Origin of the sequence: Alistipes timonensis JC136, from assembly GCF_900107675.1 — a bacterium.
In the GTDB taxonomy this organism is placed as follows: domain Bacteria; phylum Bacteroidota; class Bacteroidia; order Bacteroidales; family Rikenellaceae; genus Alistipes; species Alistipes timonensis.
The window spans coordinates 1-57,671 of record NZ_FNRI01000004.1; the positions used below are offsets into that span (position 1 = coordinate 1).

Sequence of the window (57,671 nt, forward strand, 5' to 3'; positions counted from 1 at the left end):
AGGATGGGCTTCTTCATGACGTTGAGACTCGTGCGGCAGACGTAATAGAGGCTGTATCCGAGCGTTGCGGCGACGAAGGCCTGCAGGCGCAGACGGCGGTAGTACTTCGAGCGGGCGTCGTCGTCCATCTCGCGCCCGGGGGCGGGAGGGCTGATGCGGTAGAAATCGGTGATGCGGCTCATGGGGTCAGTCGTGCAGTCCGCGCGAGCGGAGGTAGGAGATCAGCAGTTCGGGGCGGTCGGTCTGGATCAGGGTGGCGCCCATGTCGACGAGTTTGCCGTAGACGGCCGCCGGGTCGCCTTCGAAGGCCGCATCGTCGCAGAGACCTCCGCAGAGCGAAGGCCACAGGGAGTTCACCCACAGTTTCGAGCCGCCGGCCAGCACTTTTTTCATGCAGGATTCGACTGCGGGGGTGTATTCCGACCAGCAAACCTCGTAGGCAAGGGGTACGGTGTCCGTGCCGAGGTATTCGGCGAAGAGCGCCTGCCCTTTGGGTTTGAGGATGTCGATGATGGGCATGTACATCATGTTGTGCTCGTAGCGGGAGAACTTCGCGGCGACGTCCGCGACGGGGCTTTTGCCTTTGATGAGGAGCTGCCCGGTGACCCCGAGTTCCTCGGAGAGGCGCTGCACGAGGTCATAGTACTGGTAGCCCTTGTCGATATTGACGACGATGCGGTCCTTGCAGAGTTCCAGCGCTTCACGAAGCGTCGGCATGCGGTGCGACGTGGCCACGCCATGGCCCGATTTGAGGAAACACCGTTGGATGGAGTCGTAGGGGATTTCGGCGATGAGGCCCTTGCCGGTGGTGGTGCGGTTCAGCGTCCGGTCGTGGCAGACCACCAGCACGCTGTCCGAGGTCAGCGCAAGGTCGATCTCTACGATGTCGGCGCCCATGCCGATCACCGATTCGATGGCCGCCAAAGAGTTCTCGGGCCAGTTGCGCCAGTCGCCCCGGTGGCATGCGACAAGCACCTTGTTCGAGGACGGATCGTGAATCTCCGAAACAACCCGTTCGGCACGGGTGCCGGGAATGGATTCGGTGTGTGAACAGGAGGTTTGTAAAAGCAGCAGTCCTGAAAGAAGAATAAGCAGTTTTTTCATGGATTGTTTGGGTTGGTGTCAATGAAATGCAAATATATGAAGAAAATCGTGTATTCGCGTGGACATACACGATTTTCTGCCGGAATCCGCTCCGCGTTACCAGTTCATCACGCGGACCTTGTACATGTCCAGATCGGGAACTTTGATCGTTCGCGTCTCCGTCGAAGCATTCTTGTCCGTGGAGTAGCGGATAGTCTGTGTCGACCAGCTCTGCGAGCCCTCGGGTTTGGTGGAATCCGTGTACCACAGTTCGCCCGTCTCGTCGTTGTAGTTGATCGATTTGATAGCCGTCGATGCGCTGAAGAGCGTCATTTCGGTAAACTGGTTGGCGCCGATGTCGTAGAGATAGGCCCGGCGTCCGCCGATGCAGAGCGTGTTCGAATTGACGTAGCTCATGTCGTGCAGGCCGCCCTGGGGCGTCTGTACGGTCTTTTCCAGTTCGAGCGACGGGGTTGCCGTCTCCCAGTCTTTGAGTTTGTAGATCTGGAGGCTCTGGCCGCCGATCGCATAGAGGCGCTGGGTCGTTTCGTTCCACACGACGCCGTGCGCCGAGCCGAGCGCCGACTGGTAGAGAATCCGGTTGGGCTGCGAGATGTCGTAGAGCTGCACCGAGTTATTGCCCGCGCCGCTGCCCTCCGAGCAGGCCACGACGATGCGGTTGCCGGGAAGCAGTTCCGCCGAGTGGGCGTTGGGAGTCGCCGTGGTGTGGAACAGCACCTCCTTCGTGGCGATGTCGAGCAGCACGCACCAGTTGTAGGAGCTGGTGCACAGGAGTTTCTTGCCGTTGTCCACCGGCTTGCAGTCGTCGAGGTGGTTGCAGCGGCTCTTGTCGAGCCCGAGCACGGCGGCGGCTTCGGTCGCGTCCCAGCTCCATGTGACCGCATCCTTGTAGGTGGTTTCGTCGGCCAGTCCGGCGTCGATCATGTAGACCATGTTGTCGCCGCAGAAAATCAGTTCGGTCACGAAATTCGAACGGGCGTCGTCGGTTTCGTGCTTGCCTCCGGCCTCCAGGGTCACGGACTCCGTCTTTTCGACCGAGAACGAATTGCCGTCGGTGTCGGTGAGGGTCACGGTGTAGCCTTGCGACAGGGTTACGGGAGCGACCATGACGGGTATCAGCTGCGTCTCTTTCGAACAGTCGAGGGGTGCGGGCAGCGTCACGGTGATCGTCTGCGCCGATGCCGATGCCGACCAGTCGTCGATGCCGACCGTGAGGTCTCCGGCGATCCCTTCGCCGCCGTTGGCCTTCACGACCGCCTTGCTGACCGAGTAGTTGCCCTTTTTAACGCTGACGTACATCGTGCAGAAGAGATTTGTGAGCTCCATGCTGCAACCCTCGTAGGCGTTGAGCCGCGCCGTGGCCTTGCCGGCGAGGAGCGGGGCGACAGCGCCCGTCTGCGCCGTGGGGACGACGGTTTTCAGCGTGCCGTTCTCACAGCGGAGATCGGCGTCCGAGGGCCAGAAAGCGACGACCGTCGAAGCGGCGTGCTGCGGCGCGCTGAGCGTGAAGAGAAAGAGCGATTTCTGCGATCCCGGCTGGATCGGCGCCGCATAGACGGCCTCCGGGGCGCTTTGGTCCGCGGTGAACAGTCCGGCCTTGTCGTTTCTGCCCCAGGTGGGCAGCGTCGTCGCTCCCTTGTCGTTGTAGTATTTCGACAGCGTCAGGGTGGTTTTCGAAGCGAGTTCCCGGGGCGAATCGTCGTCGTCGTTCGAGCAGCCCATGGCGAGGAATCCCGTTCCGACGCAGAGCAGCAGGACCCGGAACAGATGGAATTTTATGTTGTTCATGGCTTTGTACATTTAGGGTGGGTTATTTTTTCGTTTTGCCGAGAATGACCTCTTTGTAGGCTTTTACGACATTCCCGGGCGTGGCGTTCTCTCCGGCGCGGACTTCGTGCATGAAGACCCCCTTGTAGCCCGACGCACGCAGGCGGCGGAGGAAGTCGGGCCAGTCGATGACGCCTTCGCCCGGCAGCCAGTGGCGTTCGTCACGACGGTCGTAGTCCGAAGCGTGGATCGTGCCGATGCGGCCGCCCACGTTCTCGAAGAAGCGGGCGTGCTCCTCCTGGAGCAAGTGGTTCGAGTCGAAGCACACCATCACCTCGGGGAAGTCGCCGATCAGCCGCATGAGCTCGTCCGAGTTGCGTCCCAGGCAGGTGCGGGGCAGGTTCTCGATGCAGAGCACCGCGCCGATCCCTTTGGCGGCCAATGCGAGGCGGCCGATGGAGTTGGCGGAGTTTTGCAGGCGGGTTTCGCGTTCCTCGTCGGCGATCGGCTCCGAACTGGGATGCAGCACCAGCCGTTGCGGGTGGAAAATCTCCGCCAGGCGGATCATCCGTTCCATCAGCAGGACGTTCTCTTCGCGCCGCTGCGGATCGAGTACCGAGATGTCGAGCGTACGGCTGAAAGGCAGGTGACACGACCAGACTTCGAGCCCGGCCTCGTCGAGCATCGCCCGGACGCGGTAGGCGCGGGTGTAGCACTCGTTCTCGGGGGCGTTGCGCCAGAAATAGTTGAAGACGACCTCCACGTGGTCGATGCCCGCGGCTTTGATCTGCGCGAGTTTTTCGGGCTCGGGCACTTTCACCATGCCGAGCGATACGCCCACGGGGTATTCGGCCCGGGCAGCCCCGGCGGCCAGCAGAAAGGCTATCGTTATGAACAGTAGTTTTTTCATCGTTTTGTCCTATTTTACGCAGCACGATCCGCAGATGTCGCCGCCGTGGGTGCTCCAGCTCGAAGCACGCTCGCCGCCGACGTATTTGCCGACGAACATGCCGTTCTGGTCGCCGCTGCCGATGAACGCCGAGTAGAACACGCCGTCGAGGTAGTTGTTTCCGCCCATCTGGCGCTGCGCCGCGGCGGTGGCTCCCGTATAGCTCCACGAGTCGAGGACGTTGCCGTTGGCATCGAAGATATAGGACGTGTTGGTGGGCTGTCCCGCCGTGATGTAGAACCGGTTTTCAGTGTCTACGCACGGGTGGGAGTAGTTGTAGGTGTTGCCGACGGCCTTTCCGGTGTGGACATGCACCCAGTTGACGGCCGAAAGGTCGCCCTTCACGTTGTAGACCGAACCGTTCTTCGAACCTGCGAAGACCGAGCCGTTGGGGGCCACGACGGGCTCGTAGATGGTGTTGGGATTCGTGGTTTCCGCCAGCAGCGGGGTTTTCGCCGTGTGCGTCGTCAGGTCGACCGCGCCGATGTAACCGCTTGCGGCCCCGAAATAGGCCAGCGTCTTGTCGTTGCTGACGGCGAATCCGGTGATGTCGCTCATCTTGCAGCCCAGCGCCACCTTGGCGATCTGCTCGCCGGTTTCGATGTTGACGAAGAAGGCGTTGTTTTCGGCTCCGATCAGCAGTTCGCTGCCGTTGACCAGCAGGCCGCCTCCGGCGACGCCTGCGGAAAAGTTCCAGATCTTCTGACCCGAAGAGGCGTCGATGGCGAACGTGCTGCCGCTCTTGTCACAGATATAAACCACCGTTCCGGCGGCGTTGACGGCCGGGGCGGCGCTCTGCATCGAACCCGCTTCGGCGAAGGTCCACTTCAGCTTGCCTTCCTGCGTGACGGCGTAGAAATGCCCGTTGCTTGTCGTACCGTAATAGATATCGCCCGTCACGGGGTTCACGGTGAGCATGTTGTAGCTGCCGGTGTTGGCCGACGGCACGTAACGCCACTTCTCATTGCCCGTTGCGACGTCGAAGGCGTAGAGGGCGGAGACTTTGTTGAAGGTGACGATGTAGACGGTCTTTCCGTCGGGCGAGAACACCGGACAGGTGCCTTTGAATCCGTTGTAGGTTGCGCCGTCCTGCGCCCAGTCGGTGCTGTAAATAACGTATTCGCGGATTTCGACCTCCAGGGTCCACGAACGGGCGTTGCCGTCGATCATGGCGTTCAGCTTCACGGTCTGCGTGCCGATTGTGCCCAGTCCGTACTTCACGACGGTTCCCTCCTTCACGACGTTGCCCGGGAAGGTCCACTTTACGTCGGTGGCCGTCGGGTAGTCCTGGGTGTTGAACGAGAAGGTGATCGGCTGGTTCTGGGCCGCCTGGTCGCGGTCGAGGATGTAGGGGATAGCCAGCGTCGGCATCGCCTTGGCGGTGGCCGGTTCCGAGGCGCCCTTTTCGTAGTTGGCCGTCAGCGAGAAGTAGTAGTTCTTGTCGTTGGTCAGCTTGTCGAGCGTCACGCTCGTCGCGTCCTTGTCGAGCGTCTGCTGCTCGACGTTGTCGGGTGCGTCCTCGTTGTAGTAGGAGAGCGTGTAGGAGAGCACCGTCGTCGCGGGCTTGGTCCACGCGAGGCTCACGAACGAGTCGCCCGCATCGACCGTGAGGTCGGTGACCGGGAACCGCGTCGTGGCGGGTCTGCCGACGGCGGCGACGTAGTTCGAGACGAGTTTTCCGTAGACAGCCTGCACGTAGAAGGTGTACTGCGTGTCGTTGACGAGTCCGCCGACCGTGCAGTTCATCTCGCCGCCCGTGCGCAGGGTGACCGTTTCCGAATCAGCGTCGGTGTAGTAGACGATGAAGTCCGTCGGGTTCCAGCCTTCGGGCAGGCTCCAGGCGAGCAGTACCTCCTCGTCGCCCGGCGTGGCGGTGAGATCGGTGACCTGGTGGCGGGCCGCTCCGGCTTCGGGGATATCCTCACTCCAGCATGCGGTGAGGCCCGCGGCGATGAACGATATCAGCAAAAGGTTGATTATCTTTTTCATGCTTGTTATGACTTAAGTGGTTGGTTAATTGAAACCGGGATTCTGCCAGAGAATCGACGGGTTGTTCACGATTTCGATCTGGTTCTGCGGGATCGGGAAGATCAGGTTGTGCGAATCGAGCGAGTAGCCCATTTCGCGGAAATAGTCGACGGCCAGCCCCAGCCGCACGAGGTCGAACCAGCGGTGGCCTTCGAGGGCGAACTCACGGCCCCGTTCGGCGGCCAGCTCGCGGCGGAACTCCGCCAGGCTTTTGACCTCGTCGGTCGTCAGTTCGTCGAGCCCGGCCCGCGTGCGGGTCTTGTTGAGCCACTCCAGCGCATCGCCCAGGCTGCCGCCCGATTCGGCCAGCGCCTCGGCGTACATCAGCACCACGTCGGCATAGCGCAGGTGCGGGAAATCGTTGCCCACCTGCGTCGTGTAGGTTGCGTCGTAGGTGTCGTACCATTTGGTCATGGCGTAGAGGTTGCTCGAAATCTTGGTGTAGGTGCCGATCAGCGGCAGGCGGTTGTCCTTCTCGCCGTCGTAGATCGCTTTGAATTCGGGTGTCGGGTTCCGGATGTCGGCCAATACCTCCGTGTTGGCGCTGTACCAGTAACCGTGGCCGTTGTCGTTGGTCTTGTTGTAGTAGAGCGCGAAGATGATCTCCCGGTTCATCTTGTTACCCACGTCGAAAACCTTTTTCGTCGTCGATTCCAGTCCGTAGGAGGTGTTCTTCATCGCCTCTTCGAGGGCCGTCTTGGCCTCGGCGGGCTTGCCGAACGTGAGGTAGACCTTCGCCAGCAGCGTGTAGGCCGCGATGTTCGCCACGCGGGCCTTTTCCGGACCCGGTGTCGACGGCAGCAGCCGGGCCGCTTCGGCGAGGTCTTCGGTCAGCAGCGTGTACATCTCCTCCTCCGTGCAGCGGGGAATGAGTTTGGCGGCCGCCGGGGCTGTCACGGTGCGGGTGACGGGCACCACGCCGAAGACCCGGTAGAGGTTGAAATACCACCACGACCGCAGGAACAGGCATTCGCCGCGGTATTTGTCGTAGTTGGGGATCTTGGCTCCGGCCATGTGGTCGAGCACGTCGTTGCAGCGGTAGATGCCGTTGTACCACGCATCCCAGATGTCGCTCAGGATGCCGTTGCTGGGCGTCTCGGCGAAGTGGTCGATGTCGTAGCGGTCCTGTGTCGACACGGCCATCGATTCGAGGACGTTCTCGTCGCTGCGGTAGCCGATCTCCGTCAGGTGGAAGCTCATCTGCGTTTTGAGCTTGGCATAGCACGCCACGACTCCCTGGTTGAAGTCGTCGTCGGTCTTGTAGAAGTTGCCTTCGGTGATGTTGTTGCTCGGGTACTGTTCGAAGAAACTTTCGCCGCACGAGCCCAGGCCCAGTGCGAGGAGTCCCAGCGCAAGGAAATATTTCGGTTTCATGGTCATCGTCATTTTTGATTACAGGTTAAAGTTCACACCGACGCTGAACGTGCGCGACAGCGGGTAGGAGCAGTAGTCCTCGCCCGGACGCAGGGCGTCCGTCGAGCGTTTGTTGACCTCGGGGTTGTAGCCCGAATAGTCGGTCCACGTGAAGAGGTTCGTGCCCTGCACGTAGATGCGCAGCTTCGAGATGCCGGCCTTGCGGGTCCAGCGGTCGGGGAAGGTGTATCCCAGCGAAAGGTTTTGCAGGCGCAGGTAGGAGCCGTCTTCGAGGTGGAACGTCGAGGTGCAGGCGCCGTTGTTGCCGCTCGATTTGCGGGTCGCGCGGTTCAGTTCGCCGTAGGGATAGCGTTGCAGCGACTCCTTCATCATGTTCGACGAAGCCTCCATGTTGAGCAGGTAGCGGCGTTCGAGGTTCAGGATTTCGTTGCCGTAGACGCCCTGGAAGTTGGCCGCCAGGTCAAAGCCCTTGTACGAGAGGTTGACCGAGAAGCCGTAGTAGAAATCGGGCATGTAGTTGCCTACGATCACGCGGTCGGCGTCCTTTTCGAGAATGCCGTTGCCGTTGGCGTCGACGAAGCGGAAGTCGCCGATCGTCGTGGTGTCGAAATGGGGATAGGAGTCCAGCTCCTCCTGGTTGTGGAAGATGCCGTCCTGCACGAGCAGGTAGTAACAGCCGACGGGCTGGCCTACGCGCGTGAGGTAGTAACCGCCGGCGTAGGAGGATTCTTTGATGATGTCGGCGTTCTCGTCGCCGAGGCTCAGCACCTTGTTGCGGTTGAGCGACCAGTTGGCGGCAAAGGCGTAGGAGAAGTCGCCGAAACTGCGCCGCGAGGTGAGCGCCAGCTCGATACCCCGGTTCTGCATCGACCCGATGTTGACGTTCGACGAGGTGAAGCCCGACACGGACGAAACCGGAACGTCGAACAGCATGTCGGTGGTCTTCGAATAGTAGTAGTCGGCGGTGAATCCGAGGGTGCCGCGCCACAGGCTGACATCCAGACCGACGTTGTACTGCGTGTTCTTCTCCCAGCCCAGGTCGTTGTTGGCGATCTGCGTGGGATAGACCTGCGAGGTGAGCCCGTTGCCGAGATCGACGTTCGTCATGCTGTAGAGCGCCAGGTATTCCGAGTTGCCGATCTGGGCGTTGCCGGTCTGGCCGACGCTGGCGCGGAGTTTCAGGTCGTCGAGCCATTTCACGTTGCGCAGGAAGCTCTCGTCGCTCATGCGCCAGCCCACGGAGGCCGCCGGGAAATAACCCCACCGGGTGTTGGGGGCGAAGCGCGACGAACCGTCGCCGCGGATCGAGGCCGAAACCATGTAACGGCCCTTGTAGGAGTACTGCGCACGCACGAGCCACGAAGCGAAGGTGTAGGCGTACTTGTTGTTGTAGGTCTCCGCCAGGTCGATGGTCTTGCCCTTCGTGGTGCGGATCTTGTCGTCACCGGCCGTGCCGGTGCCCACGATCTGCGAGGTCTGGATGCTCTGCTTCTCGGCTTCGTAGACCGCCACGGCGTTGACCGAGTGGTCGCCGAAGGTGCGGTTGAAGGAGAGCTGGTTGGAGATGGTCCAGTGGAAGTAGGACTGCATGTTGTTCTGCGCCTTGGGGTCCGACGGGGCGTCGAGGTATTTGAGGCCGCGCAGGGGGATGTACGACGGACGGTAGTAGTTGCGGATGTAGGAGTAGTAGTCGCCGCCGGCCGTGAATTTGTATTCCAGCCCTTTGATGAACTCATAGGAGACATAGGCGTTGCCCAGGATGTTGATCTTCTCGCGCACGTCGTCGATTTCGAGCGCCAGCGCCACGGGGTTGAGCACCTCGTTGGTCTGGGTGTCCCAGCTGTTGACGCGCAGGAATCCGTTCATGTCCCAGTTGTAGGAGCCGTCGGCGTTGTAGACCGGGAAGACCGGGGGCGCCATCAGCGCCGAGGCGATCACGCCGTCGCTGCCGTACTGCGTGTCGGAGGAGATGTAGTTGGTCTTCGAGTAGGAGGGCGAGAAGCTGACGCCGTATTTCAGCCGGTTGCGCTTGCCGTCGATGTTGGCCCGCAGGCTGTAACGTTCGAAATCCGACCCGATGATCGTTCCCTCGCGGTAGAGGTAGTTGGCGCCGATGTAGTAACCCAGCGTCTTGGTGCGGCCCGAGACCGATACGGAGTGCTTGGTCGAATAGGCCGTGCGGAAGATGGCGTCCTGCCAGTCGGTGTCGGTCATCGTGCCGGTCTTGTCCTGCAGGTAGGCCGTGATGAGCGGGTCGACGCGGTGGTAGGTCTGGGGACGGTCCTCGTAGGGGTCGTCGATCGAACCCGTCGGGACGTTGAACAGGTAGGCGCCGTCGCGGGCCTCTTTGAAGATTTTGGCGAATTCATAGGCATTGAGCATGTCGATCGTCTTCGAGACGTTCGAGACGCTGAACTGGCCGTCATAGCTCACGACGGGGCGTTCGCCCTCGCCGCGTTTGGTCGTGATGAGGATGACGCCGCACGAACCGCGCGAACCGTAGATCGCCGCCGCCGAGGCGTCTTTGAGCACCTCGAGGCTCTCGATGTCGCTGCTTTCGAGGTTCGAGAAGGCCCGGGCGTCGCACGGAACGCCGTCGATGACGTAGAGTGGGTCGTTGCCCGACGTGGCCGACTGGATGCCGCGGATGCGGATCGAAACGTTGCCGTCGGGCTGTCCGCCCAGGGTGAGCACCTGCACGCCCGGCATCTTGGCGGCCATGGCGTCGCGGAAATCGGCCGTCGGCATGGCGGCGAAGTCTTCGGCTTTGATGGACGAGATGGCCGTCGTCACGTCGCGCTTGTTCTGCACGCCGTAGCCCACGACCACCACGTTGTCCATGGCGATCGCCTCGCTTTTCAGCGTAACGTCGGCCTGCGTCTGGCCCTCGGAGAGCGCCACCTCGACCTTGTTGTAGCCGATGAGCGAGTAGACCAGCACGGCGTCGGCCTGCCGGATGTCGATGGCGTATTCGCCCGTGGCGTTGGTCGCCGTGCCGACCGTGGTGCCTTTCAGGATGACGGTGGCGCCGATCACCGGCGCGCCGCTTTCGTCGGTCACACGGCCCTTCACGGTGCGGCCGGCGTCAGCGGCCGGGCGGGTCTGCGATTCCCCCCCCCGTTTGGCCGTGAGGACGATTTTCAGCCCCTTAACTTCCATATTCACATTGGGAAGCACCTCGGCGATGATCGAGGCGATGCTGCGGTTGACGGCCTTCACCGACACCCGTTTGTCGGGGTTGATGTCGGCGTCGATGTAGGCGAACGTGTACTGGCTGTTGGCTTCGATGCGCTGCAACAGCTCTTTGATGGTAACGTTCTTCGCATCGACGGTGACGGTCGGGACCTGGGCCGAAGCCGTGGCGGCCGACACCGCGCAGAGGAGGACCGCCAGGAACAGATGCCGGCAGATCCGTTTCAAAACGTTGAGTTCATTCATGATAGTTTCGGTTTGTGTTTGATTCGGTTTTTCAAATGAAAGGGTATGCCGGAGCCTCTTGTTGCGGGAGGTTTCGGGACAGACCGTCTATGTTACAGGGTTTATCTCTGGGTGATCAGGACGCGGTTGCCGTCTATGCGGTAGCGGATCGACATCAGCGAGGACATTACCTCCATGAGGTCTTCCAGCGGTTCGTGGCAGACGACCAGCGACAGTCGTTTTTCAGGCGAGATGTTCGAAGAGAGGGAGATTTCGATATTGTACCTCCGTTCGAGGTTGATGATGATGTCTTTCAGCGGCGTGTTGTCGAAGATCAGACGCGGCGAGAACCACTGGCTGTAATTCCGCGCGTCGACCTTTTCGACGCAGGCGCGTTTCGAAAGCCGGTTGAGCGAGAACCGCTCGTCGGGACGCAGCGTCACGGGGCTTCGGAGATGCTCCCCGGAGATCTTCACCGAGCCGGTTTTGAGCACCACCTCCTCGCTCGATCCGAACGCGTAGTTCATGGCGTCGAACGAGGTGCCCAGCACCTCGACCTGCAGGTCGTTCATGCTGACGCGGAACGGCCGCAGCGTGTCTTTCCGGACTTCGAAGAACGCTTCGCCCGTCAGGGCCACGTCGCGGGTCCTGCCCGAGAATTCCGCGTTGTACTTCAATCGGCTTTCGCCGTTGAGCCACACCTTTGTCCCGTCGGGCAGGGTGAACTCCCCGACATGTCCCTTGGCAGTCAGCAGCGTGACCTCCTTTTCGGGTGCGAGCGTCTGCGTGGCGGCGAAATAGCCTCCGAGGAATACCAGCACGACGGCGGCGGCCATGCCTGCATAGCGCAGGACGCGGCGCGGAAGCGTGCGGACCCGGCTTGCGCGGAGCGATGCCCGGAGCCGTTCGAGTCCCCTGCGGTCCTCCTCCTCCGAGGCGGGCGCCGCATGGTGTTCCCAGATATCCCACAGGATTTCGTCGATCCCGGAGTCGTGCTCCCGGGCCAGCATCCAGCGTTCGAATTGCTGCCGGATGTCTTCCGGGGTGTCCGGATGGCGGAATATGTAGTCGATGATTCGCTTGCGTTCCGTTTTGCTCATCGTGTGCCGGTTTTAGAGGGGCTGCGGTTTATTGCGCTTTCTGCGTCAGGGTGTAGGTTTCCGAATAGGTCCCGGCCTCGAAGACGACCCGGCCGGTGCGCAGTGCGCCCGTGTCGTTGGCCCCGAAGCTGAGGTGAACGGCGAAAATGCCCTTTTCGCCTCCCGAAAGGGGGTCGATCGTGATCCAGTCGTCGCCGGTGGCCTTCCAGCCGCAGGTGGTGTAGATCGTCACGGACTGTGTGCCGGCAGCGGCCTCCACGGTTCCCGACGTGCTGTGCATGTAAAGGCTGTCGGGGGCCGCCGGATCGTCGTCCTTGCAGCTGCCCGCCAGACATGCGCACAGCAGGACCGCAATGAATAGTAGCTGTTTTTTCATGTTGAGTTTTTCAGGTTAAATAGTTGTTTTCGGAGCCGGTTCCATAAATAAGACAACTTGCCGGCGGCGATGGCCAGTCAGTTCGTACAATTTTTTTTATATTTCCGCCGTTCCGTTAAAAAATCGTGAAAAAAGGAGAAAAGATTTTTAATTTATTCGCTTAAAATCTATATTTGCACCGACCGACTATGGATTGCGACGAACATATCATCCTGAAAAAACTCCGTGACGGGGATTCCGAAGCGTTGGATATCCTTTACCTGCGCTATGCCTCCAAGGTCCGTGATTTCGCCTTCCGGCTGCTCAAAGACCGGACCGACGCCGAAGATGTTACGCATGATATTTTCCTGAAAATCTGGGAACAGCGCCGGGGACTCGGGGCCGTCCTTTCGTTTCGGGGCTATCTGTTCCGCATGACGCGCAATGCCATCTTCAATGCCTACAAGCACCGGCAGGTGGAGTCCAAATATCAGGCGGAAACCGGAGCTGCGGAGAGTCCCGCCGTGCCCCAGGCCGACGAAAGCGTGTCGACGGACGACCTGTTGGAGATGATCGACCTGGCCGTCCGCAACATGCCCGAGCAGCGGCGGCGGGTTTTCTGCATGAGCCGTTACGAGAACATGTCCTACAACGATATCGCCGAGGCGCTCAACATCAGCCCCAAGACCGTGCAGTACCACATCTCGGGAGCGCTGGCCGAATTGCGCAAACTGCTCTCGGCGATGGCGTTTTTCATATAGCCTGCAAAAACGAAAAGGGCGGACCCGCAACGGGTCCGCCCTTTTCGTTTCAGGTGCGAATTACCGGTTCAGGACCGGTTTGATGTCTTTGATACGGAGCTGGGTGGTCACCATGCCCCGGTAATGGTTCTCGACGATCTGGTAGCAGACGTCGACCGGACGCCCCGAGCGCACCCATTCGTAATGCGTGGGCTGCTGGAAGGCGATGGCCTGAATCTTCGTATTGGGTTTCTGGCGCTGCATCAGGTCCATGCGCAGGTGTTCGCACTCCACGCCGACGAGTTTGGCGTCGCCGTGGTTGCTCACGCCGCACGTGGCGAATACCGGCGCCGTGTTGCCCGGTCCGAAAGGTTGGAAGCGGTTCAGGTCCTTGCGGAACGTCGGCGTGATGTCCGAGAAGAGCAGTTCGCTGTCGATGTCCACCTGCGGCACGAGCATCTGCGGGTCGATGTTCTCCTCGACATAGGCGTTGAACCGCCGGGTGAACTCCCCGACGTTCTCCGGACGCATCGTGAGGCCCGCGGCGTACATGTGGCCGCCGAAATTTTCCAGCAGGTCCGAGCACGATTCGACGGCCTGATAGAGGTCGAATCCCGGCACCGAACGCGCCGAGCCGGTCACATAGCCGTTGCTCATCGTCAGCACCACCGTCGGGCGGTAGTAGGTCTCGATCAGGCGCGAGGCCACGATCCCCACGATGCCCTTCATCCAGCGCGGATTGTAGATCACCGTACTTTTCAGGGCCTTCATGGCGGGATTGTGCTCGATGAAATCGTGCGCCTCCTGCGTGACGGAACGGTCGATCGACTTGCGGTCCTGGTTGTAGGCGTCGATCACGCTGCCGAACTCCTCGGCGATCGACTCGTTGCCCTCGATCAGCAGCTCGACGGCGGCATGTCCGCCCGAGGGCGAGGCGTTCTCGTCGTTTTCATCCATCCGCATCCGGCCGGCGGCGTTGATGCGCGGCCCTATTTTGAAGACGATGTCGTCGATGGTGATGTTGTGCTTGTCCAGCCCGCAGATTTTGATGATCGACAACAGCCCCTTCGATGGCTCGCGGTTGAGGTATTTCAGCCCGAAATAGGCCAGAATACGGTTCTCGCCCACCAGCGGAACGATGTCCGAGGCGATCGACACGACCAGCAGGTCCAGCAGCGGCACGACCTGCTCGAAGGGAATGTTGTTTTTCTGTGCATAGGCCTGCACGAGTTTGAATCCCACGCCGCAGCCCGACAATTCGTCGAACGGGTAGGAGCAGTCGACCCGCTTGGGGTCCAGAACGGCTACGGCCTTGGGAATCTCCTCGGCCGGGAGGTGGTGGTCGCAGATGATGAAATCCACGCCTTTCGTTTTCGCATAGACAACCTTTTCCGTGGCTTTGATGCCGCAGTCCAGGGCGATGATAAGCCCCACGCCCTTGCGGGCTGCGAGGTCGATACCTTTGATCGAAATACCGTAACCTTCGGTATAACGGTCGGGGATGTAGAACATCAGGTTTTTGTGCCCGATCTGGCGCAGGAATTTGTAAACCAGTGCGACGGCCGTGCAGCCGTCCACGTCGTAGTCGCCGTAAACCATGATCTTCTCATTGTTCGCGACGGCCCGTTCGACCCGTTCGACCGCCTTCTCCATATCCTTCATCAGGAACGGATCGTGCAGGTCGGCGAGGTTCGGTTTAAAGAATTTCTCCGCCTTCTCTACAGTGTCTATGCCTCTTTGTACGAGCAGATTGGCCAGCACGGGCGAGATCCGCAGAGCGGCAGCCAACATGGCTACCGTCGCGGGGTCGCCTTGTGGCTTCACTACCCAGCGTTTTTCTATAGGCATACGAATTATTATTTATATATTTTAACATTTAATTTCCGTTTTGAAGTATTTTTCTTCGTCTTGGCGCTTTTTACCGCCGTTTTCGCGGCCTGTGGCCGCGTTTACAAGTGCTGACCCCTCCCCGGCCCTCCCTCGGGGAGGGAGATGGCGTACGTTTCGCAGGGTCTTCACGGGCTGCGCGGCTTAAAGGGCTGTTGCGATTTTACACCGCAACACTTTGCTTAAGACCTCGACGACGGTTCGTTTCACTTCCTGCATTGGTGGCAGCAATCCCGTTTCCGACTCGATCGAGGTGACGCCCCGGTCGGTAAATCCGCAGGGGTTGATGCGCGTGAACCACCCGAGGTCGGTCGAGACGTTCAGCGCGAACCCGTGCATGGTAATAAAACGCGACGAGCGTACGCCTATTGCGCAGATCTTGCGCGGACGCCTGCCTTCGGGGTCGATCCAGACCCCCGAAGCCCCTGCGATGCGTCCCGCCGTGATGCCGTATTCGGCCACCGTGCGGATCACCGCCTCCTCCAGCGCTTCGATGTACCCTCTCAGCCCGATGCCGATACGCTCCAGATCGAGGATCGGATAGCAGACCAACTGCCCGGGGCCGTGGAAGGTGATGTCGCCGCCGCGGTCGATGTGAAAGAACTGTGCGCCCATTCCTTCGAGCGCTTCGCGGGTCACGAGCAGGTTTTCCGTATGCCCGCTTTTGCCCAGCGTGTAGACCGGAGGATGCTCCACCAGCAGGACCGTGCCCGCATCGTCCGGGGTGTTTCCGGTGCCCGGGACAGGGCTCGAACCCGCACTTTTCCGGGCCGCCAGCGTGTCGAACAACGACTGCTGCAAATCCCAGCAGTCCTTGTAGTCCATCGTTCCGAGGTCCCGGCAGGAGACTTTCATCGTTACAAACTTTTTACACTTTGCAGGGCCTCCTCAGCCATGTACGACGAGCGGACCAACGGTGCGCTCGCACAATAGCTGAAGCCCATTTCCAGCGCTCTGAGCCTGTACCATTCGAATTTTTCGGGAGTGATATACGCCGCAACGGGGTAGTGCTCCAGAGTAGGCCGAAGGTACTGACCGAGTGTTACAATCCGTACGCCCGCTTCGCGCAGGTCGTGCAGGGTTTGCAAAACTTCATCATCGCTCTCGCCAAGTCCGACCATCAGTCCGCTCTTCGTTACGACACCCTGATCGCTCAGGTACCGCAGGGTCTCCAGGCTCGTGCGGTACTTGGCCTTGGAGCGCACCACGGGGGTCAGTCGCTCGACGGTTTCGATGTTGTGCCCGATGATACCGGGCTTCGACGCAATGACCACGTCCAAAAGGTCGGGCCGTGCGTCCAAATCGGGAATAAGGAGCTCAATTACGGCGTCGCTGTTCTGCGACCGGATGGCCTCCACGGTTGCGGCCCAGTGCCGGGCCCCGCCGTCGGGGAGGTCGTCGCGGGTCACGGAAGTGACGACGACATACCTCAGTTTCATCAGGGCGACGCTTTCGGCCACCTTCCGGGGCTCTTCGGCGTCGGGGGCAAGGGGGCGTCCGGTCTTGGTTGCGCAGAAGCGGCAGCCCCGGGTACAGATATCTCCCAGAATCATGAAGGTTGCAGTTCTCCGGCTCCAGCATTCGGCCTGATTGGGACACATGCCGCTGCTGCAAATCGTGTGCAGATTGTGCTTTTCGACGATCTGCCGCACTTCGGACCATTCGGGAGTGCGGTGGAGACGGATCTTCAGCCATCCGGGTTTTTTCAGTACATCTACCTTGTCATAAAACTTCGGCATTTAAGTTCATTATTTTCCAATTGATGCAAAAATAAGAAAAAATAATTGAAAAACCCCGTGAAATCTTCAATTATTGTTCCGATGCGCGCCCCGGATACGCCGGAGGATGCCGATTTTTTTGGAGGGAGCCGAAATTTGCCGTATATTCGTCCCCGCAACGGTTGTCTCCGGCACAGTCCGGGCCGGTTGCATTTTTTACGGCTATGTGATTCTACCTGTACATCATTCGCACATTTGAAAATCGGCTGTCTGTCGAAGACCGTATCGACGGGGACATTACGCCCTGTCGCGTTCTTTGATTCACTTCGGCAGGCTCCGGCATTTGTCTAATTTCAAATTGTGCTTGTATGAAAACAATGCAAACCGGCAAGGCGAATTATCGCCTTGCAGCTCGCCTGCGCGAAAATGAATTTTGGCTCGCTTCTGATGTCCGCAAAGCGGTCGAGGACGAACATTTGCGGGCTGTCCGCCGGGCGGAGGGGCTGCGATGCCTCGCCGACCGGCGCGCCTTCGCCGAAAGCGTGGAGTGGGAGCGCTTAGGCGACTTCTTTCTCCGCATCGGGTCCCGCACGTCGGCCGTGCGGGCCTACCGGGACGCGGCGCTCGCCTGTCTCGACGGAGATTATTACGACCACGGGACCGAGATGCTCCCCTGCCGGTTCCTGCGGCTCCGCTATCTGCGGATGGCCGAGACGGCGGCGGCCTGCTGCGGCAGCGATGCGCGGCTGCGCGCCCTGCTTGCAGACGACTCCCTGTTCCGGGAAGAATACCTCCGCTTCGCGCCCGTCTAAGAGACGGGTTTTTTGCACCCATCTCCTTCCGCCAAATAGAAAAGAGGTCGGACACCTGCCGGTATCGGACCTCTCTGGTTAGGTTAGTTAGGTTAATGAGAGTGGGAGAATCCCACGTTTGTTACACAAAGGTAAAACGAAATTTACGAAAAACCAAATGTTTTGTAACATTTTCCTAAAACCTGACGCTATTTTGTTAATAGATTATAATTAAAATTTTTAAAATACCCCTGAATTTATAAGTTTTTGATTAAAGCGCCTCGCGCATCTCCACGGCCTCCTGCACGTCCTGCAGTGCGGGCTGCTCGGCCGTCAGCGACGAAATGTGGCGGTGACGGTAGGTGGCGGGGGTCATCTGGTACTCCTTTTTGAAGAGTTTGATGAAATGCGACGTGTTGGGGAAGGTGCACTCGTTGCCGATTTCCGAGATGGATTTCGACGTGGAGATGAGCAGCAGGCGCGAGTGCATGAGCCGCTGGCGGATATACCACTTGTGGGGCGGCATCTGGAAATGGCGGCGGAATTCCTTTTTGAACGACGTCAGCGAACGGTTGGTGAGTTTCGAAAGCTCTTCGATCGAGATATCTTTGAAGATGTGGTCGTAAACGATCTGTTCGAAGTTCTCCTTGGCGGAGTCGACGTTGCTGAGCAGCTTGCTTTTGATGCAGCAATCCTCGTGCGAGGCGAGCAGGTAGATCAGTTCGGTCATTTTGATGTTCTCGGCCGTCTCGTCGTGACGGAAGTCCTCATCGCGCAGATAGTTGTTGGTGTTGATGAAAAAGTTGCGCAGCGAGTTCCAGGCAGGCATGGCCACATGCGACCGGTTACGGCAGTTTTCGCACGAATGTTCGTTCGAAATGTTCAGTCCGTAGGTGATGTTCAGGTGCATGAGGATACGTTGCAGGTCGTCCGGCGTGTAATAAAAGAGCACCTGCTCGAAAGGCTGGCCCCCTTCGGGGAAGTTTTCGATGTAGTGGTGCCCGATGCCTAGGTAGAATACGTCGCCGCGCGAAAGTGTCTGACGCTTATCGCCGTCATAGATGTACTTCGTGCCGCGGAGGATGTATCCGATGGCATAACGTGAAAGAGCCTGCGATTGGATTCCGTTGTGAAGTGCCTCTACATACTTCACGATCATCGGCTGCTGCACCGATGAAGTCAATGAATTCTTCATAGTAATTGTAATTTAAGTTTTTCTGAACAAAGCGTTGCGTCACTCATGTTCGTCCTCAAATATACAATTAATACTTTTTAATCTACTATATAAAATAGCATATTTGGACATAATTGCCCAAATAAGACTGTTTGTGGCATGGTTTGAGCTAAATAGAATATTGTAATGCTATGCCGATTGTAGCAGAGGCGAGCAATAGCAGGTAGAGAAGGAGGGCAATGCCCCGGTGAATTCTTACGAACATGAAGGGTAATAGCACGGCCGAAGGGACGGCTGCGAAAGCCACGGCGCCCGGGGTTGCGGTGGGGCCGCACAGCGCAGCGGCGGTCAGGACAAGGACGCTTATATTATATATAAGGATCGTCCGGGATTTGGTCCCGACGGCATAGATGTCCGAGAGGAAAAAGAGCAGCGCCAGCAGGTCGAGGACGAAAATGCCGCCCAGCAGGATGAGGTTCCCGAACGGGATCGAGGTGAACAGCGCGAAGGGCTTTCCGGTGATGAACAGGTTGCCCAGCGTCGTGAGCGGGGCTATGAATTCGCCTCCGGCACCCCAGTTGATGTAGCAGATTATAAAGGCCGGGAGCAACAGTCCCGCTGCGGCTACGGCGACTTCGCGCAGCGTGCGCCGGAACAGCAGCACGGCCAGCGGCAGTATCAGGAGCAGCGGCAGAGAGGCGGGGCTGACGAAAGGCAGCAGACCGAGATAGAGCGACGCCCGGAAGATGGAGTCGAATCCGTATCCGTTGCAGAACGAACGGGCGAAATTTTTGACCGAGAGCACCAGCAGGGCCGATGCCGTGAATGCCGGCAGGTAGTCGTCCCCGATTGCAAGTCCGCATACGATGGCGCCGTAGAGCGGAATGGCGAGGCATGTGCCGACCGAATAGAGGTTGTAACGGATGGCCATCCGACCGGCGCACATGCCCGTAAAGACGATCAGCAGTCCGGCAATCCAGCGTGCCCATCCGGGATGCGCCGCCTGAAACTGCAGCAGCAGTTCTCCGGGGGACGCCGTGGTCAGGGCCCCTTCGGGCAGGATGGCTGCACTGCCGGTCAGCAGCGTCGGGTCACAGCCACGTCCGGCCGCGCCCCACATCGCGGCGACGGCGAGTGCGGCGAGGGTCAGAAAAGCCGGAACGAGCGGCTGCCGGGCGATGTCGAATTTCATATCGGGAATTTTCCTTGTCGCAAAATTAGCGAAAAAAGCCGGAATATTATGTAACTTTGCGTCGATGTTGGAAAACCAGTACCAATACGAGCTCCGGGAGGCCGGATGCGACGAGGCCGGGCGGGGATGTCTGGCCGGGCCGGTATTTGCTGCGGCGGTGATCCTGCCGCCTGATTTTCACGACCCGCTGCTCAACGACTCGAAGCAGATGACCGAGCGTAACCGCGACAAACTGCGGGCGGTCATCGAGCGTGAGGCCGTGGCATGGGCTGTCGAGGCGGTTTCAGCAGCCCGGATCGACGAGATCAACATCCTGAACGCCTCGTTCGAGGGAATGTCGCTGGCTGCGGCGCGGCTCGATCCTGCGCCGGAATTCCTGGCCATCGACGGCAACCGGTTCCGCACGCGGCTCGAGATCCCCTATCGCTGCATCGTTAAGGGCGACGGCAAATACGCCGATATCGCCGCAGCTTCGGTCCTTGCCAAGACCCATCGTGACGAGTATATGCTCCGTCTGGCGGAGGAGTTTCCCCAATACGGCTGGATTAAAAACAAGGGCTATCCGACGCGCGAACACCGGCTGGCGATTCGCGAATACGGGCTTACGCCCCACCACCGGCTGACGTTCAATCACGCGATCGACCAGTTGGAATTTCCGTTCTGAAACAAAAAGAGCAGGCCTTGAAGCCTGCTCTTTTTCGAATGAATCCCCCGGATCAGTAACCCAGCGACTTGGAAGCCGCATAGGAGATTTTCAGGGCATTGGCCCGGCGAAGCTCCTGCTTCACGTCGGTCACGATACCCATCTTGGTAGCCTGGTCGGCCTTGAGACAGATAGTCATCGAAGCACGGTCGGCCTCGCTGAGCTTATCGCGCTCTGCGGCAACGAAATCCAGGATGTCCCGGGTGGATTTGTACGAGTCGTTCAGCTGGATGCGCGGCGCGGTACCGAACTTTGCTTGCATCGTCATCGACGGGGGGCCGATGTGGATGAAGCTGACGAGCGATTTCTTCTCGAGCTTCTGCACCTCGGTGGCCTCCGGAAGTCTGTATCTCACCAGCAGTTCCTGATCGCGCATGGTCGTCGAGACCATAAAGAAGAAGAGGATCATGAAGATCACGTCAGGAAGCGATGCGGTCGAGATAGCGGGCACCTCTTTGTTGCCCTTCTTTTTCATTACTGCCATGGCTTACTTCTTTATGTTACGCGGTTCGGCCTCCGAAATCTTCAGAGGTACGGCCTTTGAGACTACATTGCGCTGCTCCTCGGGAAGATCCGAGAATTTGGCGCCGAATTTACGCTGTGCCACTTCGTCACGCACCTCGTTAAATGCGCGCGTGAGTTCGTTCTGCACCATGATGTAGGACTGGTAGCCCGTATCGCGGGTCGTTTGCAGAGAAACGACGCCCTCGCTCACGGGATAGACCCATTTGCTGCCGTCGGGAAGCTCGATCTCTCTGTTCACCTTTTCGGGAAGGTTCTCGTCGTCCAGCGGGTTTATGATGAACTCCTTGGTCCTCTCCGTAAGTTGATGCAGATCGATCGGCTCCTGCTTGCCCGAAGCTCCTGCCATGATGTCGCCCCTGCCGTTGATGAAGACCAGGAAAAGGTTGCGTTCCTTGACCTTGATGTCCTCCTGTTTCTGATCCTCAGGGGGCATCGGCGGGAGCATACGCACCAGACCCGTGTCCGTGTTCATGGTAGTGGCAACCAGGAAGAAAATAAGCAGCAGGAAGGCGATGTCGGCCTGCGAGTCGGCTCTGACTTCCGGTGTTTTTCGATTATTTCTTGCCATCGTTGTTACTGTTATTTAAAGGCACCCAAAATCTCGGTGACGACAGCCGTCACGAAAGCGGCGACCATAGCTACGTATGTCACGATGATGCTGGTTTCGGTGAGTACGGTCTCCCCGGCGCCGAAGACGCCGCCGTTGGCGAGGTCGGGAATCTGGATCGAGTGGCCGGCGGAGATGAAGTAGGCGATACCGACAACGACGATGATCAGAGCGAGTGACATGATCGTACCCTTGATTCCGGCCGGATTCTGGATCATGCCGAAGACGGCGCAGAAGAGTGCCGTGCAAACAGCGAACACCAGCAGGAAGTACCCCCATATCAGGTTCAGATTGATCGAAGCATCGGAACCTCCGGCGGCAATCGCGTAGACCAGAAGGACCGCGGTGATTGCCAGCAGAATGCCCAATAATATGTTCAATATCTTTTTCATATCGAGTTTAACTCTCTTTTAAAGCGTTGGATTATTTCTTGTTGTAAGCCGTCAGGATATCCACCAGCGTGATGGACGAATCCTCCATATCGTTCACCAAAGAGTCGATCTTCGAAACGATATAGTTGTAGAACAGCTGAAGAATAACCGCAGCGATAAGACCCATGAGGGTCGTCAGCAGGGCGACCTTGATACCACCGGCAACCAGCGTCGGGCTGATATCACCGGCAGCCTGGATGGCGTCGAACGCCCCGATCATACCGACAACGGTACCCATGAATCCCAGCATGGGCGAAAGAGCGATGAACAGGCCGATCCACGTCAGGCCCGACTCCATCTGGCCGGTCTGAACCGAACCGTAGGAAACGACGGCCTTCTCGACCGAATCCAGACCCTGGTCGTAGCGGTCCAGCCCCTGATAGTAGATCGAAGCGATCGGGCCGCGGGTGTTGCGGCAAACCTCCTTGGCAGCCTCGATGCCGCCGTTTTTCAGGGCCTCTTCGACCTTGGCGATGAATTTCTTCGAGTTGATCGTCGAGAGCGACAGGTAGAGGATACGCTCGATAGCTACGGCGAGACCGATGACGAGGAACACCAGAATCGGGAGCATCCATGCCCAGCCGCCCTCGAGGAACTTCTGCATCATGACGTGGTGCAGGCTGTCGCCAGCGAGCTGAGTTTCGGCAACAACCGTTTCGGTTGCGGCAGCAGCATCCTGTGCAAACGCACTAACGGTACCCAGTACGGACAGGGCAGCCGACGGAATCAAAAAAAGTTTTTTCATAGTTGTGTTAGATAAAATAAATTTGATTAGTTGAATTTTTATTTTTGTTAAGTTTTCCGGTATCTTCTCTTTGCGGCGGTTCCGCGGTTTGATCGTTTATTTTTTTACTAAAATATTTATTTTTTTTGTCTTTTGCGACCGCTCCGGGGGCCTTTTGTAATTTTAAACGCCGGCGGAGAGTCGTTTTCACGCACATAACCGAATCCCGGACAATACACCCCGAATTCGCTCAATCGTTTGTAGTTCAATCGTTTTGCCTGTTTTTGCCGCCTTTGGCGCCCGGCATTCCGGGCGGAAAGGGACTATTAGCAGTGCGAAATATAGAAAAAAAAATTGTTCCGTGCAACGTCTCAGGCTGTAAATTCTCCGCGCAGGGGCTTCCGGAGCAGTGCGCGCGTCTCATCGTCGGAAAGTCCCAGTCCGAGCACGTACATCAGCTTGGTGACGGCGGCTTCGGTGGTCATGTCGAAGCCGCACAGGACCCCGGTTTTCTGAAGTTTCAGGCCGGTTTCATAAAGCTCCATCGAGACCCGTCCGCCGCCGCACTGCGTGATGTTGAGGATGATGATTCCGCGGTCGATGGCTTCCTGCACGACCCGGATGAACCACTCGGAGGTAGGGGCGTTGCCCGCGCCGTAGGTTTCGAGCACCACGGCCCGCAGTCCGGGTGCCGCGAGCATCGCCCGCAGGATCTCCCCGCCCATCCCCGGGAAGAGTTTGATGAGCTCGATGCCTCCGGAGAGCTTTGTGGCGATGCGCAACTCCTGCGAAAACTCCGCGGGTTGCAGGATCGCCGGCAGGTTGTAGGCGATGTTGACCCCGACCTCGGCCAGCGGCGGGTAGTTGTACGACCGGAAGGCGCTCAGGGCTTCGGCGCTGCGCTTGGTGGTGCGGTTGGCGCGGAAGAGCCGGTTCTGGAAGTAGAGCGACACTTCGGGGACTTCGGGACGGCCATTGAGGTGCGCCCCGGCGATCTCGATGGCCGTGATGAGGTTTTCGCGCCCGTCGGTGCGCAGCACGCCGATCGGGATCTGGCTTCCGGTGAAAACCACCGGTTTGCTGAGGTTTTCGAGCATGAAACTCAATGCCGACGCCGTGTAGGACATGGTGTCGGTGCCGTGCAGCACCACGAAACCGTCGTAACGGGCGTAGTTGTCGCGGATCAGTTCGGCCAGGGCGATCCAGTGGGTCGGCTCGACGTTCGACGAGTCGATTACGGGCGACACGGTGTGTACGTCGATGTCGACGTTGAGGCGCTTCAGCGAGGGAAATTCGTCGTAAATGGCGCTGAAATCGAAGGGCACCAGCGCCCCGGTGACGGCATCGGTCTTCATGCCGATGGTTCCGCCCGTGTAGATAATCAGGATGGATGAACGCATAGGATCAGATTCCTTTGAAAATTCGTTTTGCATTTTCGGTCGTTGCGGCGGCCACCTCCGCAGGTGTCAGCCCTTTGAGTTCGGCGACTTTCTCGCAGACGTAGCGCACATAGGCCGATTCGTTGCGCTCGCCCCGGTGGGGTGCGGGCGTCAGGTAGGGACAGTCGGTCTCGAGGACGATGTCCCGCAGCTCCATTTCGCGCACGACCTCGGCCAGTCGGCTCTTTTTAAAGGTCACCACGCCGCCGATGCCGAAGACGAAATCGCCCAGTTGCTTCAGTTCACGGTAGGTCTCTGCCCCGTCCGAATAGGCGTGGAAGACGCCCCGGACACCCCGGCCGCGAAATTCGCGCATGAGGGCCACGGTCTCGGGCCAGGCATCGCGCGTATGCACGGCGATCGGCAGCCCGTATTGCAGCTCAAGCTCGATCTGGCGGCGGAAGACCTCGGTCTGCTCCCCGTGAAAATCGCGGCTCCAGTAGAGGTCGAGTCCGATCTCGCCCACGGCGCAGAACCCGGTGATCCCCTCGGGGGGAGTTTGCAGGTATCGTTCGACCTGCGCCAACTCCTCGCGCCAGCGGGGGTTGTCGTTGACCGACGTGGGGTGCAGTCCCATCATCGGGATGCACTGCTGCGGATGGCGGCGGCAAAGTCCGAACAGCCTCTCATGGCTTTCGGAGTCGATGGCCGGGAGCAGCAACAGCCCGACGCCCTCGGCCGCAGCCCGGGCCAAAGCCTCGTCGCGGTCGGCGTCGAACGCTTCGTCGTAAAGGTGTGAATGGGTATCGATCAGTTTCATAGTTTCATATATCGGTTTCCGGGCAGTTGCCGCACGGCGCCGGCCAGTTCCAGCCCTACGAGCAGCGTCGCCAGTTCGCCGGGATTCAGTCCGCTGAGCTCCCCGAGCGTCTCGACCGACAACGGGTCGTCGGTGCGGAAACATCCCAGCAGCCCCGCTTCGTCGGGTGTGAGCTCCGGCGTCGGCGGCTTCGTCCGCAGCGTCGCGGGATTCTCCCCGAGGTCCCACATCAGTTCGCGGACCACGTCGTCGGCCGTCAGCACCAGCTGCGCCTTGCGGTTGCGGATCAGGTGGTTCGTGCCGGCCGATGCCCGGTCGGTGATACGCCCCGGCACGGCCATCACCGTCCTGTCGTAGGCATCGGCGCAGTGGGCCGTGAAGAGCGAACCGCCCGTGTCGGGCGATTCGACGACGATGCATCCGGCGCTGAGCCCCGCGATGATGCGGTTGCGGGCGAGGTAAAAATTGCCGTTCTGCTTCGACTGCGAGTGCAGTTCCGTGACCAATGCACCTCCGTGGGCGAGGATGTCGCGCGCCACGTCCGTATGCTGTGCAGGCGTTACGGCGGGCAGCGGGTTGGCCACCACGGCGACGGTCGGAACTCCGGCCGCAAGCGCCGCACGGTGTGCCGCAACGTCGATGCCGAAAGCCAGTCCGCTCACGATCGAGAGCCCCGGAACCCGTTCCGCGAGGCCGCTGACCAGCCGGTTGCAGACTGTCTGTCCATAAGGCGTTGCCTCGCGCGTGCCCACGACCGAGATGCAGCGGGCCGAAAGTGCCCCGATGCTGCCCCGGACATAGATCACATGGGGATAGTCGGGAATTTCGCGCAGCAGCGGCGGGTATTCCGCGTCGGTCGAAGCAATGGCCGTGATGCCGTTGCGGCGGCAGTGGTCGAGCTCTTTTTCAGCCGCCGAAAATCCTTTCCGACGGAGGATTTGCTGTGCCGCTTCGGGCCGCAGTTCCGCATCGTCGGTCAGTTCGCGGGACGTGGCTGCGAAGATGCTCCGCGCATCGCCGAACTGCTCCAGCAGGTGTACGGCGCCTTTAATGCCGATACCCGGAGTCATCTGAAGGGCAATATCCTCGATGGTCATACCGCGAAAAAGGATTGTTTTTGAAAAGTAAAGTTAACGATTTTTAACGAATAACGTAAATTTATTTGCGAAATGGCGTAAAGTTGGGTGGAAGTTTTGCAAAAATTGGAAATGTTTGTATATTTGCACTCCCGATGCGTCTGAGAAGACCTCGAATGGTTTCGGGTCAGGGAAGATGGATTTGTTGGGAAAAATGGTCTGATGGCCGAGTGGCTAGGCAAAGGTCTGCAAAACCTTGTACAGCGGTTCGAATCCGCTTCAGACCTCACAGAAACCGCGTTGTAGATATCTACAACGCGGTTTTCGTTTTGTTTTGTCATACATTTGTCATACGGGGCGGGCGGATGATACTTTTGAAGCTGTTTGCACCTACATCATGAATCGCTCCAACTTGTCTTTCCAACGCCGCCAGTCGGGCATTTCGGTTTCGAGCAGGGTAAAGAAGGCTGCAGTATGGTCGGGATGCAGCAGATGACACATCTCATGCGTGATAACATACTCAATGCAGGGGCGCGGCGCCTTGATGAGTTCCGTATTCAGAATGATTTTCCCCTTGGGGGTGCAGCTGCCCCAACGGTTTTCCATCTCCTGAACATAGAGTGAGGTTGGAGCAACTCCGTACCGCGCAAATCGGGAAATGATAGGCTCCGCATACTCGGTAAACTTGAGTTTGGCGTGTTCGCGGTACCAGGATTTCATCAACTCCCGGGCCTTGTCCGGAGAGGTGCATACCACTTCGAAGCAGCGGCCCTTGTAACGGACGCTGTTGGTTTTGCCTTCCGAGACCCGGAGCAGGAACTGCTTTCCCAGATAGTAGTGCGACTCTCCGCTGACATATCGTTTTTCCGGACTTCGAATCCCAAAATCCTTGAAATAGGCCTGCTGCCGAAGAATCCACGGCGCCCGTTTGTGGAGTTTCTGCTCGATAACCTCTTCCGGCGTCCCTTCCGGAGCCAGCAGAACGACCTCGCCGGATGGATATACCTTGATTCCGAGTGTCCGGCGGGCGGAAAAGAGTACGCTGTAGGGAATCGTCTCTTTCCCGAAGACGAATATCTGCTGCATCACCGGAACCATTTTTGAGCCACGTCGACCGCCCGGTCGATGATGGCATCCATGTCGTCGAAGGTCATCGACAGATCATACTTGCGTTTGACCTCGTCAATCAGATAGTCCTCGATGTCGAGCTTCATCATGCCGACCAACCTGTCCTTGAGCGGCCAGTCGACAATGAGCGTCCCCTTCTCGAAGATGTGCTGACGAATGATGGCGTCGATCCGGTTGGCCGTGTCGAGTGCTATTTGCGTCAGATCGAGTCCTTGTTCGGGCTTTATGACTGACTTGTAGACCTCCAGACTCAATCCGAAGTAGGCCCGCGCGGCATTGTTATCCTTCAGCACGTCGGGAATCTCGCTGTCGGTATGATTCAGCGCCTTGTTCATCAGGTCCGTCGCCTGGGTCAGATACTCCGCCTCGTCGATTCGCCCCTGTTCGTACTGCGAGATGGTCTCCTTGAGCATCTGCGAGAACTTCTTGTAGAAGGCCGGGTCGGTATCCATGTTCTCGGTGATGTACTTGGCCGTTCGCGAGGCAATCGTGTCCGCTTTGGCCGCTTTTCCGGAGATTTTCTCCACCTCTTCGGCGAACCGCTCCTTGTCGAAGATGTTCACCAGGTCGGTGATGACCTGCACCTCGCCGCTCTCGATGTGCGTGTCGATCAGCTTCTGAATCTGCCCTTCGTATTGCTTGTAGTCCACCGTGTCGGAGTAGCGCTCCTGCACGGCATTACGGAGCTTCATGAAGAAGGCCAGATCGTGCTTGTACCGTTCGACCTCTTCTTGAGGCGTGTTTTGATGGAATACGATGGACGAAAGCGCTACCTTCAGCGTCCGGGCAAAGGCCCGCAGCTTTTCGTAGAAGAGCGTGCGCCGGTCCTCCTCGCGCAGAACATTGCCGAAGGCCTCGAAGTCGGTCGTGTTGCGCACCTCCTTGAAGAGGTCCCACAACTCGGCATGCTTCTGGGGCAGCTTGGCAACCTCCTCTGAGATGTCCGTATAGGTTCCTTCCAGATCCTCCTTGTCAAAATCGGTGTAGAGCTCCAGCGCCGAATTAAGTGATCCCAATACGCCGTAATAGTCGATGATATATCCGAACTCCTTGTCTTCGCAGACGCGGTTGACGCGGGCAATGGCCTGCAGCAGCGTGTGGTCCTTCAACTTGCGGTCGAGGTAGAGCACCGTGTTGCGGGGTTCGTCGAATCCCGTCAGGAGTTTGTCCACGACGATGATAATCTCCGGCTTGTCGCTGTTCTTGAAGCGGTTGATGATGCTTGCCTCGTACTTTTTGGCCGTGCCGTATTCATCCATCATGCGCTTCCAGAAGGCCACCTCCACGTTCGAGGTCTCGCCGAACGCTTCGTCTTCCCCCTCCCGGGTGTCGGGCGAGGTGATGAGCACCTCCGACGAGACGATTCCGATTTCGTCGAGATACTGCTTGTAGAAAATTGCGACGTGTTTGCGCGGAGCCACCAGTTGTGCCTTGAATTTCGACCCCTGCCAGTTCTCCTTGAAATGCTGCGAAATGTCCCACGCAATGGCATAGATGCGCTGCTGCGTCTGGTTGAGCTGATCCGCACGGCTGAATTTCTTCTTCATGTCGGCCCGCTGGGCGTCGCTCATCCATCCGCAAATCTTGTCGAAATAGCGGTCGATCGTCTCCTCGTGCACCACCTGCGGCACCATGCGCCCCTCGTAGAGCAGCGGCACAACGGCCTTGTCCGCCACGGCCTGGTCCACCGTGTAGACCGGCTGAATGATGCCGCCGAACTTTCGGGCCGTGTTCTTCTCCTTCTTCATCAACGGCGTGCCGGTCATGGCGATGAAGCAGGCATTCGGAAGCGTCTTCTCCATCTTGATGCCCATCTCGCCGTACTGGCTGCGGTGCCCCTCGTCGATCAGCACGAAGATATTAGGGTCGGTCAACGGGGTGCGGATGCCGCGCACGGCCGTCTCGAACTTGTTGATAATCGTCGTGATGACAGCGTCACTCTTGCTGTTGAGCAGTTCGACGAGCTTGCTCCCCGTCGTGGCGTTCTCGACGCGAATCTGACATTTGCGGAATGTTCCCGTAATCTGCCGGTCGAGGTCCGTGCGGTCGGTCACGAGGATGATTTTCGGGTTGCGAATCTCTTTGTCGAGGATGATGGCCTGCGCCAGCATCACCATCGTCAGCGACTTGCCGCTTCCCTGCGTGTGCCAGATGACTCCGCCGCGCCGCCGCCCGCCCTCGATGTGTCGCATGCGCCGCATCGTCTGTCGCACGGCAAAATACTGCTGGTAGCGGGCCACCTTCTTGGTGCCGTCGTCGTAGAGTGTAAAGCCGTACATCAACTGCAGCAGCCGCTCGGGCCGGCACAAGTTGTAAAGGTATTCATCCTGCACCGACGGCGTGACAGGCTGCTTGTAGAGATCCTCGAAGTTGCGGCGGACATAGCCGAACCGCTCTCCGAAGATCTTGTCGTCCAACAGCGGTTCGTTGACCACCCGCTCCAGCTCCTGCCGGTAACGGGCCTCCTCCTCGCGGTCGGTAAACTGCTCGCGCCACCGCGCCCAGAACTTTTCGGGCGTGGCCGTCGTAGCATAACTGCCCTCCTGGCGGTTGATGGCCAGCAACAACGCAGAATAGAGGTACAGCGAACGGATGCCGTCAGCCTTCTGGTTGCGGAGGTGCTGCGAAATGGCCTGTTCGATGGAGTCCTTCACGTCGGGACGCTTGCACTCGATGACGCATAGCGGAATGCCGTTCACGAAGAGGACGATGTCGGGCCGGTAGGTGTCGGTCATCCCCGTGCGGCTGACGGCAAACTCCTCCGTGACGTGGAAGACGTTGTTGCGAATGTCTTTCCAGTCGATGTACTGCATCACGAAACTCTTGCGGTCGCCGTCGACGATCTGTTCGAGGGTTTTGCCCGAGGTGAGCAGGTCGTAGATCGTCTGCGAAGCCTCCATAAATCCTTCGTCCATCGGGATGTTGCGCAGGGCCTCGATTCCGGCTGTAATGTTCTGCTCGGAAAATACGGTGGTCCGCGTCGAGCTGACTTGCACGACGTTGATAGCTGCCAGCTGCTTGCGCAGCACGGATTCGAGCAGCACGTTGGCGGGATTCCCGCCACGCAGGGCCAGCGCCTCATCGGGTGTGAGGTATGTGTAGTCGAGCTTTTCGAGCATCAGCAGCGCGGGAATCTGGCTAATATGGTCTTCTTTGAAAGAGATGGACATATCTTATTCTACTCCAAATCGTTTGACATTTTGTTTTTGCAATTCGTTAAAGTTAAAATTTGATTTAATCTGTTTGATAATTGCTTTTACAATATTGTAGATTTCGCCATCTTTGACGTAGTTTGCGGCACATGCAAAATTCACTCTATCGTCTAATACAAGTTTTTCGGCACATGCTTTTTTCTTTTTATTACGAGGTTTGTAAACAGCGATAGAGTTTCCTCCTTGTTGTTTTATTAGCTTCATACATGGTATATCGGTTTCACCATCACCAAAATATATCATATGTTTAAAAGGGATAGGCCTATCTTCTTCTGCTTTATATTCATTTATTTTTGCATTTTCACTTATTTTAGTAACCCCTTTATTTATCATAAATAGAAATTGGGTTTTTGTTGTGAAATCTACAGCTACTGCAGGCCAAACAGCAACCCCATCTTCATACATAAATGTGCAAGCATATATTTCTTGAAACTTATTCCCTATTTTAGTCCCTTCTATCATTTCTTTTAATCCGGATGAATTAATATAATGTTGGATTATAACACCTTCCTCTTGCCCTAATTGGTTGATTAAATCAAACCATTCTTTTACTCCCTCGTATAGTTCAATACTTTTCCCAAAATCAACGAATTTTTGACGTTGAACACTAACTCCTGCAGCACGAGCCTTATCCAGCATTAATTTCATATAACATAAAATATTACTGGCTTCGTGTTTTTCTATAAGTTCATTGTTTTGACGCCAAAATTGGGCTTTATCTTTGATGCCGATAGCTTTAAGAAAATCATATTCTTGCATATTGGCAGGAGATAAAGTCCCATCAAAATCATAAATAAGTGCGACTGTTGGTTTCTTACGTTTTGCCATATTCTTAGATATTAATTTTTACACGTTTTTTGCTGGAGAGGAGTTGTTGCATAAGGCCGCGTTTCTGACGGCGGAGCCGTTCAAGCTTTTCTTTGGCCAGCTCAATCTCGCGGTCGGCCGCGGTCAACACCTTCGCAATGGCGGTTTGCTCTTTCAAAGATGGAATCTTGAAAGTCCATTCATAAAGCATCTCTTTATCCAAATTACGCCTTACAATGCTTGCGCCTATGACAGAGCATCCTTGTAATGCTTGCAGGAACATGGACGAGCGAACGAAATCTCTGATAAAGTTGATATTGTTGTGTTCGGTAACCTTAAAAACCTTGTAGGCAGGGGAGATTATGCCTTCATTGAAATTCGTCAGAATATGACATGAACCCATCCAAAAATTAAGCCCGCTCATGGCTAAATCTCCTTGTTCTACTACAATGTATTTAGAAGTGTCTTCGCTTGCAATATCCTTATTAAAATAGGATTTTTGAGCGACAATCCCCTCTTTTGTGACAGATAGCACTTCGTATTTCGTAAGAGGGTCTGCCGTTTTTATACTTTTGGTAAACAGTTCACAAAATTTAACTTTTTGCCAGGGTTCGGAGAAACCAGGAAGACGGAGTTTGGCGGAGAGGAGTCGCTGCATCAAACCGCGTTTGCGCAGGGCGAGTTTTTCAATCAGCCGCGCCTGCTTTTCAATCGCCTCATCCCACACGCGCAACACCTCCGCAATCTTCCGCTGCTCCGCTAGGGGCGGAACAGCAATTTTTACTCTTTTCAAATCGCTGGTGCTAATACTGGCTTGATTGACAGCGGGCTTCGCTATTACTTGAGCCATATGCCGCATATGTTCAGTTAGCAACGTATAATATAAATATTGCTTATCAAGGCAATCGTTGGCTCTAAGCAAAAGCAGGTTCATACCATGATAAATTTCTTGATCACCTTTGTAATAAGCAACCTTCCCGATTTGAGAAAGACTATTTATGTGGCTATACAGGATGTCGCCTTTTTGCATTCTGAAGGTTTCATATCCACTTTCATTGGGGATATATCCGACCTTCGCATAATTTATTTCTCCTGTAGAAATGGTTTCGATACGAGTAACAGGAATCCCACAAGTGATGGAGACATCATATGTAAGACCATTGGTACATCTCGAAAGGAGATCGCCTAAAAATTTCACCTCCCACTCCTGCGGAATAATCCCCAGCGCCGTCGCCTTATAACCTTGTGGTAGGTCGGTATCGTGTGTCATTGCAGTAATTGGCTTTACCATGTTTTTTCAAATCGGAATTGAAGAATTCCTCCCAGTATGTTGTTAAGATTCACTTTATCGACACTATATATGCCAGCTGGAACCGATTGTCGGATCTTGTCCAACTTGTTGTAGGTTTCCTCGGAGATTGGAGAAGAATCAAGATAATAGACCGTATGGTCAATATGATACACGTCTTGATACTTAATAGCAATCAAGTCGGACTCTCGGACTATTACGGAGGTCATGTAGGGTAGCTTGGGTATCAGCTTTTCGCTATGGACAAGACTGTTCCATATTTTTGACGTGATATCGTGCAATTTGGTTCGATCTTCTTCCACGAACGGGCATTTGGCAACGACTCCATCCAGCTCCTCTTGGCAGCGACAGTCCTTGTATATATTGATAGGACAGCAGTATACGAAATTCTTTAACCCGTCTGGAAGAAACATGGAGGATTGTACATAAATCATCGAACCGATGGTAAATTCGATGGGGCGATTCAATTTTGTTCCACTATTGCAAATCGCCAAATGATCCTTTCCTCGTTTGAAGAAAAATAGAGGCTGGTGCTCCATTTGTTGGATTTTTAGCTTTTCCTGTTCCAGTTTGTGCTGCTTTTGTTGCAGTTTATGTTGTTTGCAAAGTACGATTGCAGTAACAATAGCTGTGAATAGGGAACTAATGCCAAGAATGATATTTCCGATATCACCCCAAGTCGAAAGAGTCATATTGAGGAACATACTCATAGTGTAATTACTTTGGTGGTTACGTTGTCCTGCCCGGATTCATCGTCCCAAATCAGTTTGAGCGTTAATTTTTGGGGACAGCCAATCGTTAGATAGAGTTTGAGTTCGGCATCGTCTTGCGGGTTCATAATCTCGTATGGGAATATTTCATCGTTCATGACGATTAGACCTTCAACATCAAGCCCTTCAACTCGAATATTCCGAGCTACAGCCCGGCCATTGTTCCATATTCGAAGCGTCCGGGGTCCTTTGGTATTCTGCGAAATCTCCGCGCGGATATCGGCTTTTTTGTTTGCCTGCTCCTCTTCCTGCAGCTGTTTCAGTTGATAAGAGTTGATTAACCGTTCTTGTTGTTTCAGTTTCCGGTCGTGCGCGAAATAGGTATACAGGCTGACGGCAAGAGCTGCGGCCGAAATAATAAATGTCCAAGTCTCCATATTGGCCTTTTTAATATCCCAACTCCTTCAGATAACCCTCCATCCGGACATGCACCTCGACAAGCTCCTTTTCCAGGGCATCAATCTCCTGCTGCACGGCCGCAATGTCGATTTCGGGCTCCTCCTCGAAGGTGTCCACATAGCGCGGGATGTTGAGGTTGTAGTCGTTGTCGGCAATCTCCTCGCGCCGGGCAACGTAGGCGTAGCGCTCCTCGACGATGCCCGGCGCGAGTTCCCCCTGCGCAAAGCGGCGGTAGGTCGTGACGATGTGGTCGATATCCTCGTCGCGCAGCCGGTTCTGGTTCTTGCCGTTCTCAAATTCGCGGCTGGCGTCGATGAAGAGCACGTCGGTCGTCGTCTTGGCCTTGTTGAAGATGGCGATGGCGGCCGGGATGCCCGTTCCGTAGAAGAGGTTGGCCGGGAGTCCGATGATGGCCTCGACGAGGTTCTCCTCGATGGTCTGCTGGCGGATTTTTCCCTCGCTTGCCCCTCGGAACAGCACGCCGTGAGGAACAACGACGCCAACCTTGCCGTGTTCGTTGGCTACCTCAATCATGTGGCATATGAATGCCCAGTCGCCCTTGCTCTTGGGCGGAATGCCGCGCCAGAAGCGGTTGTAGGGGTCGTCGGCCGCCTCGTCGGCGCCCCACTTTTCGAGCGAGAAGGGCGGATTGGCCACGACGGTGTCGAACTTCATCAACGCATCGCCCTCCTTGAGCTTCGGGTTGCGCAGCGTGTCGCCCCAGCGGATCGTGGCGCTGTCGAAACCGTGGAGCAGCATGTTCATCATGGCCAGCGCCCAGGTGCTGCCGTTGAGCTCCTGACCGTAGAGCGAGAAGTTATCGGAGCCCACCTCGCGGCCTGCCTTGATGAGCAGTGAACCCGAGCCGCACGTCGGGTCGCAGATGCGCGAACCGGGGGCGCTCTTGGTCAGTCGTGCCAGCAGGGTCGAGACCTCCTTCGGTGTAAAAAATTCTCCAGCCTTCTTCCCGGCATCGCTGGCGAACTTCTCGATAAGGAACATGTAGGCATCGCCGATGACGTCGTTGTTCGCGAGGTGTGACTCGTCGAACTGCAGCCGCTCGTCCGAGAAGTCGATGAGTAGTTGTTTCAGCCGGGCGTTGCGCTCCTTCGTTTCGCCGAGGTTGCTGCTGTTGAAGCTGATGTTGCGGAAGATGCCGCTGCCGTCCTCGCTGCTCAGCTTTTCGCGGTTGGCAAATTCGAGGTCGGCCAGCGCAATGTCAATCAGTTCGCCGATATTGGGCTCGTTGCGGTGCTCGAAGAGGTAGTCGAACGAACTCTTCTCGGGAACCTGGAACCGTTCGCGGCGCATGGCTCGTTGGGCACGCTCCGTGTCGCCGTCGTAGCGCTGGAGATACTCCTTGTATTTCGCTTTGCTGACATCGCTGACGTACTTCAGGAACAGCATCGTGAGGATGTAGTCCTTGTACTGGCTAGGGTCGATAACGCCCCGGAATGTGTCGCAGGCTTGCCATACGACTTTGTTGATCTCTTCCTGTGTAACTTTACCGTTCATCTTTATATATTTTTGTTAATTTATAATCGGTGATTTGCCGGCGGCGCTCCGCGATAGCCTTGTAGAGGGCCTGTTCGCGGCGATGCAGGCGGGTGAGGGCGATGCAGGCCCGCTGTCGCTCCAGCGGGGGGAGTGGTATCTCGAACTCCTCGAGGTCAGCCTTGCTGAGCGAGGCGATGGCCGACCCTTGGGCCTGTGCCGTCAGCAGCTGCCGGGTGGATGGCAGGTTGAGGAATCCGCAGAGGTATTCGGGCAGGATGCGGGTCTGGTTGTCGATTCGGATAATCAGAAACGAGGGAGAGGCCACGCACGGCCCGAGTTGCGTCGGGGCGATGGCGCAGAAATTCTTGCCACCCTTGGCGGCGAGCAGCAGGTCGCTTTCTGTCAGCAGGTGGCGGGCAGCCTTGGAACTGACGGAGGTTGTCGGTCGGACGGTCGGACGGATGTTCCCCTCCTCGTCGAAATCGTTCACCTGAAGGTAGCAGGTGTCGGGCGAAGGGGCGCTTTTCAGGTAAACTCCCGTCTGGATGGTGGCAATATCTTTCAGTTTTACCATTTTTTTCTTTGTAGGTTTATTACAAAAATATGTGTTTTGCCCGAGAAAAGCAAATTATTTTCGAAAAAAATCGCAATACAAACTCTACAAATGTTTCGATTAAGCGAGTTTCTTCACAGAGTGAAGAAAAATGTCCGGCTGTTCGACCGGATATTCTCTTTGTCTTTCGGGGCGGGCTTTACCGCTTGATGGTGTTGCGTCGGATGATGGGACGTTCGGGGCGGACGGGGTAGCCCAGGCGGGTCATGAGCTCCACATACCGTTGGCGGAACCAGGCGTGTGCGGGCTGGCGGTCGATGAGCAGCTGGAAGCCTCCGGGACCGTTCGGGTTGCGTTGCAGGCGGATCTCGGTATTCGAGACGTCGAAGCGGCGCGAATACTCCGGAGCGCGGAGTTCGCCCGAGACGTAGAGGGGCTTCATGGCGATAATTTCGCGGGCGCCCGACTCCGAGATCCCCATGTCGCGGCAGTATTCGCCCCAACTGATGAGCGTCTGCGTGTCGGGCAGCCAGTGTTCGATGCGGTCGAGTTTCGCCTGCAGCTGCTGTTCGGCCTGCTCATGCCGGGCCTTCTCCTCGCGGTTGGCGCGGTTCAGTGTTTCGGTCTGCTCGTGCAGGGCGGCGTTCTCCGCGTTGAGGCGGTCGATCTCCTGCTGCTGCCGCTTGACACGCGAGGTGCCGATCATCGCCCCGATCCCCTCGACGATGTTCGACCCGACCTCCGCCGCGGCGTTTTTCAGCCTGGCACCCTTCAACTCCCCCTTCACACTCTTCAGTTCGGCCTCGGTGCGGTTCAGCTCGGCGCTCTTCTGCGCCTGGAGCGTGGCGGTCTGTTCATACTCGGTGCGCACCTGCCGCTCCTGTTGTTTGAGCTGCTCGACGGCCTTCCGCTTCTGCTCTTCAAGGCGGAGCAGCGCGTCGATGTTCTCCTGCAGATCCTGCTGCTGGGAGATGGCCTGGCGGTAGAACTCCTGCGTGGTGATGTGGCGCGCCTCCGAACCGTCGATGCCGCGCTCCAGTCCGTATTTGGACATCGCCGCAGCGTAGCTGTCCTGGTACTGCTTGAGGCGGACGCGCGACATGACGTCGTCGGCGCAGAGACGGGGCCGGGCAGCGGGTTTCGGGCGGTAGTGCCGCTTGCTCGGGGATTCGGATGCGACGGTGCGGGCCTTGCGGCGCTCGCCCGTGACGATGGGCACCACGGCGGCGTGGATATGCGGGGTCGATTCGTCGCGATGCACGACGGCTGAGACGACATTCTCTGCTCCGAAGGTCTCGCGCAGCCAGGCGAGGTTGTCGGCACACCACTCCGGAAGCCGCCCCTCCTCCTCGATGCGCTTCATCGCGTCGTGCGAACCGGTCAGCATGACGCGGATCACGCGCACCTGGTTCGTTCCGATCTTGCGCGTTAGACCTGCGTGTTCGAGTCGGTAGTTGATCGCCTCCGTGCGGTCGGCCACCTCCTCGGGGAACTCGATGAGCTCCTCGTTGAGGCAGGTGCGTTCGGGCGAAGCGTTGGTGGGTATCTTTGTGCGGGCGATGTGGGCGGTCATGGCCGCCTCGTTGCCCGGGGCTTTGTCGAGATGCAGGACGGCATATCCCATGGTACGGTCGTTTTTCGGAGGGTTGTGTGGTTGAAGAAGGGACCGCCTCGGCGGTCGGCGTGCGCAGCACGACAGGGGGTGTCCAGAGGGGCCTGACCCTTTGGCCTATTGGGGCTTTTTCAGCGTCGGCGGGCCGATGCGTCGGAAAAAGCCCTAATAGGCTATGGCTTTTTCCTTGGGGGAAAAGCCGCGGTCGCGAAGCGGCCGATGGGTGGGCGACGGTTCCGGTGTCATTCCGGGTGACGTTACAACTTGCGACCGCGACGACGCGGCGTGCGGGAAACCTTCGCGGACGATCGGAGTGATTCGTTCAGATCCTTGTGGGCACGGTAGCCCTCCGCACGGTCGATGACGGTCGCACCGGGCAGGGTGCTGCGCAGTCGTTCGAGGGTGAGGCGTCCCGCCTCGTCGTTGTCGAGGAAGGCGTGGATCGTGGTGTGGCGTGCGAGAAACGGAAGGGCGCGGGGAAGGTTGACCACGGAGTTAAGCACGGCGGTGTCGGCGGTTGGATCCGACTCGTGTTGCAGCGTCAGGTAGGAGAGCAGGTCGAAGAAGCCTTCGAAGAGCAGCGCCGTGTCGCCGTGCCGGTCGAAGGTCGTGATATTTTTCGGGGCGCTGCTCCCCTTGAACTGTGGATTGCGCAGCTCCCAGCCTCCGGCGTCGTTGCGGAAGCCGATGGCGAAGAAGCGCCGCTCGCCAACGGCGTAGTGAACCTCGCGGCACAGCGCTCCGGCCACGGCGGGGTCGATGCCGCGTTCGCGCAGATAACCGATCAGCGCCGGGTGGCGAATCTCCCCGACGCAGAGAATCCGCAGCGGGGAGTCTTTGCGCGGTGAGGTGGTCGGGAGGGGCTGGAAGGGGACTTCGTCTGCTGCCCCTTTGCGCAGGTGTCGGATAGCTTCTGCCATGCCGCACCCTTCGAGGCGCATGACCAGCTGGAGGAGCGTGCCCCCTTCGCCCAGCCCGAAGTCGTACCAGAGCCCCTTGTCGTAGCGGACGCTGAAACTGGGGGTGCGCTCTTCGCGCAGCGGTGAGAGGAACATGCCATGGGTGGCGGTTTCGCGGTGGGGGTGCAGTCCCCGGCGGAGGAGATACTCCCGGATGCCGATGCAATCTGTTGTCGTCTTCATGGCTATCGGCTTTTGATGGGGACGATCCGGTGCAGTGCTGCTTCGACGTCGCTGTCGCGGAACAGCACGCGCCCGCCGATCTTGTGGGCGCGGATCCGGCCGCGGTTCACCCAGTCGTTGAGCGTCACGAGCGAGATGCGCAGGCGGCGGGCCGTCTCGCGGCGGGTCAGATAGTTCGGCGTCTCGGCGGAGGGTTCGGGGTGGAGCTGCCGCAACTCGTCGCGCAGCGATTCGCGAATCATCTCCGAGAGCTGGTCGGCGGTCATGCCGCTCAGAAAGATTTCCTTGGTCATAACGATTCGAATTTGGTTGATGACGCAAAGAAAGGCTTTCCGAACCCCTCCCGAAAACGGCGAATGGCGTTACAAATCAGCGCCAACCGATGCCAACCGGTGCCACACCGAAGACATGCCGTCGGCCGTTTCCGGACTTTGGCATTCGTTTGCTTGGGTTGGCACTGCCGTGTAATTGGATTCTGTTCTGGCTAAAAAAAGAGGACGGCACCCGCCGTCCTTTTTGGTGATGTGGTTTTTGAACCTATCGGAACCGTTCCAATACCTCCCGAACGGCATTGGCCGCAAAGAGGGTGTCGCCGCTGCTTGAGATCTGAACGCGGCACGGCTCCAGCCATCCGTTCGTAATCCACCGGTCGAGCGTCGGACGTGCGACGCCCAGCGCCTCGGCCAGCTCCTTTTTGTTGAAGAGCCGGCTGCCGTTTACCATCAGATAGCGCTCGCCCTTGTGCACGCCCAGCCAGTAGTCGAAGCGGCGAAGGATTGCGTCGGCATCCTTCAGCTTCGGCTCATACCGTTCGTAAGCCCAGACGTGCAGGCTCGACGGATCGAATCCGGCAAACTCCGGCCGCTGGTGCAGCTCCCGGACGAGCGTTTCGAAGCTCTCCAGTTCGGAGGCCCGGATCGTTATTTTTCGGCGGCGCGGCATGGCTGGTTATCTCTTTTTTGCACGGTATCGCTGGTGGGGATGTTTCGGCATATTGGGATATTCTCGTTCCAATAACCCTTCAGCAACCATGATGGGTATGGCTCTGTTTTTCAGGTATCTTAGACTCTTTCCTACTTTGTTAGCTATGGTTTCCAGCGATTCAAAATCAACACATGCGAGCAGAATGGCTGTGTGCAATTCGCTGGATGATAATCTTCTCCGTCTCTCTCTACCTGGAGAACTAGCAACATTACTAGCAACATTACTAGCAACATTACTAGCAACATTACTAGCAACATTACTAGCAACATTACTAGCAACATTCCCGGGGAGTCCCCCCTCCCGGACTTTTTTATTGATTCTGTAGTGCGTGCCGCGGCCGATTCCCTCGGGAATGAGATATCGGTCGTTGCATAACTCTTTGAGCATCTTTGTGATATCGGCACTGTGCTTGTCCAATACCAATTGCATCCGATAGTTGGTGACCTCGCCCTCGCTGCAACAGGTTGCCAGTGTCATCAACTTGTTGTGTTCTATGGACGTTATATCCTCACCGAACAGGGATTTCAGATAGGAGATGACCTCATCAGACAACAAACTGACAAGGGGCAATGTCAATACGACTTTGTCGGGATGAGTGATCTCCTCGATTCGCGGGTTGCGGTAATTTGCCTTTTTCCAACCTTGCATGATCTTGTCGGCACCGCTTCCGGCCTTTTCCGCTGAGCCGATCAGCATGAACATCGTTTGCAGGGCCTTGTTGCGGCATACGCTGTTGCCTCCCTGATAATATTGGGCAATGGAGAGCAGCAGGGAGCCTGGATTGGAGAATATGTAACAATCCTTGTGTAGCTCGATCGTAATGTTTGAGTCAACCGAATAGTCGCAATGGACCAGTGCATTGATAAACGCTTCGCGTAGAGCCGTATGTGTCGGTGTTTCGTCCTCTCTGATGCCGTCCTTCAGGGCGAAAGGCTTGGGTAGGGCTGCGGCCAGCTTGGGATAGACCCGGTAGTAGAATTGAAACAGATTCGCCTCCCAGGTGCCGTCCGGGCAGATGCGGTCTGTCCAGCGGTCATCGGGGTTGGAACTGAAATATTCGCGGTAATCGGGAAAGTATTGCGGACATCCGTAGGCGTCGGTGATGCTGTCCGTTTTGCCAAACATCAATAGACCGGCAAGCGTCAGTCCCTCGATTTTCTTTCGTCGATCGATCTGATAACCTTTCAATTTCATCAGGAAATGTTTGTCGTCCAGCAGCAGCCACGGATGATCGGGGCTTTTGGTTGCGACCAACCGGCGGTATTGCTCAAGAGTTGCCTTGTCAATATCCTGCTCGATGGTAAATTCGGGCAGAATTTTGTAATCACGGGGATGTTCCGTGCTATCGGCATCGGCGAACATACGCTTGATTTCACTTGCATCGCACCGATAGTCTCCTTCGTAATTCCGCTTGAATGTATTCTCGGGGTTGTTATGCAGATATACGGGAATCATGTTGCTAGGAGCCCGTGGCACATTGAACACCAGGACATAGCTCCCGTTGTATTCGCCATCCTGCACGTCTTTCTCCTGCAGGACGTTTGCACTGCAATGAGCCTTGTTGTTTACGTTGTCCCAAAACTCTTTTTTGTATTTGCGCGCCTGCTCCAGTGTGATGCCGTCAAGTGTGAATTTTCCGTCCTTCTCTTTGACGCCCAATACGATGACTCCACCTTGCGTATTGGCGAAAGCGGAGTAGGTCTCCCATAAGCTGCCCGGAAACCCGCCCCTAGCGGATTTGAACTCCACCTCGGCCGATTCACAGTCGGCCATCAGAGATTCGATTTTTTCTATAAAATCGTAGTTGTCGAACAGTGTTAATTCCTTCGTATCGTCTTTCATTGCATCAGTCTGTTTGAACAAAGTTAAGAAAATTCCCGGACAACACTCTTTCAGATTATCGTGTTGTGTTGCTTGCCCCCGAAAAATAGGGGTGGCTCATCAACTCCATGGCGGTCTGCTCCTCGGTGATCTTGATGTACTTCATAAACTCCCGTTCGGTCTTGTGACCCGTAACCTTCATGATGGCGATGGTCGGGGTCCCCGCCAGATACATGTTCGTTGCGCCGCTGCGCCGCGCCGTGTGGGTCTTCACCAGGTCGCACTTCTCGACCAGCCGGCTCTTCTTTTCGCCATTCTCGATGTAGGAGACCTCGACCTTCTCCGTGATGCCCGCCTCGCGCGCAATCTCCTTGATGAGGTGGTTCACCTTCTGTTCGTAGGTTCTCGGCAGCCGGTTGTCGTACTTCTCCAGGATGGCCTGCAGCTCGGGCCGGACCGGAATGACGACGTGGTTGCCGGTCTTCTGCTGCTTGAGGTCGATGACCTGCTGCCCGTTCTCCAGCGTGCGGATGTTGCCTTCGTTGATGGTCGAGTAGTCGCTGAAGCGTTGCGTTGTGTAGCACCCCACCAGAAAGATGTCGCGGGCAACGTCCTTGTGCCGGTTTTTCGAGAGGTCGAGCGCGGCGATGGCCCGGATCTCCGACTCCGTCAGATAGATGTTCTCCACGTCGGCCGTCAGCACGCGGAACTTGCGGCTCTCGATGGCTCCGTTGTCGTGCAGACCCTCCTCGCGGGCCGCGCGCATGATGATCTTCAGCTCCTTGACGTGGCGGCCGATCGTATTGACGGAGTAGTTCTTGGCGGTGAACCAGGCGACGAAGTCATCGTAGAACTTCAGGTCGATGTCGGCAAAGTCGAACTGCTTGCGTTTGGCTTTGCAGTACTCGTCGAACTGCACGACGAACCCCTTGTAGTTCTTGATGGTCGAGGGGCCGTAGCGGAGTTTGTGGATGTTCAGCCGGATGCCCTCCTCCATCTCGCGCGTGAAGCGGGCGATGTAGTCGCCTAGCGATTCACGGGTGCGGACGCGGCGGCCTGTGGTGAGACTGCGCGGGTGGTGGAAGCTGTAGATGATCTTCTCCAACCGCGTCTTCGTCATTGCGTGCTCGGGATCCTTGGCAATCTCTCCGAGGATGTGGCTGCGCAGTTCGGAGAGATTCTTGGTCAGCTCGCGCCCCTGCTGTTCGGTGAAGTCGTCGGTAAAGGTGAAGCGGCTCTTGACCGTCTGCCGCTTGTTGTCCCAGGCGTCCGTCAGCACCATATATTGGCTGTCGACGTAGAACTGGTTGCCGCGGCCAACCGTGAAGAGAATTTGGATTTTGACCAGTTTGTTTTTCTGGGTCGAGCGGATGCGATAGCAGAATGAAGCCATAGGTCAGGAGGTTTTATCTGCTGCAAATGTAATCATTTTTGTCATACATTTGTCATACATCGGCCGAATTTTCGAAAACTTCCAGACCTCGCAGTTTATGAAAAACGGCTGTAAAATACTGATATATAGATAAAATAAAATTAAAATCGGTAAAATTCGATTCGAATTTATGGCGTCCGCTTCAGACCTCAATTTGAGAGCGAAAGTCCTTAGAAGCTAATAACTTCCGAGGACTTTTTCTTTGTCAGGCCCGTGCCGGGATCATCGGAGCGTTATGAGCTCGTACTGCTGCGACCCGAGGCCGATCGTTTCGCCATGTTCGAGCGTATGGATGCCGTGGCGTGACTCCATGCGTTCGATCAGGTGCACTTTCCCGGGATCGTCCGACGCATAGACCATATCCACACATGCCTTGTCGAGCGCCACCGGGTCGAGCGACGCCAGGATGCCGATGTCGCCCATTCGGGGGGCCTCCGGATGCGCGTCGCAGTCGCAGTCGACCGAGAGGTTGTTGGCCACGCTGATATAGAGGATCCTGTCGCCGCAGTGGTCGGCGACGGCTTTGGCGGCCTCGGCCATCGATTCCAGGAAATCGTCCTGCGCCGGGAGGTTGCCCCACATCTCATTGGCGTTCTTCGTCTTGCCTGCGGAGTGTATCCACGCCTTTCCGGCGGATGAGGCGATGCCGATCGAGATGTTTTTGACGGCACCTCCGAAGCCGCCCATGGCGTGGCCTTTGAAGTGCGAGAGAACGACCGTGAAATCGTAATTCAGGTAGTTTCTGCCGACGAAATCTTCTTTGAGGTGCTTGCTGCCCCTGACCGGAAGCGCCGTTTCGCCCTCGGCATCCATGATATCGACTGGGGCGATGGCCGTGAAGCCGTGGTCGGCGGCTGCTTTCAGGTGATCGGCGGTGCTCGCGTGGCCTCCGCCGTAGGCGGTGTTGCACTCCACGATCGTGCCGTCGACCTTTTTCACCAGCTCGCCGATCAGCGCCGGCTGGAGGAAGTTGCTGCCGCCCGGTTCCCCGGTCGAGAGTTTGACGGCCACCCGGCCTTTGGCTTCGCGGCCGAGGGCCTCGTAGATTTTGACCAGATTTTGCGGATTGATCTCCCGGATAAAATAAACCCTGGCCGGGGCCTCCGGCGTGCGGTTCGCACTGTTCGCCTGCCCGCAGGCGGCGGACAACAGCAGGACGGCGCTTGTCGTGATTGCTATTCCCAGTTTTTTCATGGCGGTTCCGATTTTAATTGCCGATTCGTTCACGTTACAAAATTAAGTGCGGACAACGGTTCTTTCCTTACCCGTATTACCGGGATTGCTACCCCTATTCCGGTTTTCGGGGCTAACCGTTCCTGCGCATGGTCAGCGAGATGCGGTTGCGGACGGTGTCGATGCCCGTGACCTTTACCTCGACGTGCTGGCCCAGGTGCACCACGTCCGCGGGCGATGCGACGTAACGGTCGGCCAACTGCGAGATGTGCACCAGTCCGTCCTGTTTGACACCGATGTCGACGAAGGCTCCGAAGGCCGTGATGTTCGTCACGATGCCCGGCAGGAGCATTCCTGCGCGCAGGTCGTCGATCGTGTGCACGTTGGGGTCGAACGAGAAGACCTGTAACTGCTCCCGCGGGTCGAGGCCCTGCTTGTCGAGCGCTTCGAGAATGTCCGTCACGGTCGGCAGCCCCACCTCTCCGCTCACATATCGTTCGGGCCGGACGGCCTTGCGCAGGGCTTTGTCCGCGAGCAGCTGCTCGACGCTGACGCCCGCATCGGCTGCCATGCGTTCGGCAATGTGGTACGATTCGGGATGCACGGCGCTGTTGTCCAGCGGGTTCGTGCCGCCCACGACGCGCAGGAATCCGGCGGCCTGCTCGAAGGCTTTGGCTCCCAGCCGCGGCACCTTGAGCAGCGCCTTGCGGCTTTTGAAATCCCCGTTCGCGGCGCGGTAGGCCACGATGTTTTCCGCCAGTGCCGGCCCGAGTCCCGAAATGTAGGTCAGGATGTGTTTCGAGGCGGTGTTGATGTTCACGCCGACCCGGTTGACGCAGCTCTCCACCACCGTGGCCAAACGCGCCTTGAGTTTCGACTGGTCGACGCTGTGCTGGTACTGTCCGACGCCGATCGACTTGGGGTCGATTTTGACCAGCTCAGAAAGGGGGTCGATCAGGCGGCGTCCGATGCTCACGGCTCCGCGCACCGTCACGTCGTAGTCGGGGAATTCCTCGCGGGCCGCGGCCGACGCCGAGTAGACCGATGCGCCGTCTTCGCTCACCATGAAGACCTCGACACCCTCCAATCCCAGCCCGCGAACCAGTTGTTCGGTCTCGCGGCCTGCCGTGCCGTCGCCGATGGCGAATGCCTCGGCTTTGTACTTCGCGGCCAGCGCCCGGAGGGTCTCGGCGGCCTCGGCATAGTGGTTTTGCGGAGGATGCGGATAGATGGTCGTGTTGTGGAGCAGGCTTCCCTGCGAATCGAGCGCCACGACCTTGCACCCCGTGCGGAATCCGGGATCGAGGGCGATCACGCGCTTCTGGCCCAGCGGCGATGAAAGCAACAACTGCCGCAGGTTCTCGGCGAAGACCCGGATTGCCTCGTCGTCGGCCTTCTCCTTGGCCGCCGCCAGCTGTTCGGTCTCGATCGAGGGACGCATCAGGCGTTTGAACGAATCCGCGGCTGCCGCCTCCATCCAGGTGCGTGTCGTCGAACCGGGGCGAATGAACCGGCGGCATAGCCCCTCGATGCAGCGGTCGGCGTCGACGTCGACCGTGATCTTCAGAATGCCTTCGTCGGCTCCGCGGCGCATGGCCAGGAAACGGTGTGACGAGATGTTGCGCAGCGGTGTCGCGGCGTCGAAATAATCGGAGTATTTGGCTCCCTCGGCCTCCTTGCCTTTCACGAGTTTCGTGTGCACGACCCCTTCGCGGGCGAAGGTGCGGCGCAGGCCGTTGCGGGCCTGTTCATCCTCCGAAATGCGTTCGGCGATGATGTCGCACGCTCCGGCGAGGGCCTCCTCGGGCGTCGGCACTTCGGCCGAGATATAACGCCGGGCCTGCTGCGCCGCGTCGCGGGCCTGCTGGGCCATGATGAGGTCGGCCAGCGGCTCCAATCCCCGCTCGCGGGCTACCGTGGCGCGGGTTCGGCGCTTGGGCTTGTAAGGGAGATAGAGGTCTTCCAGCTCCACCGAATCCCAGCACCCCTCGATGCGCCGACGGAGCTCCGGAGTCAGTTTTCCCTGTTCCTCGATGGTTGAGAGTACGGTTTGACGACGGGCTTCGAGCTCGGTGAGACGTTCCAACAGCTCTTTGACGGCGCCTACCTGCAGTTCGTCGAGCGAACCGGTCGCCTCCTTGCGGTAGCGGCTGATGAAGGGAATCGTCGCGCCGTCGCGCAGCAGGCGTACGGTGCCCTGCACTTGCGGCAGGGTGATCTGGAGTCGTCGGGAGATGATTTGTTCGATCATGTTCGGAAATCTTTGGATACAAAGATAGTGCAAGGTGAGCGGCAAACCAAACTTGTTTGAGTTTGTCCGAACCGCCGCCTATCTAAGGCGCAGCCAAAGTAGTGCAAGGTGAGCGGCAAACCAAACTTGTTTGAGTTTGTCCGAACCGCCGCCTGTCTAAGGCGCAGCCAAAGTAGTGCAAGGTGAGCGGCAAACCAAACTTGTTTGGGTTTGTCCGAACCGCCGCCTGTCTAAGGCGCAGCCAAAGTAGCGCAAGGTGCGCGGCAAACCAAAATATCCGGCAACCCGCAAGGGCAGCCGGATATTATTGATATAACCGAATCGGTTATTTTTGGTATGATGCTTTTACGAAAGGCGCTTCCCGGAGGTATTCGATACATTCGCGGACGCTGCGGACGATGTCGTTGTAGCTCGATCCTTCGATCTCAACGATGATGTTCTCGACGCCGGCGGTTGCAGCATTTGCGAAGATGGCGTCGAATCCCACCATCCCGCTCTGGCCGATCTCACGGCGGTCTTTGATATGCAGCAGCCTGAACCGCCCCGGATACTTTTTGAAATAGTCCACCGGGCTGGCTTTTCCCATCACGGTCCAGTAGACGTCCATTTCGAAGAATACCTTTTCGGGATCGGTGTTCTCGAGCATGTAGTCGAGCATCACCTTGTCCTCGATCTTCTCGAATTCGCGCGAGTGGTTGTGGTAGCCGAATTTCATTCCGGCGGCCTTGCAGCGGGCTCCGACCTCGTTGAAATAGCGGCAGTAGGTCGCCAGCTCTTCGAGCGTCGAAATCTTCCGCATCGACGGGACGACGATGTACTCCGCTCCGGCGGCCTTATGCGCCGCGATGCACTCGTCCCACCATGCGAGGGCCTTCGAGAAGTCGCCTGCGGCCAGCTCCTCGTCCGAAAGATTGATCGTGCAGTGCGTGGAGAGCACCTTCATGCCGGCCTCCTCCACGTCCTTGCGGAACTGTTCGGGGGTCTGGCCGTAGATTTTGCCCTCCTTGTAGCTGGCCGCCTCCACCGAGGTGTAGCCCATGTCGGCGAGCTGTTTCAGCACGGGTTTGTAGTCTTCCTGATTGTTGCCGAAGGCCCCGATCAGGCTCCGTACGGAGTAGAGCTGGATGCCGACCTCCTTTTTCGGCGCCTTCTCCGCCCCGGCGGAGCATCCGCCGAGGAGCACCGCCAGGGTGAGAAGTGCGCAAACCGTTGTCAGAAAACGGGTCTTCACGGTTGCGGGAGATTAGTCGAGGACTTTGATGCGGATGTTGCGGAACCAAACGTCGTCGCCGTGGTCCTGGAGCCCGATGTAACCTTCGTGGTTCTCACCGCCGCAGTTGTTCAGCAGTTCGAACGCGAGGGGCCATTTCTCGGGGCTGAACTTGCTGTTCTCGAGCATCTCGGTCCACTGGGGCGTCCAGAGGTGGTATTCCAGGACGTTCTTGTCGTTCTGTCCGTGTACGACCGTGCCTTTGTAAACCATAATCTTGGCCTTGTTCCACTCGCCGAAAGGCTTTTGATTCTGCGGAACGGCCGGGATCATGTCGTAGAGCGATGCCGACTGGCGGTTTCCGTCGACGCCCAGTTTGGCGTCGGGATGGTTCGCGTTGTCGAGCACCTGGTACTCGGGGCACGAGATGTAGATCGGCTCGTATTTGGTCTTGCCGTCCTTCTGGGTCGTAACCTCCTGGGCCAGGTAGAAAATACCCGAGTTGCCGCCCTTCGAGACTTTCCACTCCATTTCCAGCTCGAAGTTTTTGAACTTCTTGGCGAAGATCAGGTCGCCGCCCTCGCCCGTCTGGGCCTCGCCGCCGCCCGAGCCGTTGAATTTGATGGCGCCGTTGTCGATGGTCCAGCGCGAAGGCACGGCGTCCTTGCCGTAACCGCGCCAGCCGTTGAAGGTCTTGCCGTCGAAGATCACGTAATAGCCGTCCTTGTCCTTGGGGAACGACGCGAGGTCCACCTGCGCGTTGTCGACGACGGTGTATTCGGGAACGGTTTTCTTTGCCGTTTGGGCGTCTGCCGTTTCAGCGGTCTTGGCGGTTTTGCCGCCGGGGCCTCCGCATGAAACCAGCGATGCGGTCAATGCCGCGCATGCCGAGAATAAAAGAGTCTTTTTCATATTCGTAAGTTTTTAGGTTTTGTTAAACGGGTTTTGTTCAGAGCGGCATGGCCGGGAGCTCCCAGCCTTCGCGGTAGGTGTGGCGGATCAACTCCTGCGCGAACTGCTGTGCGTTCACGGGATCGGTCCAGGTCTTGTCGAAGGTCGGGTGTCCGTCTTTGATGTGGAATCCGTCTTTGATGACCGTCTTAATCATGGCGTCGTCGGGAATGTTGGTGAAGCGCATGTTCTCACCGTCCCAATGCAACTCCTGGTTGAGGCCCTGCAGGCGGACGGCCAATACGCCCATCACGACCATTTCGTTGAACGGTCCGGCCTCGGAGAAGTCCGATGCGGACAGGATGCGGTCGTCGGCATCCTCCTTGCAGGCGCGCACCCAGTCCATCTGGTGCGACTCGGTGATCTCGCGCAGCACCTTCGGGGCGTCGGGCACGCGGCCCGAAACCAGGTAGGGATCGCGGCCGTAGCATCCGCAGATCAGCGTATCCTTCGTGCCGTAGAAGATGGCGCCGCCGCCGCTCATGTTGAGGTCCTTGCCTGCGGGCAGTCCTTCGGGACGCTCGGGCATCAGTCCTCCGTCGTACCAGTGCACCTCGACCTCGGGCATGGCCACTTTGGGCATGTTGTCGCGGGCCGGGAATACGAACTTCACGCGCTGGGCCGTCGGGGCCGACTCGTTCAGGAGCAGCGTCGAACTGCCCTGCACCTTGGTGGGATAGCCCAGCTTCAATCCTTTGAACACGGGATGGAGAATGTGGCAGGCCATGTCGCCCAGCGCCCCGGTTCCGAAATCCCACCATCCGCGGAAGTTCCAGGGGGTGTAGGCCGCATTGTACGGACGCCAGGGAGCCGGACCGATGAAGGCGTCCCAGTTCATCGTCTTGGGAACGCGCATGTCCTCTTCGGGACGGGCGAGTCCCTGGGGCCAGATGGGACGGTCGGTGAAGGTGTCCACACGGCGCACCTCGCCGATCTCACCGTTCCAGATCCATTCGCAGACCTTGCGGACACCCTCGCCCGAGGCGCCCTGGTTGCCCATCTGGGTGGCTACCTTGTGCTTGGCGGCGAGTTTGGTGAGCAGCCGGGACTCGTAGACGGTATGGGTCAGGGGCTTCTCGACGTAAACGTGCTTGCCGGCGGCGATTGCTTCGGCGGCGATGATGGCGTGCGTGTGGTCGGCCGTGGCTACCATCACGGCATCGGCCGATTTGAGCAGCTCCTTGTACATCTTGCGGTAGTCGTTATACTTCTTGGCCGCGGGATAACGCTGGAAAACGTGGTCGGCATATTTCCAGTCCACGTCGCACAGTCCGATGATATTCTGGCTCTCGAGGCCTTTCAGCACCGAGGCGCCGCGTCCGCCGACGCCGACGCCCAGGATATTGAGTTTGTCGCTGGGTGCCGGTGCATGTCCGAAATTCTTTCCCAGGACCGTGCCCGGCACGATCGCCAGCCCGAGGGCCGCTGTGGCTCCTGTTTTCAGGAACGCTCTTCTCGACATTTTGTTTGCCATCGTTTTGGAGGTTTAAGTTGGTTTGTAGTGGTGGTTATTTGATGTTTTTTTCGATACTGTCGATCTCGTCTTTGAAAACCTTGTAACCTTTGCCGAGACCCTTCATCAGTTCGGGTATTTTCGTGCCGCCGAAGAGCAGCAGCACGACCAGGGCGATGACGACGATCTGTCCTACGCCGATAAATAGCAGATGGTTCATAGTTCGGGTGTTTTAGGGGTTTTTGAGTTTGTCATACGTGTTTGCGCAAGAGACCGTAGCCGTTCTTCATCGTGCGGCGGCGTTCGCGGATCTGCTGCAGGGTCTCCAGTTCGCCGATGGCCGGGAGGTCGTGCCCGCGGGCATCCTGCAGGAAGCGCCAGGCGTACTCCGAGGCGATCGCTGCGTCGCGGAACGTCGGCAGCGTTTCGCTGCGCGCTCCGGTCTCGATCTGCTCTGCGAAGAGCTTGCACAGGGTGTCGATGTTCTTGCCGCCGTAGGGCTGGATAAGGCGGTGGGTCTGCGTCACACCGTGCAGTTCGACGATCGCCGTTTTGAAGTCGTGGGTCATGCGGGCGATGCCCTTCGTGCCGATGATGTCGACATAGGCGTTGTGGGTCTGGGTCTGGGCCAGTTGTCCGTAGACATGCCCCTGGGTGATGTCGAACACGATGCCGTTTTCGAACGTGCCGTGACACTGGAGCCACCAAGGGTCCTTGTAGTTCCACATGCGTATGGCCTGTGCGTTCCAGGTTTTGAATTTGGAACCGGCGTACCAGCGCGCGATGTCCACGTAATGCATGCCGCAGTCGTGGAACGAAGGCCCTTCATACTCGTGCCCTTCGCCCGGAGCGAGCCCGGGCGTCATGTGGCAGACGCGCACGATGGCCAGTTCGCCGATCTCGCCCTGAGCGATGAAATCCTTGATCGTATTGTGGTACCAGGAGTTGCGCAGATAGAGGTTCACCGTCGAGAAGAGCGGTGTGCTTTCGGCCATCTCCACGGCTTTCCATTCGTTTTCGACACTGTCGGAGATGGGTTTTTCGGCAATGACGTGTTTGCCCGCCGCAAAAGCCTTTTCGATCTGTGTTTTGCGCGAGTCTGCCAGGGCGAAGAGTCCTACGACCTGAACCGTGGGATCGTCGAAAATGAGCTGCTCGTCGGCAACGATCCGTGCCTCCGGAGCGAGTTTATGCGCCAGGTCGCGGGATTCGGCGCAAATGTCGCAGATGTAGGCGACCTCCCACTTTCCGCTTTTGCGGAGCTCCTCGAGATAGAAGCCGCCCATGCGGCCGAAGCCGATCAAACCGATTCTGATGGGGTTCATTATTTATAGTTGGTAAAGGTTGGTTAAGCCGGTTCAACTTTACAACGGCTGCATTCCGGAGTCTATGCTCCGGGATTTGCAGTCTGTCTTACAAAAATAACCCTAATCGGTGTAGGTCCGGAAAACTATACCTGAAAATGTAGTGCCTGGTTTGATTTATAATTTTGTTATTCAGTGGTTTGTGATTTTTTAACCCCGAAAAAATGTAGTGGTTCTGGAACATTTTACGAGTCGTTTCGGTGTATGCTTCCGATCTTCATGACCGTTTTTTCGAAATCCTCCCGCGATACGGCGGCCCGGTTTCTCATTTTGGTCCGGTAGTTATAGACCGTGCTCAGCGAGCAGCGCAGGAACGAGGCGATTTTGATGCTGTCGGTAATGCCCAGCCGGATCAGGGCATAGATACGCAGCTCCTTGTTGAGCAGGTCTCCGGATTTGGGTGTGATCCGTTCGGTCTCGACCAGCAGCGCATTGAAATCCTCGATGAAGGTCGGATAGAGGTTCAGGAAGATTTCGTCGAAATTCCGGAAGAGCTCCTCCTGCTCGTCCTCGAGCATGGAGGTCGATTTCAGACGGCGGTAAAGCTCGTCGGGTTTCCGTTCCTGCGCCAGTTTCTTCAGCGACTTGCGGTAGTTGTCCATCTTGTCGATGTACATCGAGCAGAGGTCGAAGAAGCGGGCGATGTATTGAACTTTGACGGTGTTCGTATCGGACAGCTGTTCGTTGATTTCGCTCAGCTCGATGTTGAGCCGTGCGAGTTCCGCATTCGTCCCGGAGAGTTCTTTCCGAACCCGGGAGAGCTTCCGGACCTGCTGGTAGGCATAGACGAACAGCAGGATGAGCACGACCGAAAGGACGCTGATCAGAATCAGGTAGTGTTGCAGTTTGACCTTGGTTTTGGCCTCTTTGTCCTGATGCGAGGCGATGATGATTGAGGAGAGTTCCGTCATCCGCACGATCCGGAACTGCATGTTGCTGCAAAGGGCGTCCTCGATGGCCGACTGGGTGTATTTGTAGGCCCGCGAATAATCCTTGTGATCGAAGTAGAGTTTCGCCAGGGAGAGGATCGCGCTGTTTTCCTTCGTGGCGTTTTGGATGTCGGCGATCGCCGAGAGGGTGTAGTATTTTTTCGCCAGCCAGTCGTCGCCGTGCGCCCGGTAGTGGTCGCCCAGGGAATTGGTCGTCTTGGCATACTCGGGGGTCCCGGGCGGGATTTGTCCGAGCCGCTCCAGCAGCCGTTGCTCGGTCTGCTCGCGGGTTTCGGAGTTGCTGGCCGGGATTCCGAGGTGTCGCCGGAGCGAATCGCGGTAAATCTTCCGGTTGTTCGCCGGCCGGCTGGAGCCGGAGAAGACCTCGTAGCAGTCGTAAAAGAAAATGTAGGTCTGGTAGTAGGGTTCGAGGAAACTGCGGGGAAGTTCCCGGCGGACCGAGTCGAGCAGCTGCCTGGCTTCGATGCAGGCGCCGCGGGACGAATAGAACCGGGCGAGCCGGATTGCCGCGGAAGCGGACCGGTTCCGGTCGCCGATACGGCGGGCGAGTTCCAGGTTGCGTTCGCCGTAACGGATGGCGGAGTCGAGGCGGTATTTGTAGAAGACCTCGCTGAGGCTGTCGTTGAGCGCGTACTCTTGTTCCGGGGTCAGGCTGGTCACGTGCAGCATGCGCCGGAAGATGTCGATCCGTTCCTCTTTCTTTTCGTCGAAAAGCCGCTTGTTCCTGATCATGTAGTCCAGCTGCTCCGAGAGCGAGGCGGAGTCGTCCCGGCCGCAGGCGGTCAGGAGGATCATGCCCGACAGCAACAGGAAACATCGTTTCAGGAATATGGGCTTTCGCAGGTTCATGGAGCCTCTACTGCGCCTTCAGGATGAATACGGCGCTGTCGTATATCTTTGACAGATGGGGGTTGATGCCGGCATTCATGAGCAGTTCGCCGCTGAGGGTCTTTCCGTCGAACCAGAAGCGGGGTTTGTCGACGTTCAGCTCCCGCACGGCGTACCCGGCCTTGGGGTCGAGCCCGTCGAGACGGAATTTCGGGATCAGCGAACGCCCCTGGTAACGCAGGCTGTAAGCGAAGAGCACGGCCTGCCGCTTGTCTTTCGAGACGTACAGCACCCCGTAGCAGCCGCTCTCGTCGTAGGGCGAGCCGATGCGGTAGAGGTCGCCCTGCATCACGATATCGCGGTACTCCTTGTAGCTGGCGATGGCCCGGCGGGCGAAAGCCTTCTCGGCGTCGGTCATCTGTTTGGGCTGGAGTTCCATGCCGAGGCGTCCGGCGCAGGCCATGTCGAAGCGGAATTTGATCGGCGTGACATTGCCCGTCTGGTGGTTGGGCACGGCCGAGACGTGCGAACCCATGGCCACGGCCGGGTAGAAGAGGCTCGTGCCGTACTGGATGCGGGCCCTCGAAAGCGCTTCGGTGTTGTCGCTGGTCCAGAACTCGTCGAAATATTTGAGCGCCCCGTATTCCACGCGGCCGCCGCCCGAGGCGCAGGCCTGGATCAGCACGTCGGGGTATTTGGCCCGGATGCGCTCCATCACGCGGTAGAATCCCTGCGCATAGTCGATCCAGAAGCGCGACTGCCCGTCGGCGGGCAGATAGGCCGAACCCACGTTGTTGGCGTTGCGGTTGGCGTCCCATTTGATGTAGTCGATCTTGTCCGAGAGCTTCATCGTGTTGTCGAAGACCTCGAAGACGAAATCCTGCACCGCGGGATTCGAGAGGTCCAGCAGCCATTGTTTGCGGGTTTCGGGCGCTTCGCGCTTCGGCGGCCGCACGATCCAGTCGGGGTGCTTCTCGGCCAGTTCGCTCTTGGGGTTGACCATTTCGGGCTCGATCCAGATGCCGAATTTCAGCCCCTTGCGGTGGGCGTAGGAGGCGATGTCGTCGATGCCTGCGGGGAGTTTCTTCCGGTTGACCTGCCAGTCGCCCAGTCCGGCGTTGGCGGCGTTGCGCGGGTACTTGTTGCCGAACCAGCCGTCGTCGAGCACGAACATTTCGAGACCCATCGATGCGGCGTCGTCGATCATCTGTTTCAGCACCTTGGCGTCGAAGTCGAAATAGGCTCCCTCCCAACTGTTGAGCAGCGTCGGGACCACCCGTTCGGCATGGTAGACGCCGTAGTTGCGGCCCCAGTCGTGGAGGTTGCGCGAGGCGCCTCCGGCGCCGCGCATCGAGTGGGTGTAGATCATCTCCGGTGTGGTGAACGATTCGCCCGGACGCAGCCGGTACTCCGAAGCATTGGGGTTGGCCCCGGCCAGGACGGTCAGCGCGTCGTATTCGTCCACCTCGAAGTTGAGGCGGAAGTTGCCGCTCCACGCCAGCGCCCCGGCGATGACCTCGCCGCAGTTCTCGCTGAATGCGTCGCTCCCCAGCGTGAGCATGAAGGAGGGATTTTCGGTGTGCGTGGTCCGCACCTCGCGCATCGACTCGATGCTTTTCGACCCGTGGGTCAGCAGCGTGTGGTCGACCTGCGCTTCGCGCGCCCAGGCGCCGTAGAGGTGTGTCAGCAGGTATTTCTCGGCTTTTAGCGTCACGGCCGAGGAGTAGAAACTGTGGAGCGTGACGGGACCCTGCTCGCGGTTGCGGATTACCGTATGCGTGGTGATGACGTTTTCCCGGGAATAGGCCGTGAATACCAGCTCGACATCCAGCGCTTGACAGCAGTCGGTCATCTTCACGACGGTTTCGGTGACGTTGGGGTCGGCCAGCTGCCGTGACGAGTGCGACACATAACGCAGCTCGGTATTCATATCCCCGTCGGCGTGGGTGACGCGCAGGGCCGGTTCGCGGAAATTGCGCCCGCCCATTGCGGGATAGGCCAGGTCGTCGGTCCCGTGGTCGGCGCGGCGGGAGCTTTTGTAGCCGGCCAGCGGGGCCGGGTCGTCGATGCGGCCTCCGAAGTGGCGGAAATAAACCTCTCCGCCCGGCTGGGCGGCAAGCACTATCGACACGTCGTCGGTGCGGATGTCGATGAGCTGTTGCGGGGCGGCGGCGGACACCGCACCTGCGGATAAGACGGCGGAGAGCAAGGTCAGCAGTCGGTTTTTCATAGTGCGTTTATGGGGTTAGGCCCACAAGATACAAAAATATCCGGACATATCCGAAACAATCCGAAATCATTCGTATTTCGGATCGGTTTCATTCAGAATGTGTATGCCATGCGCAGGTAGCCGTAACGGCCCAGGTAGGAGACCGAGGAGGTGCGCATGTAGTCGGTCTCGAAGACCGTCGAAGCATAGTCCGGGCGGTTGAGGATGTCGACGACGCCCACCGAAAGTCCCAGCCGGTTCTCCTTGCCGAATTTGCGGCCCGCGGCGGCGTTGAGGATCACGTTGTGGCGCGTGAGCGTATGCGAATTGCTGTTGCAGTAGAATTCGTAGGCGTTCGCCACCGAGGCGAAATACTTTCCGAAGCGCAGGTCTAACCGGGCGCGGACCGTCTCCTGCAAGTCCTGCGTGTTGCTGTTCTGTGCGGAGTAAGAGCTCATCGAGGTCACGGAGGAGACGGAGATTTTGACCTTGCTCGAGAAGCCCGATTCGAAGCCGGCGCGGAACGAGAGCGCATGGCGGCCCGAGTGGTAGAGCGTCTCGTCGAGGAAATAGGGGGTCTGCTGGAAATTGTAGTTGATCCCGGCGTTCACCGTCGAGCGCAGCGAGGAGATCTGTTGGGAGAAATTGACTGACCCGTTGAGGCTGTAACAGCCTTCGACGTTGGTCTGCGTCGAGAGCTGCGCACCCTTCTGGGCCGTGTAGTCGTACTGGGGCAGGTAGGTCTCCTCGAGGAAGAGCTTACGCTGCGAGGTGATGTAGTTGAACGTGTACCCGCCGCCGAAATGGATCGAAAAGGCGCGGGCTTTCGGGGCGTTGTTGAACGAGAGTCCCGCTGATCCCATGAGGTTGTTCGGCAGTTTGAGGTCGGGATTTCCGGCCCGCAGCGAGAGGGGGTTCGTGGCGTCGAGCGTCGAGCGCAGCGACTCGGTCGGGATCATCTGCGGCATGGAACTTATGTTCAGGTGGAACCGCCGGGCGGATTTACCGGCCGTGAGGCTGAACCAGGGGTTCAGCTGGTAGAAGGTCCTCGGGAAACGCCGCTTCTCCGGGAAGCGTTCGTCGCGGGCGACCTGGTGGACTGATCCCGTGAGGGTCGCCATGATCCAGAGCTCGTCGCGGCCGTAGTGTAGGCCGGTTTGCAGGTTGTGGGAATAGCTGTCGTTCGTGTAGTTGTAGGAGTTCACGGGGTCCAGCGCTCCCTGCGGGTCGCCGAGGAAATCCACGGCCAGCATCTTCGAACGGTCGTAGCTGCGTTTGAAGGAGTAGGCGGCCGAGAAGCGGACATTTTCTCCGATCTTGTATCCGTAATCGACCGATGTTTCGAAACCGTACCGGCGGCCGTCGCCGTTGTTGCGCAGTTTGACCTGCAGACCTTGGACCGAGGCCGTCGTATCGACCTGCCAGCCGTCCTGGTCCTGCGTGCCGTATTGGCCGTTGACGGAAAATGCCAGCGACGATCGCCTGGAAAGGGCGAAGCGGTAGGAGAGTCGGGTGCTGAACCGGATATTCCGGTTGTCAGAGTCGTTGTTGAGGTGCGTGCGGGTCTCGTCGTCGTCGATACGCCGGGAGGTGGCGCTGCGGCTGTGCGAATCTCCGCTCTCGAACCGGATGTCCGTCATGGCGAAAAAAGTGTTCTTCCGGCGCTGGATGCTGGTCTGGTTGGAAAGGCTTCCCGAGAGGTTTTTGGAGAGGGATTCCCCGGAGCTCTCCTCGGTGCGCAGGGCATAATCGTCGGTCGGGAAATACTCCGTCATCGAACGGGAGACGCTGCTCTGGCGGCGGCGTTGGAAATCGACCGTGGTCGAGATCGAGGTCGAGTCGCCGCGGCGGTAGGTGTATTCCGCCCGGGCGTCGGTCTGCTTCGTCGGCGTGAGTTTCGAATTGAACGAAGCGTTTTCCGCCTGGGAGTTGTCGTCTTTCAGGTTGGAGGCTGCGAACCGCCAGTTGCCCTTTTCGTTGTTGCGGTAGTAGGTCCCGGCTTCCGAATGGCGGATTTCTCGACGTCCGGAGTAGTCTTTTTCGAGGCTCGCTCCGATCGAGGCCTCCAGGTTGCCGCCCTGAAGGACGCTGCGCTTCGATTTGGTCTCCACGTCCATCACTTTCTCTTTTCGGGCCGTGGTGTTGCCCAGCCGTTTCGCCTCGGGGCTCAGCTCTTCGTAGACCCGCACGCTTTTGACGTCCGAGGCTTCGAGGTCGGTCAGCGCGTACTGGGATTTGTTGCCGAAAAAGTTTTTGCCGTCGATCAGCACCCGTTTGACCTCCTCGCCGCCGGCGAGAATCCTGTTGTCTTTGATCTCGACCCCCGGAAGCTGTTTCAGGAGCTCTTCGAAACGGTCGTCGGCCATCGTTTTGAACGCCCCGGCGTTGTAGACCGTGGTGTCGCCCTTAAAGACCATGGCGATCTGCTTGCCCACGACCACGACCTGGGCGATCGACTGCTCGTCGACCTCCATTTTGACCTCGATGCGGCTCCGGAACTCGGCCGCGGCGAACCGCTCCTTATAGGGCTTGTACCCGAGGTAGGAGACCTCCAGATCGACCGAATCGCGGAAGATGCGGTCGCACTTGTAGACGGCGAGCGTGCGGTAGAAATCCTCCTTGGAAGTGGTGCCCCGCAGCGTGTCGGCGCCGCTCATGATCGAGACCGTGGCCCCGATCAGCGGGTCCTTCGTCTCTTTGTCCTCGACGGTGATCGTGACCCGTGCAGGGCGGTAGCTGCGGTATACCTGCGGCG

Annotated in this window: 48 protein-coding genes, 1 tRNA gene and 1 pseudogene (1 of these 50 running past the window's edge); 4 read left to right on the plus strand and 46 right to left on the minus strand. The window is 58.0% G+C overall.

Annotation, left to right across the window (positions count from 1 at the left end; translation table 11 throughout):
• From BLU78_RS06105 to BLU78_RS06145, 9 genes and pseudogenes are all read right to left on the minus strand, one after another.
• Nucleotides 1–182 (minus strand): annotated as a pseudogene (locus tag BLU78_RS06105) (MFS transporter); the annotation flags it as partial.
• A gap of 4 nt (nucleotides 183–186) precedes the next feature.
• Nucleotides 187–1,104, minus strand: a complete 918-nt coding sequence (locus tag BLU78_RS06110) for a glycerophosphodiester phosphodiesterase family protein (protein WP_074712040.1) — start codon at nucleotides 1,102–1,104, stop codon at nucleotides 187–189.
• Nucleotides 1,105–1,200: 96 nt separating this feature from the next.
• On the minus strand, nucleotides 1,201–2,892 hold the full coding sequence (locus BLU78_RS06115) for a DUF6528 family protein (RefSeq protein ID WP_231290801.1): 1,692 nt from the start codon (nucleotides 2,890–2,892) through the stop codon (nucleotides 1,201–1,203).
• Between the two features lie 22 nt (nucleotides 2,893–2,914).
• Complete coding sequence (locus BLU78_RS06120) at nucleotides 2,915–3,781, minus strand: sugar phosphate isomerase/epimerase family protein (RefSeq protein WP_010261976.1); 867 nt, start codon at nucleotides 3,779–3,781, stop codon at nucleotides 2,915–2,917.
• Nucleotides 3,782–3,790: 9 nt separating this feature from the next.
• Nucleotides 3,791–5,809: an outer membrane protein assembly factor BamB family protein gene (locus tag BLU78_RS06125; protein WP_010261979.1), complete on the minus strand. Its 2,019-nt coding sequence runs from the start codon at nucleotides 5,807–5,809 to the stop codon at nucleotides 3,791–3,793.
• Between the two features lie 24 nt (nucleotides 5,810–5,833).
• Nucleotides 5,834–7,222, minus strand: coding sequence for a RagB/SusD family nutrient uptake outer membrane protein (locus BLU78_RS06130; RefSeq protein ID WP_026020707.1), 1,389 nt, complete (start codon nucleotides 7,220–7,222; stop codon nucleotides 5,834–5,836).
• 18 nt (nucleotides 7,223–7,240) lie between these two features.
• On the minus strand, nucleotides 7,241–10,660 hold the full coding sequence (locus BLU78_RS06135) for a SusC/RagA family TonB-linked outer membrane protein (protein ID WP_010261984.1): 3,420 nt from the start codon (nucleotides 10,658–10,660) through the stop codon (nucleotides 7,241–7,243).
• A 101-nt stretch (nucleotides 10,661–10,761) separates the two neighbouring features.
• Nucleotides 10,762–11,739: a FecR family protein gene (locus BLU78_RS06140; RefSeq protein ID WP_010261986.1), complete on the minus strand. Its 978-nt coding sequence runs from the start codon at nucleotides 11,737–11,739 to the stop codon at nucleotides 10,762–10,764.
• 28 nt (nucleotides 11,740–11,767) lie between these two features.
• Entirely contained in the window at nucleotides 11,768–12,115 is a 348-nt protein-coding gene (locus BLU78_RS06145; RefSeq protein WP_010261989.1) for a BACON domain-containing protein, read from the minus strand.
• A 188-nt stretch (nucleotides 12,116–12,303) separates the two neighbouring features.
• Here BLU78_RS06145 and BLU78_RS06150 point away from each other — a divergent pair, with 188 nt between their 5' ends.
• Nucleotides 12,304–12,855, plus strand: a complete 552-nt coding sequence (locus tag BLU78_RS06150) for an RNA polymerase sigma-70 factor (RefSeq protein WP_010261992.1) — start codon at nucleotides 12,304–12,306, stop codon at nucleotides 12,853–12,855.
• A 60-nt stretch (nucleotides 12,856–12,915) separates the two neighbouring features.
• Here the strand turns inward: BLU78_RS06150 and recJ are convergent, their stop codons facing one another.
• The 3 genes from recJ to lipA all read right to left on the minus strand — a co-directional run bounded on the left by recJ (nucleotide 12,916) and on the right by lipA (nucleotide 16,460).
• On the minus strand, nucleotides 12,916–14,682 hold the full coding sequence (gene recJ, locus BLU78_RS06155; RefSeq protein WP_026020708.1) for a single-stranded-DNA-specific exonuclease RecJ: 1,767 nt from the start codon (nucleotides 14,680–14,682) through the stop codon (nucleotides 12,916–12,918).
• 183 nt (nucleotides 14,683–14,865) lie between these two features.
• Nucleotides 14,866–15,576, minus strand: coding sequence for a lipoyl(octanoyl) transferase LipB (gene lipB, locus BLU78_RS06160; RefSeq protein WP_010261998.1), 711 nt, complete (start codon nucleotides 15,574–15,576; stop codon nucleotides 14,866–14,868).
• A gap of 2 nt (nucleotides 15,577–15,578) precedes the next feature.
• Entirely contained in the window at nucleotides 15,579–16,460 is an 882-nt protein-coding gene (lipA, locus tag BLU78_RS06165; protein WP_010262001.1) for a lipoyl synthase, read from the minus strand.
• A 347-nt stretch (nucleotides 16,461–16,807) separates the two neighbouring features.
• On the opposite strand from lipA, the gene BLU78_RS06170 reads away from it, so the two are divergent.
• Complete coding sequence (locus BLU78_RS06170; RefSeq protein WP_229096321.1) at nucleotides 16,808–17,251, plus strand: hypothetical protein; 444 nt, start codon at nucleotides 16,808–16,810, stop codon at nucleotides 17,249–17,251.
• 250 nt (nucleotides 17,252–17,501) lie between these two features.
• On the opposite strand, the gene BLU78_RS06175 is transcribed toward BLU78_RS06170, so the two are convergent.
• On the minus strand, nucleotides 17,502–18,425 hold the full coding sequence (locus tag BLU78_RS06175) for an AraC family transcriptional regulator (RefSeq protein WP_010262006.1): 924 nt from the start codon (nucleotides 18,423–18,425) through the stop codon (nucleotides 17,502–17,504).
• A 148-nt stretch (nucleotides 18,426–18,573) separates the two neighbouring features.
• Nucleotides 18,574–19,596, minus strand: coding sequence for a hypothetical protein (locus BLU78_RS06180; RefSeq protein WP_010262009.1), 1,023 nt, complete (start codon nucleotides 19,594–19,596; stop codon nucleotides 18,574–18,576).
• Nucleotides 19,597–19,660: 64 nt separating this feature from the next.
• Between BLU78_RS06180 and BLU78_RS06185 the strand changes: the two genes are divergently transcribed.
• On the plus strand, nucleotides 19,661–20,260 hold the full coding sequence (locus BLU78_RS06185; protein ID WP_020691984.1) for a ribonuclease HII: 600 nt from the start codon (nucleotides 19,661–19,663) through the stop codon (nucleotides 20,258–20,260).
• 52 nt (nucleotides 20,261–20,312) lie between these two features.
• Here BLU78_RS06185 and BLU78_RS06190 read toward each other — a convergent pair whose 3' ends face one another.
• The 8 genes from BLU78_RS06190 to dprA all read right to left on the minus strand — a co-directional run bounded on the left by BLU78_RS06190 (nucleotide 20,313) and on the right by dprA (nucleotide 25,882).
• Entirely contained in the window at nucleotides 20,313–20,783 is a 471-nt protein-coding gene (locus BLU78_RS06190; protein WP_026020709.1) for an ExbD/TolR family protein, read from the minus strand.
• Between the two features lie 3 nt (nucleotides 20,784–20,786).
• Nucleotides 20,787–21,392: an ExbD/TolR family protein gene (locus BLU78_RS06195; protein ID WP_010262020.1), complete on the minus strand. Its 606-nt coding sequence runs from the start codon at nucleotides 21,390–21,392 to the stop codon at nucleotides 20,787–20,789.
• Between the two features lie 11 nt (nucleotides 21,393–21,403).
• Nucleotides 21,404–21,823, minus strand: coding sequence for a hypothetical protein (locus BLU78_RS06200; protein ID WP_026020710.1), 420 nt, complete (start codon nucleotides 21,821–21,823; stop codon nucleotides 21,404–21,406).
• A gap of 31 nt (nucleotides 21,824–21,854) precedes the next feature.
• Complete coding sequence (locus BLU78_RS06205; protein ID WP_010262025.1) at nucleotides 21,855–22,607, minus strand: MotA/TolQ/ExbB proton channel family protein; 753 nt, start codon at nucleotides 22,605–22,607, stop codon at nucleotides 21,855–21,857.
• A gap of 7 nt (nucleotides 22,608–22,614) precedes the next feature.
• Complete coding sequence (locus BLU78_RS13985) at nucleotides 22,615–22,797, minus strand: hypothetical protein (RefSeq protein WP_143029368.1); 183 nt, start codon at nucleotides 22,795–22,797, stop codon at nucleotides 22,615–22,617.
• Between the two features lie 160 nt (nucleotides 22,798–22,957).
• A complete protein-coding gene (locus BLU78_RS06210) occupies nucleotides 22,958–23,986 on the minus strand; it encodes an asparaginase (RefSeq protein WP_010262028.1) in 1,029 nt (342 codons plus the stop codon).
• 4 nt (nucleotides 23,987–23,990) lie between these two features.
• Nucleotides 23,991–24,785 (minus strand): TatD family hydrolase, encoded by a 795-nt coding sequence (locus tag BLU78_RS06215; protein ID WP_010262030.1) that lies wholly within the window; start codon nucleotides 24,783–24,785, stop codon nucleotides 23,991–23,993.
• Nucleotides 24,782–25,882, minus strand: coding sequence for a DNA-processing protein DprA (gene dprA / locus BLU78_RS06220; protein ID WP_010262032.1), 1,101 nt, complete (start codon nucleotides 25,880–25,882; stop codon nucleotides 24,782–24,784). The genes BLU78_RS06215 and dprA overlap by 4 nt, the downstream gene beginning before the upstream one ends.
• 195 nt (nucleotides 25,883–26,077) lie before the next feature.
• Between dprA and BLU78_RS06225 the strand changes: the two genes are divergently transcribed.
• Nucleotides 26,078–26,148 (plus strand) — tRNA-Cys (locus BLU78_RS06225).
• Between the two features lie 103 nt (nucleotides 26,149–26,251).
• Here the strand turns inward: BLU78_RS06225 and BLU78_RS06230 are convergent.
• The 24 genes from BLU78_RS06230 to BLU78_RS06345 form a co-directional block, all read right to left on the minus strand.
• The gene (locus BLU78_RS06230) at nucleotides 26,252–26,947 is read right to left on the minus strand and encodes a M48 family metallopeptidase (protein ID WP_010262034.1); all 696 of its coding nucleotides are present in this window, start codon (nucleotides 26,945–26,947) and stop codon (nucleotides 26,252–26,254) included.
• Nucleotides 26,947–30,159, minus strand: coding sequence for a type I restriction endonuclease subunit R (locus tag BLU78_RS06235; protein ID WP_010262036.1), 3,213 nt, complete (start codon nucleotides 30,157–30,159; stop codon nucleotides 26,947–26,949). Before BLU78_RS06235 ends, BLU78_RS06230 begins: the two co-directional genes overlap by 1 nt.
• 3 nt (nucleotides 30,160–30,162) lie before the next feature.
• Nucleotides 30,163–31,029 (minus strand): HAD family hydrolase, encoded by an 867-nt coding sequence (locus BLU78_RS06240; RefSeq protein WP_010262038.1) that lies wholly within the window; start codon nucleotides 31,027–31,029, stop codon nucleotides 30,163–30,165.
• Nucleotides 31,030–31,033: 4 nt separating this feature from the next.
• Nucleotides 31,034–32,299, minus strand: coding sequence for a restriction endonuclease subunit S (locus tag BLU78_RS06245; RefSeq protein ID WP_010262040.1), 1,266 nt, complete (start codon nucleotides 32,297–32,299; stop codon nucleotides 31,034–31,036).
• Nucleotides 32,293–33,027 carry a hypothetical protein gene (locus tag BLU78_RS06250; protein ID WP_010262042.1) on the minus strand — a complete coding sequence of 245 codons (735 nt, stop codon included), beginning with the start codon at nucleotides 33,025–33,027 and terminating at the stop codon, nucleotides 32,293–32,295. The genes BLU78_RS06245 and BLU78_RS06250 overlap by 7 nt, the downstream gene beginning before the upstream one ends.
• Complete coding sequence (locus BLU78_RS06255; protein ID WP_010262044.1) at nucleotides 33,024–33,464, minus strand: hypothetical protein; 441 nt, start codon at nucleotides 33,462–33,464, stop codon at nucleotides 33,024–33,026. The genes BLU78_RS06250 and BLU78_RS06255 overlap by 4 nt, the downstream gene beginning before the upstream one ends.
• Before the next feature lie 10 nt (nucleotides 33,465–33,474).
• Complete coding sequence (locus BLU78_RS06260; RefSeq protein ID WP_010262046.1) at nucleotides 33,475–35,001, minus strand: type I restriction-modification system subunit M; 1,527 nt, start codon at nucleotides 34,999–35,001, stop codon at nucleotides 33,475–33,477.
• Nucleotides 34,991–35,557, minus strand: a complete 567-nt coding sequence (locus tag BLU78_RS06265) for a restriction endonuclease subunit S (RefSeq protein ID WP_010262047.1) — start codon at nucleotides 35,555–35,557, stop codon at nucleotides 34,991–34,993. Before BLU78_RS06265 ends, BLU78_RS06260 begins: the two co-directional genes overlap by 11 nt.
• Before the next feature lie 178 nt (nucleotides 35,558–35,735).
• A complete protein-coding gene (gene mobV / locus BLU78_RS06270) occupies nucleotides 35,736–37,160 on the minus strand; it encodes a MobV family relaxase (RefSeq protein ID WP_010262050.1) in 1,425 nt (474 codons plus the stop codon).
• Between the two features lie 245 nt (nucleotides 37,161–37,405).
• Nucleotides 37,406–38,290 carry a toprim domain-containing protein gene (locus tag BLU78_RS06275; RefSeq protein ID WP_026020711.1) on the minus strand — a complete coding sequence of 295 codons (885 nt, stop codon included), beginning with the start codon at nucleotides 38,288–38,290 and terminating at the stop codon, nucleotides 37,406–37,408.
• Nucleotides 38,291–38,292: 2 nt separating this feature from the next.
• Nucleotides 38,293–38,583 carry a helix-turn-helix domain-containing protein gene (locus BLU78_RS06280; RefSeq protein ID WP_010262055.1) on the minus strand — a complete coding sequence of 97 codons (291 nt, stop codon included), beginning with the start codon at nucleotides 38,581–38,583 and terminating at the stop codon, nucleotides 38,293–38,295.
• 244 nt (nucleotides 38,584–38,827) lie between these two features.
• Nucleotides 38,828–39,232: a MerR family transcriptional regulator gene (locus BLU78_RS06285; protein WP_010262057.1), complete on the minus strand. Its 405-nt coding sequence runs from the start codon at nucleotides 39,230–39,232 to the stop codon at nucleotides 38,828–38,830.
• Between the two features lie 6 nt (nucleotides 39,233–39,238).
• On the minus strand, nucleotides 39,239–41,116 hold the full coding sequence (locus BLU78_RS06290) for an RNA-binding domain-containing protein (protein ID WP_010262059.1): 1,878 nt from the start codon (nucleotides 41,114–41,116) through the stop codon (nucleotides 39,239–39,241).
• Nucleotides 41,117–41,171: 55 nt separating this feature from the next.
• The gene (locus BLU78_RS06295; RefSeq protein ID WP_010262061.1) at nucleotides 41,172–42,488 is read right to left on the minus strand and encodes a site-specific integrase; all 1,317 of its coding nucleotides are present in this window, start codon (nucleotides 42,486–42,488) and stop codon (nucleotides 41,172–41,174) included.
• Between the two features lie 261 nt (nucleotides 42,489–42,749).
• A complete protein-coding gene (locus BLU78_RS06300) occupies nucleotides 42,750–43,721 on the minus strand; it encodes a DUF362 domain-containing protein (RefSeq protein ID WP_010262063.1) in 972 nt (323 codons plus the stop codon).
• Between the two features lie 112 nt (nucleotides 43,722–43,833).
• Nucleotides 43,834–45,951, minus strand: coding sequence for a Tex family protein (locus BLU78_RS06305; RefSeq protein WP_010262065.1), 2,118 nt, complete (start codon nucleotides 45,949–45,951; stop codon nucleotides 43,834–43,836).
• Between the two features lie 325 nt (nucleotides 45,952–46,276).
• Nucleotides 46,277–47,182, minus strand: a complete 906-nt coding sequence (locus BLU78_RS06310) for a sugar phosphate isomerase/epimerase family protein (RefSeq protein WP_010262067.1) — start codon at nucleotides 47,180–47,182, stop codon at nucleotides 46,277–46,279.
• Nucleotides 47,183–47,194: 12 nt separating this feature from the next.
• Entirely contained in the window at nucleotides 47,195–48,073 is an 879-nt protein-coding gene (locus BLU78_RS06315) for a 3-keto-disaccharide hydrolase (RefSeq protein ID WP_010262069.1), read from the minus strand.
• Nucleotides 48,074–48,110: 37 nt separating this feature from the next.
• Nucleotides 48,111–49,586, minus strand: coding sequence for a Gfo/Idh/MocA family protein (locus tag BLU78_RS06320; RefSeq protein ID WP_010262071.1), 1,476 nt, complete (start codon nucleotides 49,584–49,586; stop codon nucleotides 48,111–48,113).
• Between the two features lie 34 nt (nucleotides 49,587–49,620).
• Nucleotides 49,621–49,785 carry a Sec-independent protein translocase subunit TatA/TatB gene (locus tag BLU78_RS06325; protein WP_010262072.1) on the minus strand — a complete coding sequence of 55 codons (165 nt, stop codon included), beginning with the start codon at nucleotides 49,783–49,785 and terminating at the stop codon, nucleotides 49,621–49,623.
• A 31-nt stretch (nucleotides 49,786–49,816) separates the two neighbouring features.
• A complete protein-coding gene (locus BLU78_RS06330; RefSeq protein ID WP_010262074.1) occupies nucleotides 49,817–50,890 on the minus strand; it encodes a Gfo/Idh/MocA family protein in 1,074 nt (357 codons plus the stop codon).
• Nucleotides 50,891–51,114: 224 nt separating this feature from the next.
• Nucleotides 51,115–52,728 (minus strand): DUF6377 domain-containing protein, encoded by a 1,614-nt coding sequence (locus tag BLU78_RS06335; protein ID WP_020691972.1) that lies wholly within the window; start codon nucleotides 52,726–52,728, stop codon nucleotides 51,115–51,117.
• A 7-nt stretch (nucleotides 52,729–52,735) separates the two neighbouring features.
• Nucleotides 52,736–54,937 carry an alpha-galactosidase gene (locus BLU78_RS06340; protein WP_010262078.1) on the minus strand — a complete coding sequence of 734 codons (2,202 nt, stop codon included), beginning with the start codon at nucleotides 54,935–54,937 and terminating at the stop codon, nucleotides 52,736–52,738.
• A 92-nt stretch (nucleotides 54,938–55,029) separates the two neighbouring features.
• A protein-coding gene (locus BLU78_RS06345) for a peptidase associated domain and porin domain-containing protein (RefSeq protein ID WP_010262079.1) crosses the window boundary here: on the minus strand, nucleotides 55,030–57,671 show its 3' portion. 79 nt of this gene lie beyond the right edge of the window; only the last 2,642 of its 2,721 coding nucleotides appear in the window; the start codon falls outside the window, past its right edge; the stop codon is at nucleotides 55,030–55,032.

Coding starts and splice junctions, on each gene's coding strand:
- BLU78_RS06110 (WP_074712040.1), bottom strand. CDS start 1,104: ATGAAAAAACTGCTTATTCTTCTTTCAGGACTGCTGCTTTTACAAACC.
- BLU78_RS06115 (WP_231290801.1), bottom strand. CDS start 2,892: ATGAACAACATAAAATTCCATCTGTTCCGGGTCCTGCTGCTCTGCGTC.
- BLU78_RS06120 (WP_010261976.1), bottom strand. CDS start 3,781: ATGAAAAAACTACTGTTCATAACGATAGCCTTTCTGCTGGCCGCCGGG.
- BLU78_RS06125 (WP_010261979.1), bottom strand. CDS start 5,809: ATGAAAAAGATAATCAACCTTTTGCTGATATCGTTCATCGCCGCGGGC.
- BLU78_RS06130 (WP_026020707.1), bottom strand. CDS start 7,222: ATGAAACCGAAATATTTCCTTGCGCTGGGACTCCTCGCACTGGGCCTG.
- BLU78_RS06135 (WP_010261984.1), bottom strand. CDS start 10,660: ATGAATGAACTCAACGTTTTGAAACGGATCTGCCGGCATCTGTTCCTG.
- BLU78_RS06140 (WP_010261986.1), bottom strand. CDS start 11,739: ATGAGCAAAACGGAACGCAAGCGAATCATCGACTACATATTCCGCCAT.
- BLU78_RS06145 (WP_010261989.1), bottom strand. CDS start 12,115: ATGAAAAAACAGCTACTATTCATTGCGGTCCTGCTGTGCGCATGTCTG.
- BLU78_RS06150 (WP_010261992.1), top strand. CDS start 12,304: ATGGATTGCGACGAACATATCATCCTGAAAAAACTCCGTGACGGGGAT.
- recJ (WP_026020708.1), bottom strand. CDS start 14,682: ATGCCTATAGAAAAACGCTGGGTAGTGAAGCCACAAGGCGACCCCGCG.
- lipB (WP_010261998.1), bottom strand. CDS start 15,576: ATGAAAGTCTCCTGCCGGGACCTCGGAACGATGGACTACAAGGACTGC.
- lipA (WP_010262001.1), bottom strand. CDS start 16,460: ATGCCGAAGTTTTATGACAAGGTAGATGTACTGAAAAAACCCGGATGG.
- BLU78_RS06170 (WP_229096321.1), top strand. CDS start 16,808: ATGAAAACAATGCAAACCGGCAAGGCGAATTATCGCCTTGCAGCTCGC.
- BLU78_RS06175 (WP_010262006.1), bottom strand. CDS start 18,425: ATGAAGAATTCATTGACTTCATCGGTGCAGCAGCCGATGATCGTGAAG.
- BLU78_RS06180 (WP_010262009.1), bottom strand. CDS start 19,596: ATGAAATTCGACATCGCCCGGCAGCCGCTCGTTCCGGCTTTTCTGACC.
- BLU78_RS06185 (WP_020691984.1), top strand. CDS start 19,661: ATGTTGGAAAACCAGTACCAATACGAGCTCCGGGAGGCCGGATGCGAC.
- BLU78_RS06190 (WP_026020709.1), bottom strand. CDS start 20,783: ATGGCAGTAATGAAAAAGAAGGGCAACAAAGAGGTGCCCGCTATCTCG.
- BLU78_RS06195 (WP_010262020.1), bottom strand. CDS start 21,392: ATGGCAAGAAATAATCGAAAAACACCGGAAGTCAGAGCCGACTCGCAG.
- BLU78_RS06200 (WP_026020710.1), bottom strand. CDS start 21,823: ATGAAAAAGATATTGAACATATTATTGGGCATTCTGCTGGCAATCACC.
- BLU78_RS06205 (WP_010262025.1), bottom strand. CDS start 22,607: ATGAAAAAACTTTTTTTGATTCCGTCGGCTGCCCTGTCCGTACTGGGT.
- BLU78_RS06210 (WP_010262028.1), bottom strand. CDS start 23,986: ATGCGTTCATCCATCCTGATTATCTACACGGGCGGAACCATCGGCATG.
- BLU78_RS06215 (WP_010262030.1), bottom strand. CDS start 24,785: ATGAAACTGATCGATACCCATTCACACCTTTACGACGAAGCGTTCGAC.
- dprA (WP_010262032.1), bottom strand. CDS start 25,882: ATGACCATCGAGGATATTGCCCTTCAGATGACTCCGGGTATCGGCATT.
- BLU78_RS06230 (WP_010262034.1), bottom strand. CDS start 26,947: ATGCAGCAGATATTCGTCTTCGGGAAAGAGACGATTCCCTACAGCGTA.
- BLU78_RS06235 (WP_010262036.1), bottom strand. CDS start 30,159: ATGTCCATCTCTTTCAAAGAAGACCATATTAGCCAGATTCCCGCGCTG.
- BLU78_RS06240 (WP_010262038.1), bottom strand. CDS start 31,029: ATGGCAAAACGTAAGAAACCAACAGTCGCACTTATTTATGATTTTGAT.
- BLU78_RS06245 (WP_010262040.1), bottom strand. CDS start 32,299: ATGGTAAAGCCAATTACTGCAATGACACACGATACCGACCTACCACAA.
- BLU78_RS06250 (WP_010262042.1), bottom strand. CDS start 33,027: ATGAGTATGTTCCTCAATATGACTCTTTCGACTTGGGGTGATATCGGA.
- BLU78_RS06255 (WP_010262044.1), bottom strand. CDS start 33,464: ATGGAGACTTGGACATTTATTATTTCGGCCGCAGCTCTTGCCGTCAGC.
- BLU78_RS06260 (WP_010262046.1), bottom strand. CDS start 35,001: ATGAACGGTAAAGTTACACAGGAAGAGATCAACAAAGTCGTATGGCAA.
- BLU78_RS06265 (WP_010262047.1), bottom strand. CDS start 35,557: ATGGTAAAACTGAAAGATATTGCCACCATCCAGACGGGAGTTTACCTG.
- mobV (WP_010262050.1), bottom strand. CDS start 37,160: ATGGGATATGCCGTCCTGCATCTCGACAAAGCCCCGGGCAACGAGGCG.
- BLU78_RS06275 (WP_026020711.1), bottom strand. CDS start 38,290: ATGAAGACGACAACAGATTGCATCGGCATCCGGGAGTATCTCCTCCGC.
- BLU78_RS06280 (WP_010262055.1), bottom strand. CDS start 38,583: ATGACCAAGGAAATCTTTCTGAGCGGCATGACCGCCGACCAGCTCTCG.
- BLU78_RS06285 (WP_010262057.1), bottom strand. CDS start 39,232: ATGCCGCGCCGCCGAAAAATAACGATCCGGGCCTCCGAACTGGAGAGC.
- BLU78_RS06290 (WP_010262059.1), bottom strand. CDS start 41,116: ATGAAAGACGATACGAAGGAATTAACACTGTTCGACAACTACGATTTT.
- BLU78_RS06295 (WP_010262061.1), bottom strand. CDS start 42,488: ATGGCTTCATTCTGCTATCGCATCCGCTCGACCCAGAAAAACAAACTG.
- BLU78_RS06300 (WP_010262063.1), bottom strand. CDS start 43,721: ATGAAAAAACTGGGAATAGCAATCACGACAAGCGCCGTCCTGCTGTTG.
- BLU78_RS06305 (WP_010262065.1), bottom strand. CDS start 45,951: ATGATCGAACAAATCATCTCCCGACGACTCCAGATCACCCTGCCGCAA.
- BLU78_RS06315 (WP_010262069.1), bottom strand. CDS start 48,073: ATGAAAAAGACTCTTTTATTCTCGGCATGCGCGGCATTGACCGCATCG.
- BLU78_RS06320 (WP_010262071.1), bottom strand. CDS start 49,586: ATGGCAAACAAAATGTCGAGAAGAGCGTTCCTGAAAACAGGAGCCACA.
- BLU78_RS06325 (WP_010262072.1), bottom strand. CDS start 49,785: ATGAACCATCTGCTATTTATCGGCGTAGGACAGATCGTCGTCATCGCC.
- BLU78_RS06330 (WP_010262074.1), bottom strand. CDS start 50,890: ATGAACCCCATCAGAATCGGTTTGATCGGCTTCGGCCGCATGGGCGGC.
- BLU78_RS06335 (WP_020691972.1), bottom strand. CDS start 52,728: ATGAACCTGCGAAAGCCCATATTCCTGAAACGATGTTTCCTGTTGCTG.
- BLU78_RS06340 (WP_010262078.1), bottom strand. CDS start 54,937: ATGAAAAACCGACTGCTGACCTTGCTCTCCGCCGTCTTATCCGCAGGT.